Origin of the sequence: Diaphorobacter limosus (assembly GCF_033100095.1) — a bacterium.
GTDB lineage: Bacteria > Pseudomonadota > Gammaproteobacteria > Burkholderiales > Burkholderiaceae_C > Alicycliphilus > Alicycliphilus limosus.
This window is the reverse complement of record NZ_CP136921.1, coordinates 988,961-1,043,845: the sequence shown is the minus strand read 5'-3', so window position 1 is coordinate 1,043,845 and position 54,885 is coordinate 988,961. Positions and strand designations below refer to the sequence as shown.

55 protein-coding genes and 1 tRNA gene (2 of these 56 only partly in view) are annotated in these 54,885 nt (G+C 65.4%); 22 read left to right on the top strand and 34 right to left on the bottom strand.

Annotation, left to right across the window (positions count from 1 at the left end; translation table 11 throughout):
* On the top strand, window positions 1-191 hold the 3' portion of the coding sequence (thiD, locus tag P4826_RS05125; protein ID WP_317702829.1) for a bifunctional hydroxymethylpyrimidine kinase/phosphomethylpyrimidine kinase. It extends 649 nt beyond the left edge of the window; 191 of the gene's 840 nt are visible here — the last part of the coding sequence; the start codon falls outside the window, past its left edge; its stop codon occupies window positions 189-191.
* Window positions 192-297: 106 nt separating this feature from the next.
* Window positions 298-1,260 carry an IS1595 family transposase gene (locus P4826_RS05120; RefSeq protein ID WP_317702828.1) on the top strand — a complete coding sequence of 321 codons (963 nt, stop codon included), beginning with the start codon at window positions 298-300 and terminating at the stop codon, window positions 1,258-1,260.
* Window positions 1,261-1,529: 269 nt separating this feature from the next.
* Here the strand turns inward: P4826_RS05120 and P4826_RS05110 are convergent, their stop codons facing one another.
* From P4826_RS05110 to kce, 6 genes are all read right to left on the bottom strand, one after another.
* Window positions 1,530-2,615: a Bug family tripartite tricarboxylate transporter substrate binding protein gene (locus tag P4826_RS05110; protein ID WP_317702827.1), complete on the bottom strand. Its 1,086-nt coding sequence runs from the start codon at window positions 2,613-2,615 to the stop codon at window positions 1,530-1,532.
* 34 nt (window positions 2,616-2,649) lie between these two features.
* On the bottom strand, window positions 2,650-2,838 hold the full coding sequence (locus P4826_RS05105; protein ID WP_317702826.1) for a hypothetical protein: 189 nt from the start codon (window positions 2,836-2,838) through the stop codon (window positions 2,650-2,652).
* 115 nt (window positions 2,839-2,953) lie between these two features.
* Entirely contained in the window at window positions 2,954-3,676 is a 723-nt protein-coding gene (locus tag P4826_RS05100) for a 3-hydroxyacyl-CoA dehydrogenase family protein (protein WP_317702825.1), read from the bottom strand.
* 38 nt (window positions 3,677-3,714) lie between these two features.
* The gene (locus tag P4826_RS05095) at window positions 3,715-4,800 is read right to left on the bottom strand and encodes an IS630 family transposase (protein WP_317701847.1); all 1,086 of its coding nucleotides are present in this window, start codon (window positions 4,798-4,800) and stop codon (window positions 3,715-3,717) included.
* A gap of 75 nt (window positions 4,801-4,875) precedes the next feature.
* A complete protein-coding gene (locus tag P4826_RS05090; protein WP_317702824.1) occupies window positions 4,876-5,034 on the bottom strand; it encodes a 3-hydroxyacyl-CoA dehydrogenase NAD-binding domain-containing protein in 159 nt (52 codons plus the stop codon).
* A 12-nt stretch (window positions 5,035-5,046) separates the two neighbouring features.
* Window positions 5,047-5,988: a 3,5-dioxohexanoate:acetyl-CoA acetone transferase gene (kce, locus tag P4826_RS05085; protein ID WP_317702823.1), complete on the bottom strand. Its 942-nt coding sequence runs from the start codon at window positions 5,986-5,988 to the stop codon at window positions 5,047-5,049.
* Window positions 5,989-6,265: 277 nt separating this feature from the next.
* On the opposite strand from kce, the gene P4826_RS05080 reads away from it, so the two are divergent.
* On the top strand, window positions 6,266-7,288 hold the full coding sequence (locus P4826_RS05080) for an AraC family transcriptional regulator (protein ID WP_317702822.1): 1,023 nt from the start codon (window positions 6,266-6,268) through the stop codon (window positions 7,286-7,288).
* Between the two features lie 137 nt (window positions 7,289-7,425).
* Here the strand turns inward: P4826_RS05080 and P4826_RS05075 are convergent, their stop codons facing one another.
* The 8 genes from P4826_RS05075 to pstS all read right to left on the bottom strand — a co-directional run bounded on the left by P4826_RS05075 (window position 7,426) and on the right by pstS (window position 15,604).
* Window positions 7,426-8,721, bottom strand: a complete 1,296-nt coding sequence (locus tag P4826_RS05075) for a purine-cytosine permease family protein (protein WP_317702821.1) — start codon at window positions 8,719-8,721, stop codon at window positions 7,426-7,428.
* A complete protein-coding gene (phoR, locus tag P4826_RS05070; protein ID WP_317702820.1) occupies window positions 8,685-10,121 on the bottom strand; it encodes a phosphate regulon sensor histidine kinase PhoR in 1,437 nt (478 codons plus the stop codon). Before phoR ends, P4826_RS05075 begins: the two co-directional genes overlap by 37 nt.
* Before the next feature lie 52 nt (window positions 10,122-10,173).
* Window positions 10,174-10,869 carry a phosphate regulon transcriptional regulator PhoB gene (phoB, locus tag P4826_RS05065; protein ID WP_317702819.1) on the bottom strand — a complete coding sequence of 232 codons (696 nt, stop codon included), beginning with the start codon at window positions 10,867-10,869 and terminating at the stop codon, window positions 10,174-10,176.
* Entirely contained in the window at window positions 10,866-11,567 is a 702-nt protein-coding gene (gene phoU, locus P4826_RS05060; RefSeq protein ID WP_317702818.1) for a phosphate signaling complex protein PhoU, read from the bottom strand. The genes phoB and phoU overlap by 4 nt, the downstream gene beginning before the upstream one ends.
* A gap of 225 nt (window positions 11,568-11,792) precedes the next feature.
* On the bottom strand, window positions 11,793-12,578 hold the full coding sequence (pstB, locus tag P4826_RS05055) for a phosphate ABC transporter ATP-binding protein PstB (RefSeq protein WP_317702817.1): 786 nt from the start codon (window positions 12,576-12,578) through the stop codon (window positions 11,793-11,795).
* Window positions 12,579-12,590: 12 nt separating this feature from the next.
* Entirely contained in the window at window positions 12,591-13,472 is an 882-nt protein-coding gene (gene pstA / locus P4826_RS05050; protein ID WP_317702816.1) for a phosphate ABC transporter permease PstA, read from the bottom strand.
* The gene (gene pstC / locus P4826_RS05045; RefSeq protein WP_317702815.1) at window positions 13,469-14,509 is read right to left on the bottom strand and encodes a phosphate ABC transporter permease subunit PstC; all 1,041 of its coding nucleotides are present in this window, start codon (window positions 14,507-14,509) and stop codon (window positions 13,469-13,471) included. The genes pstA and pstC overlap by 4 nt, the downstream gene beginning before the upstream one ends.
* A gap of 54 nt (window positions 14,510-14,563) precedes the next feature.
* A complete protein-coding gene (gene pstS, locus P4826_RS05040; protein ID WP_317702814.1) occupies window positions 14,564-15,604 on the bottom strand; it encodes a phosphate ABC transporter substrate-binding protein PstS in 1,041 nt (346 codons plus the stop codon).
* Window positions 15,605-15,811: 207 nt separating this feature from the next.
* Here pstS and ppx point away from each other — a divergent pair, with 207 nt between their 5' ends.
* Window positions 15,812-17,287, top strand: a complete 1,476-nt coding sequence (gene ppx, locus P4826_RS05035) for an exopolyphosphatase (RefSeq protein ID WP_317702813.1) — start codon at window positions 15,812-15,814, stop codon at window positions 17,285-17,287.
* A 241-nt stretch (window positions 17,288-17,528) separates the two neighbouring features.
* Here the strand turns inward: ppx and P4826_RS05030 are convergent, their stop codons facing one another.
* From P4826_RS05030 to P4826_RS04970, 13 genes are all read right to left on the bottom strand, one after another.
* Window positions 17,529-17,993 (bottom strand): SixA phosphatase family protein, encoded by a 465-nt coding sequence (locus tag P4826_RS05030; protein ID WP_317702812.1) that lies wholly within the window; start codon window positions 17,991-17,993, stop codon window positions 17,529-17,531.
* A 7-nt stretch (window positions 17,994-18,000) separates the two neighbouring features.
* Complete coding sequence (ppk1, locus tag P4826_RS05025; RefSeq protein ID WP_317702811.1) at window positions 18,001-20,172, bottom strand: polyphosphate kinase 1; 2,172 nt, start codon at window positions 20,170-20,172, stop codon at window positions 18,001-18,003.
* Between the two features lie 176 nt (window positions 20,173-20,348).
* Entirely contained in the window at window positions 20,349-21,413 is a 1,065-nt protein-coding gene (locus P4826_RS05020; protein ID WP_317702810.1) for an NAD(P)/FAD-dependent oxidoreductase, read from the bottom strand.
* 23 nt (window positions 21,414-21,436) lie between these two features.
* Window positions 21,437-21,760, bottom strand: a complete 324-nt coding sequence (gene fdxA, locus P4826_RS05015; protein ID WP_317702809.1) for a ferredoxin FdxA — start codon at window positions 21,758-21,760, stop codon at window positions 21,437-21,439.
* A gap of 105 nt (window positions 21,761-21,865) precedes the next feature.
* On the bottom strand, window positions 21,866-23,236 hold the full coding sequence (locus P4826_RS05010; RefSeq protein WP_317702808.1) for a sulfate adenylyltransferase subunit 1: 1,371 nt from the start codon (window positions 23,234-23,236) through the stop codon (window positions 21,866-21,868).
* Window positions 23,236-24,168, bottom strand: a complete 933-nt coding sequence (gene cysD, locus P4826_RS05005; RefSeq protein ID WP_317702807.1) for a sulfate adenylyltransferase subunit CysD — start codon at window positions 24,166-24,168, stop codon at window positions 23,236-23,238. The genes P4826_RS05010 and cysD overlap by 1 nt, the downstream gene beginning before the upstream one ends.
* A gap of 64 nt (window positions 24,169-24,232) precedes the next feature.
* The gene (locus tag P4826_RS05000; protein WP_317702806.1) at window positions 24,233-24,865 is read right to left on the bottom strand and encodes a phosphoadenosine phosphosulfate reductase domain-containing protein; all 633 of its coding nucleotides are present in this window, start codon (window positions 24,863-24,865) and stop codon (window positions 24,233-24,235) included.
* Window positions 24,862-25,257 carry a DUF934 domain-containing protein gene (locus tag P4826_RS04995; protein ID WP_317702805.1) on the bottom strand — a complete coding sequence of 132 codons (396 nt, stop codon included), beginning with the start codon at window positions 25,255-25,257 and terminating at the stop codon, window positions 24,862-24,864. The genes P4826_RS05000 and P4826_RS04995 overlap by 4 nt, the downstream gene beginning before the upstream one ends.
* A 27-nt stretch (window positions 25,258-25,284) precedes the next feature.
* On the bottom strand, window positions 25,285-27,075 hold the full coding sequence (locus tag P4826_RS04990) for a nitrite/sulfite reductase (RefSeq protein ID WP_317702804.1): 1,791 nt from the start codon (window positions 27,073-27,075) through the stop codon (window positions 25,285-25,287).
* 168 nt (window positions 27,076-27,243) lie between these two features.
* The gene (gene mnmC / locus P4826_RS04985; protein ID WP_317702803.1) at window positions 27,244-29,115 is read right to left on the bottom strand and encodes a bifunctional tRNA (5-methylaminomethyl-2-thiouridine)(34)-methyltransferase MnmC2/FAD-dependent 5-carboxymethylaminomethyl-2-thiouridine(34) oxidoreductase MnmC1; all 1,872 of its coding nucleotides are present in this window, start codon (window positions 29,113-29,115) and stop codon (window positions 27,244-27,246) included.
* A gap of 9 nt (window positions 29,116-29,124) precedes the next feature.
* Window positions 29,125-29,790, bottom strand: coding sequence for a trimeric intracellular cation channel family protein (locus P4826_RS04980; RefSeq protein WP_317702802.1), 666 nt, complete (start codon window positions 29,788-29,790; stop codon window positions 29,125-29,127).
* 281 nt (window positions 29,791-30,071) lie between these two features.
* A complete protein-coding gene (locus tag P4826_RS04975; RefSeq protein WP_317702801.1) occupies window positions 30,072-30,344 on the bottom strand; it encodes an oxidative damage protection protein in 273 nt (90 codons plus the stop codon).
* 251 nt (window positions 30,345-30,595) lie between these two features.
* Entirely contained in the window at window positions 30,596-31,534 is a 939-nt protein-coding gene (locus tag P4826_RS04970; protein WP_317702800.1) for a lytic transglycosylase domain-containing protein, read from the bottom strand.
* A 64-nt stretch (window positions 31,535-31,598) separates the two neighbouring features.
* Between P4826_RS04970 and P4826_RS04965 the strand changes: the two genes are divergently transcribed.
* Both P4826_RS04965 and P4826_RS04960 read left to right on the top strand, forming a co-directional pair.
* The gene (locus P4826_RS04965) at window positions 31,599-32,804 is read left to right on the top strand and encodes a PQQ-dependent sugar dehydrogenase (RefSeq protein WP_317702799.1); all 1,206 of its coding nucleotides are present in this window, start codon (window positions 31,599-31,601) and stop codon (window positions 32,802-32,804) included.
* Between the two features lie 117 nt (window positions 32,805-32,921).
* Window positions 32,922-33,107, top strand: a complete 186-nt coding sequence (locus tag P4826_RS04960; RefSeq protein WP_317702798.1) for a hypothetical protein — start codon at window positions 32,922-32,924, stop codon at window positions 33,105-33,107.
* A gap of 10 nt (window positions 33,108-33,117) precedes the next feature.
* On the opposite strand, the gene asd is transcribed toward P4826_RS04960, so the two are convergent.
* On the bottom strand, window positions 33,118-33,969 hold the full coding sequence (asd, locus tag P4826_RS04955; protein WP_317702797.1) for an archaetidylserine decarboxylase: 852 nt from the start codon (window positions 33,967-33,969) through the stop codon (window positions 33,118-33,120).
* 143 nt (window positions 33,970-34,112) lie between these two features.
* Here asd and P4826_RS04950 point away from each other — a divergent pair, with 143 nt between their 5' ends.
* The 5 genes from P4826_RS04950 (at window position 34,113) to P4826_RS04930 (ending at window position 38,006) form a co-directional block, all read left to right on the top strand.
* Complete coding sequence (locus P4826_RS04950; RefSeq protein WP_317702796.1) at window positions 34,113-35,267, top strand: HPP family protein; 1,155 nt, start codon at window positions 34,113-34,115, stop codon at window positions 35,265-35,267.
* A 244-nt stretch (window positions 35,268-35,511) separates the two neighbouring features.
* Window positions 35,512-35,778 (top strand): translation initiation factor IF-1, encoded by a 267-nt coding sequence (gene infA / locus P4826_RS04945; protein WP_317702795.1) that lies wholly within the window; start codon window positions 35,512-35,514, stop codon window positions 35,776-35,778.
* 63 nt (window positions 35,779-35,841) lie between these two features.
* Window positions 35,842-35,918: transfer RNA gene (locus P4826_RS04940), tRNA-Pro, on the top strand.
* A gap of 110 nt (window positions 35,919-36,028) precedes the next feature.
* Complete coding sequence (locus P4826_RS04935; protein ID WP_317702794.1) at window positions 36,029-37,243, top strand: GGDEF domain-containing protein; 1,215 nt, start codon at window positions 36,029-36,031, stop codon at window positions 37,241-37,243.
* Window positions 37,244-37,307: 64 nt separating this feature from the next.
* A complete protein-coding gene (locus tag P4826_RS04930) occupies window positions 37,308-38,006 on the top strand; it encodes a heparan-alpha-glucosaminide N-acetyltransferase (RefSeq protein ID WP_317703711.1) in 699 nt (232 codons plus the stop codon).
* 50 nt (window positions 38,007-38,056) lie between these two features.
* Here P4826_RS04930 and P4826_RS04925 read toward each other — a convergent pair whose 3' ends face one another.
* The 5 genes from P4826_RS04925 to P4826_RS04905 all read right to left on the bottom strand — a co-directional run bounded on the left by P4826_RS04925 (window position 38,057) and on the right by P4826_RS04905 (window position 41,631).
* A complete protein-coding gene (locus P4826_RS04925; RefSeq protein ID WP_317702793.1) occupies window positions 38,057-38,842 on the bottom strand; it encodes a foldase protein PrsA in 786 nt (261 codons plus the stop codon).
* A 68-nt stretch (window positions 38,843-38,910) separates the two neighbouring features.
* Window positions 38,911-39,186, bottom strand: coding sequence for a BolA family protein (locus P4826_RS04920; RefSeq protein ID WP_317702792.1), 276 nt, complete (start codon window positions 39,184-39,186; stop codon window positions 38,911-38,913).
* A complete protein-coding gene (locus tag P4826_RS04915) occupies window positions 39,183-39,740 on the bottom strand; it encodes a septation protein A (RefSeq protein WP_317702791.1) in 558 nt (185 codons plus the stop codon). The genes P4826_RS04920 and P4826_RS04915 overlap by 4 nt, the downstream gene beginning before the upstream one ends.
* Window positions 39,737-40,150 carry a peptide-methionine (R)-S-oxide reductase MsrB gene (msrB, locus tag P4826_RS04910; RefSeq protein WP_317702790.1) on the bottom strand — a complete coding sequence of 138 codons (414 nt, stop codon included), beginning with the start codon at window positions 40,148-40,150 and terminating at the stop codon, window positions 39,737-39,739. The genes P4826_RS04915 and msrB overlap by 4 nt, the downstream gene beginning before the upstream one ends.
* Window positions 40,147-41,631 (bottom strand): protein adenylyltransferase SelO, encoded by a 1,485-nt coding sequence (locus P4826_RS04905; protein WP_317702789.1) that lies wholly within the window; start codon window positions 41,629-41,631, stop codon window positions 40,147-40,149. The genes msrB and P4826_RS04905 overlap by 4 nt, the downstream gene beginning before the upstream one ends.
* 157 nt (window positions 41,632-41,788) lie before the next feature.
* Between P4826_RS04905 and P4826_RS04900 the strand changes: the two genes are divergently transcribed.
* The 11 genes from P4826_RS04900 to P4826_RS04850 all read left to right on the top strand — a co-directional run bounded on the left by P4826_RS04900 (window position 41,789) and on the right by P4826_RS04850 (window position 53,727).
* On the top strand, window positions 41,789-43,426 hold the full coding sequence (locus P4826_RS04900) for a 3-(methylthio)propionyl-CoA ligase (protein WP_317702788.1): 1,638 nt from the start codon (window positions 41,789-41,791) through the stop codon (window positions 43,424-43,426).
* Between the two features lie 135 nt (window positions 43,427-43,561).
* Entirely contained in the window at window positions 43,562-44,797 is a 1,236-nt protein-coding gene (locus tag P4826_RS04895; protein ID WP_317702787.1) for a branched-chain amino acid ABC transporter substrate-binding protein, read from the top strand.
* An 88-nt stretch (window positions 44,798-44,885) separates the two neighbouring features.
* On the top strand, window positions 44,886-45,839 hold the full coding sequence (locus P4826_RS04890; RefSeq protein WP_317702786.1) for a branched-chain amino acid ABC transporter permease: 954 nt from the start codon (window positions 44,886-44,888) through the stop codon (window positions 45,837-45,839).
* 5 nt (window positions 45,840-45,844) lie between these two features.
* A complete protein-coding gene (locus tag P4826_RS04885; RefSeq protein ID WP_317702785.1) occupies window positions 45,845-47,140 on the top strand; it encodes a branched-chain amino acid ABC transporter permease in 1,296 nt (431 codons plus the stop codon).
* Window positions 47,140-47,925, top strand: a complete 786-nt coding sequence (locus P4826_RS04880; protein WP_317702784.1) for an ABC transporter ATP-binding protein — start codon at window positions 47,140-47,142, stop codon at window positions 47,923-47,925. The genes P4826_RS04885 and P4826_RS04880 overlap by 1 nt, the downstream gene beginning before the upstream one ends.
* Complete coding sequence (locus P4826_RS04875) at window positions 47,925-48,620, top strand: ABC transporter ATP-binding protein (protein ID WP_317702783.1); 696 nt, start codon at window positions 47,925-47,927, stop codon at window positions 48,618-48,620. Before P4826_RS04880 ends, P4826_RS04875 begins: the two co-directional genes overlap by 1 nt.
* A 191-nt stretch (window positions 48,621-48,811) precedes the next feature.
* Window positions 48,812-50,920, top strand: coding sequence for a 3-hydroxyacyl-CoA dehydrogenase NAD-binding domain-containing protein (locus P4826_RS04870; RefSeq protein WP_317702782.1), 2,109 nt, complete (start codon window positions 48,812-48,814; stop codon window positions 50,918-50,920).
* A gap of 94 nt (window positions 50,921-51,014) precedes the next feature.
* Window positions 51,015-52,190, top strand: a complete 1,176-nt coding sequence (locus tag P4826_RS04865; protein ID WP_317702781.1) for an acetyl-CoA C-acyltransferase — start codon at window positions 51,015-51,017, stop codon at window positions 52,188-52,190.
* A 268-nt stretch (window positions 52,191-52,458) separates the two neighbouring features.
* Entirely contained in the window at window positions 52,459-52,704 is a 246-nt protein-coding gene (locus P4826_RS04860) for a type II toxin-antitoxin system Phd/YefM family antitoxin (protein WP_317702780.1), read from the top strand.
* Window positions 52,701-53,132, top strand: a complete 432-nt coding sequence (locus tag P4826_RS04855; protein ID WP_317702779.1) for a type II toxin-antitoxin system VapC family toxin — start codon at window positions 52,701-52,703, stop codon at window positions 53,130-53,132. Before P4826_RS04860 ends, P4826_RS04855 begins: the two co-directional genes overlap by 4 nt.
* 94 nt (window positions 53,133-53,226) lie before the next feature.
* Window positions 53,227-53,727, top strand: a complete 501-nt coding sequence (locus P4826_RS04850; protein ID WP_317702778.1) for a flavodoxin family protein — start codon at window positions 53,227-53,229, stop codon at window positions 53,725-53,727.
* Here the strand turns inward: P4826_RS04850 and P4826_RS04845 are convergent.
* Window positions 53,724-54,885: the 3' portion of a putative bifunctional diguanylate cyclase/phosphodiesterase gene (locus P4826_RS04845; RefSeq protein WP_317702777.1), read on the bottom strand. It continues 770 nt past the right edge of the window; the window shows 1,162 of its 1,932 coding nt (coding positions 771-1,932); the start codon falls outside the window, past its right edge — the gene reads right to left on this strand; the stop codon is at window positions 53,724-53,726. The genes P4826_RS04850 and P4826_RS04845 overlap by 4 nt on opposite strands.

The window sequence follows — 54,885 nt, the reverse complement described above, 5'->3', positions numbered from 1 at the left end:
ACGGCACGGGCTGCACGCTGTCGTCGGCGATCGCGGCGCAGCTGGCGCTGGGCCTGGATCTGGTGGCCGCCGTGCAGGCGGCGCGCGGCTACATCCTGGGCGCCATCGCCGCAGGCGCCGCGGTGCACACGGGCCGGGGCCATGGGCCGCTGAACCATGGCTATGCGCCGGTGGAGCAGGTCATTTTGTAGGTATTTTTACCTGATTAGGCACATATTTCAGACGAACCACTGCTCGCTCTGGGCATCAAACCAGCAAGAGCGTTTTGCTCGATTGCGAGGCAGCAGGAGGTGTGTGATGTCCCAGAACGTCATCCAATTCCAGCATGGTCTGTCGTGGGCGCAGTTTCATGACTGCTACGGCAGTGAGGCCCAATGCGAAGCTGCTGTGGTGGCAGCACGCTGGCCGCGGGGCTGGCGCTGCGCGCACGGCGGCTGCAAACGGTTTTTCCATACACGCAACGGCCATGGGCGCCTGCTGTGGGAATGCTTTGTCTGCGGCTACCAAAGCTCCAGCATTGCGGGCACCGTCATGGAGCACACCAAAGTGCCACTGACCAAGTGGTTCCAGGCCATGTACCTGCTGACGCAGAACAAAAACACCCTCAGTGCCCTGGCGCTGAGCCGCCAGATCGGCGTGTCCTACCGAACTGCCTGGCTGCTCAAGCACAAGCTGATGCAGACCATGCTGCTGCGCGAAGAATCGCGCCCTTTGCAAGGCCGTGTGGAAATCGACGACGCTTACTTGGGCGGCGAACGCGAGGGGCACATCAACGGCGGGCGCAAGGCGGCCAACAAAACAGCCTTTGTTGCTGCCATACAAACCAGCGATGACGGGCATCCTTTGTGCATGCGCCTGACACCGGTGGTGGATTTCACCAACGCAGACATGGCCCCCTGGGCCCAAGGCCATCTGGCCCCTGTTTGCCATGTGGTCAGCGATGTCACATGGGCCTTTGCACAAGTGGTGCAGGCGGCAGCTACGCATGAACGCCACGTCACCGGCGGGGGCAGACAAGGCGCCAGAACACCGCAGCTGCGCTGGGTCAACACCTTGCTGGGCAATCTCAAGACCAGTCTGACGGGTACGCTGCACTCGTTTGACCATGCCAGGTACGCCGCTCGCTACCTGGCCGAGTTCGCGTACCGCTTCAATCGGCGCTTTGACATGCCCGCCATGATTCCCAGGCTCCTGCGGGCCGTCACGGTTACAAAACCCCAGCCTCTGCGCTCGTTGCGTGTGTGTGGGGTATGTACCTAATCAGGTATTTTTAAGGCTGCAGCGATTGTCTGGCAAGCGCAAGCAGCTATAAAAATAGTGGCTCAAGTAGCGATATCTATTGATTGGCTCCCAATGTCCATAACCCGCAGGGCAGCAGGCTTGGTCACGATGTGGAGAGCACGGTGGATTGTTCTGAACCAGCCCAGGGAGGAATCCAAGTATTTGGCCGCCACCCCTTTGAACGGACGCATCCAGGCCTTCAAGCGGCTGTGGTGGGCTGAAGTTACAGTTCTGGCCGCCTACGCGGCCTACTCCGAACGAATGTTGTTTCGCTTCGCGACTTCTCCCCAAAGCTTGTAGTTCGCTTTGGTGATTGTGTCGAGCCGTTCAGGTGTGCCTCCTCCCACAGAATCCCCGTTTTTGGTGATCGTGTCTCTGATCGCCGGATCGGCCAACGCAAAGTTCATCGCGGTATTGACCTTCTGCACGATGTCAGCGGGAAGGTTCGGTGGGCCCCACAGGCCGATAAAGGCCGTCATGTTGAAATCCTTGATGCCCAATTCGGTCGCCGTCGGCACATCAGGCAGTGCAGGATGGCGTGTGCTGCCTGTCACAAGGATGGGACGCAGCTTCCCTGTTGCAATAAACGGGATCAGGAGCGACGCTGCATCAAGCAAGCATGGCACTTGCCCCCCCACAACGTCTTGAATCGCAGGGGCACTGCCCTTGTACGGCACCGGGCTGAGTTTGGGCAAACCCATCCGCTCTCGGAAGTACTCCATCATCAGATGGGTGTTGCCGCCGGCGCCGGCCGTCGCGTAGCTGAATCCCTTGTTGCTCTCTGCTTTTGCCCAAGCAACGAACTCCGCCAAGTTCTTGGTAGGCGCGGATGGATGGACGCAAAGTATGTACTGCGACTCCAGTATCAGTCCGATCGGTGTGAACGCAGTGGGATCTGGCGACGGGGCAGAAAAGGTGTGGGGATTGATGGTTAGACTTGGATTGGCAACCAACAGCTTGAGCCCACCTGGCGTGCGCAGGACTTCATTGGCAGCCACGTTACCGGATGCTCCGGGCTTGTTGTCAACGATCACCGGCTGTCCCAGCGATTTCGTCATTCCGTTGCTGATGAAGCGCGCGCCGGCATCGGTCAGGCCGCCCGGGGGGTACCCCACGACCAGGTTGACCGCTCGCGTTGGCCAGGCTGAGGCCAGTGCCATGGCGTACGGCGATGCGAGTGTCGACAGGAAAGTGCCTGCCGCAGCAGCTTTCAAGATGTCACGTCGGGTTGCTGAAGTCATTTTGGGATGTCTCTCTAAAGGTGAAAATTGGCAGAGCGGTGGATGCAGGACGACGCTGACCCCGAGGTCAACGCCATTGATTGATTCGGGCATGCATGGGATCGATAGTTGTCTCCTGTTTCGCGCCTCAGGCCGCGCTGTAGAACGTGCCGAACGTTTGCTCGTGGTGTTCCGTCTGATCCACGACGACGCAGTCGACCAGGACGCCGGAGATCTTGACCTTGCGCGGGTTTAGCGCTCCTTGCGTCGCAATGCGCTCTGCTTGCACGATCACGAGATCGCCACTGTTGCGCGCCGCCATGGCCAGCGGGAGCATTTGCAGTGCCGGCGCCGATGGCGCTGGTCGAGCCGGTGACCAGGGTAGATTTACCTTGCAGCATGGGTGTCTCCACGTTTATTCGTTCGTTCTGGCGCAACTAAGCACCGAGAGATCAATCGCGGGTCATGCGGATGAGGTGCGCAGCCAGTCGAGCGTGCACCTCTTGGGCCTGCTCGGGCGTCCAGGCGCGCAGCCCTTGGCCGGCCTTCATGCCGGTGCTTCCTTTCTCGATCAAGCGACCGAGCAATGCCGAGGGGGTTTTGTCGCACTTAAGATCCGGAAACATCACGCGGTGCACATCGCGCGTCAGTTCTAGACCGACCAGGTCGGCGTTTTCCATGGGCCCTAATACCGGCATTCGCATGCCAAAGCTGTTCTTGACCACCAGATCGATGGCCTCGGCATCGCACACGCCGTCTTCGACCAAAGCGATGGCCTCGCGCCACAGTGCGTGCTGCAACCGGTTGCCGATGAAACCCGTCACGTCGTGCTGCACGCGTACCGGGCACTTGCCAGCGGCAGCCAGCCAGGCGAACGTCTGTTCGAACACTTCTTCGCTGGTGTAAGCGGTGCGCACTACTTCAACCAGTGGCACCAAGTGCGGCGGGTTCCACCAGTGCGTACCGACCAGCCGCGCGCGGGCCTGGGGCTCCAGCGCCTCGCCGATGCGCGTGATTGGAATGACCGAGGTGTTGCTGGCCAGCACCGCATGCCTGGGTGCAGCAGCGGCGACGTCTGCGAACAGCTTCTGCTTGAGTTCGAGCTTCTCGGGCGCAGCTTCGATCACCAGGTCGGCCTGAGCGACCGCGCTCTGCAGCGTGCCGTCGACGCGCATGTTGCACAACACGCGATTCACATCGACCCCCTCGGAGACTAGTGTAGTGTTCCATTCTGTTTGGAGCTTAATCGGCTATTGGCCCGAATGACCTTCTGCAGGATGTCGCGGGCGCTCTTGGTCCAGATGAACGGTTTGGGGTTGGTATTGTGATGTGCCACGTATTCATCAATGGCGGCCACCAGCTGCGGCACGCTGGTGAATACGCCGCGGCGCAGCCGTTCTGTGGTCAGGTCACGAAAGAAACGCTCGACCATGTTCAGCCACGACGCCGAGGTCGGCGTGAAGTGCATGTGAAAGCGCGGGTGCTTGGCCAGCCAGTCCTGCACCACCGGGTGCTTGTGCGTGGCGTAGTTGTCGGCGATCAGGTGCAGCGTTTTGTCCTTGGGTGTCTCGCGGTCGATCTGCTTGAGGAACTTCAACCACTGCACATGGGTGTGGCGCTGCTGGCATTGGCTGATGACTTGGCCATCGAGCACGTTGAGCGCCGCAAACAATGTGGTCGTGCCGTGGCGCTTGTAGTCGTGCGTCATCGTCTGCGCACGCCCCTTCTTCAGGGGCAGTCCCGGCTGCGTGCGATCGAGCGCCTGCACCTGGCTCTTCTCGTCGCAGCACAGCACCAGGGCATGCTCAGGCGGGGACATGTACAAGCCCACGATGTCTTCGAGCTTCTGGGCAAACTGGGGGTCACGCGAGACCTTGAAGCTGTGCACCAGATGCGGCTTGAGCCCGTGCGCATGCCAATGGCGCATCACGGTGCTGGCGCTGACGCCCAGCAGCGTGCCCATCTTGCGTGTGCTCCAGTGCGTGATCGCTTCGGGGCTGCTCTGGGTTGTCAACTGCACCAGCTGGGCCACGTCCACCTTTACCGGCGGCGCGCCGCGTGGCAAGTCGCGCTCGATAGCCTTGATGCCGCCTTGCAGGTAGCGCTCGCGCCAGCGCGCCGGCTGCATGCGACCGATGCCCAGTTGCGCGGCAATATCCTTGTTGTTCAGGCCCTGGTCTGCCAGCAAGATGATGCGTGCGCGCTGCGCCAGACGTACGCTCGTCAGGCCCGAGCGCCAAAGCTTCGTCAACGCCGCACGCTCTTCATCCGTCAATTCGATCTTTGGCGCAACTCGCATGGATTGGCTCCCTTTCAAGCTCCAGTTGAGCATGGGATACCAGCCGACTTTTTAAGTTCAATCAAGAATCGAACACTACACTAGGTTGGCTTCCACGCGTTCCAGAGCCATGTTGAGCACCGTTGCGTTGGGATCGGTGATCACGACCTCGTGGCCGGCTCGCGCAAACACCTGGCCGATGCCGTGTCCCATCAGGCCAGCGCCAATCACGGTGACGGAGATTGCTTTGTGCATGTCGGCCCTCGCTCAGAAGCCGACGCTGTCTTTGCCCTTAAGGCCCAGCATCGCGCGGGCTTCGTCAGGCGTGGCGATCTCCAACGACAGCTCTTCGAGAATGCGCCGGATCTTGCGCACCTGATCCGCACATGTGTGCGCCAGTTGGCCTTTGGCGAGGTACAGGCTGTCCTCCAGACCCACGCGCACGTTGCCACCCATGACGGCGCCCATGGTCAGCAGCGACATCTGGTGCCGGCCCGCGCCGAGGACGGAGAAACGGTAGTTCTCGCGGCCGAACAGCCGATCGGCCGTGGTGCGCATCATTACCAGGTTCTCTGGATCGGGGCCGACGCCGCCGAGGATGCCGTAGATCGACTGGATGAACAGTGGGCCTTTGACCAATCCTTCGTCGATGAAGTAAGCTAGGTTGTAGAGGTGGCCGATGTCGTAGCACTCAAACTCGAAGCGCGTGCCGCAGCCATCGCCCAGGGTCTGCAAGATGTGCTTGATGTCCTTGAAAGTGTTGCGAAAGATCAAGTCTTCCATGCCCTCTACATACGGTTTCTCCCAGGGGTGCTTCCAATCCGTGATCTTGTGAGCGGCCTGATGGATGGAGAAATTCATCGAGCCCATGTTCAGCGAGCACATCTCGGGCTTGGCCATTAGCGGGTAGGCCAAGCGTTCCTCCAGCGTCATGCGCGTGCTGCCGCCGCTGGTGATGTTGATGACAGCGTCCGTCGCCGCTTTGATGCGCGGCACGAATTGGTCGAAGATCTTCGGATCCGGCGTGGGGCTGCCGTCCACCGGGTTGCGTGCATGGAGATGCAGGATCGCGGCGCCCGCTTCGGCCGCCTCGATCGACTGCTCAGCGATCTGATCCGGTGTGATGGGCAGGTACGGCGACATGGTCGGCGTGTGCATCGCGCCGGTCACGGCACAACTGATGATGACTTTGTCTTGTGGCTTGGCCATGATGGTCGCGGTCTCCAGAGGTTCGTTTGGCGGTTCCATCTGCCTCGATACATGAGGCCGGACGTCATGCGACGTGGCCGGATCAATCGCTGCAAACTGGCACGAATCGTAGAAGTCGCATCGCTTGTAAAACAGGTCGCTCCCGGTCTATGGCGGGTGCATACCGGACATCTATGGGTCAGTAAAAACCCAGGGGTACGCGCCTGCGAGGACGGTGATACTGCGCACCGGGCGCTTTTGCCCCTGTCCTGGCAACTCCACCGCTGGCTCCTTATCGATGTCTGCAAAACCCTGGATCAACGAGAAAATCTACGCGCCGTACAAGCTCGCAGCGTTGGTCGAGACGCTGACCGAACTTGGCGTACCCTCACAGATGAGCTTGCAGGGGACAGGCTTGGCGCTGTGCGACGTAGAGAACCCGGAAACCAAGACGTCGGTCGGTCAATACTTCACGGCTTGCCGGAACGCCGTGCGCACGTCCAAGACGCCGGCCGCGCCTTTCCTGGTTGGACGGAGAATGCACCTGTCGGCTTATGGCATGTATGGGTACGCGTTGATGTGCAGCTTGACGCTGCGCGACTTTTTCAACGAGGGCGTCAAGTACCACAAGCTTGCGACGCCCACAGTGGTCATCGAATGGCGTGAGCAAGATGGCGCCGCCATCTGGAGCTTCCCACGGTTGGTGGCACCAGAACTCAGCGTCGACTTGTTTCAGTTCCTGATCGAGCAGCAACTGGTGCAACACGCCATCCATTTGAACGACGTGGCAGGCCCGGAATGCCGGCCGCTGCGCGCGCTGCTGTCGTACCCTGCGCCTGCGCACGAGCACCTGTACGCGGAGTACCTTGGTTGCCCGGCGTACTTCGGCAGCGAAACCTGCGAGCTGCATTACGACGCTGCCATCCTTGACCAACCGACTCAGCTGGCACACAAGCTCACTTCGGCCCTCATGCAGGCGACCTGTGAGCGGTTAATCGGCCAGGCCAAGACCACCGTCGGCATCTCGGGTCAGGTCTACCAGATCCTGATGGCGAGTCCAGAGCAACTGCCGCGCATGGAAGATGTGGCGGCCATGGTGCACATGAACGAGCGCACCATGCGCCGCAAGCTCGAATCTGAGGGCACCTCATTTGGTCAGATCATCGACGACGTGCGAGCGTCGTTGGCCGCTGAGTACCTCAAGACCACGAAGATGACGACGGAGGACATCGCTGCACTCGTTGGGTTCAGCGATGCTGCGAACTTCCGCCGAGCCTTCAAGCGCTGGACGGGCAAGACGCCGAGCGAATATCGAACCTGACGACCTTGCCTTCCCAATTCAACGGTTCGATGAGCCGGCGCTCGAATCGACGAGCACCACTATCAACATTGCCTTCTGCGTACCGCGGTTGATCCAGGCATGGTTGGTACCACGGTGCAGGATCGCATCGAAGGGTTTCAATGTGTGCTTCGTCTTGTCGAGCACGCCCCGCGCGGGCGCGTCAGCCAGGCCAGCACCAGGCACAGCGCCAGCGTGGGCAGGGCCGCGCCCAGCCCGGGCAGCACGCGCGGCAGCAGGTGATAGCAGGCAATGCCGCCCAGCCACAGCGCCACGGGCAGGCCGTGCACGGCGCGCGCATCCAGCCGCTGCGGCGCGGCCACGCCGAACGCCAGGCGTCCCAGGATCACGCCGAACAGCGGCACGAACACCGAGCTGAGCAGCAGCAAAAACGGCTCCAGGCTGTGCATGGGCAGCACCAGGGCCAGGCCCGTGCACAGCGCGGCCAGCACCAGGCCCCAGCGGCGCACGCTCCAGCCCGGCCGCAGGCTGTGCGCCGAGACGGCGCCCGAATACGCGTCGCCATAGGCGTTGTCCACCTCGTCGATGAGGATCAGCGACAGCGCCAGCAGCCCGCCCTGGGCCAGCAGCAGGCCTGTCACCAGATCCTGGCTGGGCAGGGTCAGCGCCACCAGCACGCCCAGGCAATAGCACCAGATGTTGGCCAGCGCATAGCCCAGCCAGCTGCCGCGCAGGGCGCCGGCGCCGCTGACGCCATGGCGCGCGTAGTCGGCCACCAGCGGCAGCCAGGAGACGGGCATGGCGATCACCAGATCCAGCGCCGGCATCACCCCCATGCCGCCCGCGCCGCGGCGCTGCCAGATGTCTTCCAGCCCCTGGGCCCGGGCCATGGACAGGAACTGCCAGGACAGCCACAGCAGCGACAGCACCACCAGCGGCAGCGCCACGCGCGCAATCACGCGGCGCACCAGCCGCACCATGGAGCCGCTGATCAAGAGCGCCACCACGCCGCCCCACAGCAGCGTGGCCGCCACGGGCCACCAGGCGGCGGCAAACAGGCCCGACTGCCGGCCTATGGCCACGGTGGCGTCGCGCATCACCACCAGCTCGAACGTGCCCCAGCCCACCAGCTGCACGATGTTCAGCAGGATGGGCAGGCTGGCAAACCGGCGGCCATAGACGGCATGCATCAGCCCCGCGCTGGCCAGGCCGCTGTCGCAGCCGATTTTTGCCACCCAGCCCAGCAGCCCCGCGCCGATGACGGAGCCGGCGACGATGGCCAGCAGCGCCTGCTGCGTGCCCAAGGCTGGCACCAGGTAGGCGCCCACCTGCATCACCAGCAGGCCCACGCCCAGACTGAACCAGAGCGAGGCGTGGTCGTGCCAGTGAAACACGCGCGCCTGGCTGGCGACCGGGGTCAGGGCTTCGTTAGCGGCTGGGGTGAGGCTGGGCATCGGTGGTTCTCCTGGCCCTGCACTGTAGTGGGATGCGGCTGGGGCTGGGCGCTCACCCCGGCCGCGCGCACCCGCTGGGCCGGGAAATGGGCACTGAACGCCGAGCCCTGGCCCAGCACGCTGGCGATGTGCAGCTGCGCCCCATGGCGCTGCAGGCTGTGCTTGGCAATCGCCAGGCCCAGGCCGGTGCCGCCCGAGTCGCGCGAGCGGCTGCGGTCTATGCGGTAGAAGCGCTCGGCAAGGCGCGGCAGATGCTCTGGCGCGATGCCGGGGCCGCTGTCGCGCACGCAAAAGCGCGCACCACCGTCGTCCTGGCATTGCCAGTCCACGGTGATCAGGCCGCCGGCGGGCGTGTAGCGCACGGCGTTGGCGATGAGGTTGGACAGGGCGCTGTGCAGCTCCTCGGGGTTGCCGGCGATCTCGCCGCAGGCCTGCAGCTGCGCTGGCGGCGGAAACACCAGGCGCTGGGGCGCCGCGGCCGGGGGCGTGATTTGCGCGGACAGCGCGCGCGCCTCCTGCTCGCAGCGCTGCAGCAGCGCGCCCACGCTGGTCCATTGGCCCGTGCCGGGCGGGGCGCTGCCCTCCAGGCGCGAGAGCGTCAGCAGGTCTTGTACCAGCAGTTGCATGCGGCGGGCCTGCTGCGCCATCAGGCCCAGGTAGCGGCTGCGCTCGTCGTCGGCGAGCGGCAGGGTCTGCAGGGTTTCGACAAAGCCCGCCAGCACGGTGAGCGGCGTGCGGATCTCGTGCGAGACGTTGGCGACAAAGTCGCGCCGCATGGCCTCGGCCTGCTCCAGCTGCGTCACGTCGCGCGAGAGCATCAGCCGCCGCCCCTCGCCATAGGGGTGCAGGCGCACCGACAGCTGCACCAGCTGCAGGGGGCTGCGCTCGCGCCCGGGCAGCAGCAGGTCCTGGGCATAGTCGCCCGCCGCCAGGTAGGCGCTGAAATCGGGCTCGCGCAGCAGGTTGCCGATGGACTGCATCAGGTCGCGCGGCAGCTCCAGGCCGAAATGCCCGGCCGCGGTCTGGTTGCACCATTCGATATGGCCCTCGGCGTCCAGCAGGATGACGCCGTTGGGCGAGGCCTGCAGCGCCGCCAGAAAGGCCTGCAGGCGCGCCTCGCTGGCGGCTGCCTGCTGCTCACGCTGGCGCAGCTGGCGGCGCATGCGATCCACCGCCTCGCCCCACAGGCCCTGCGGGCCGCGCAAGGCCGGGGCCTGGCCCGCCGCTGCGTCCTGGCGCAGCCAGGCCAGCACCCGCAGGCCGCGCCAGGCCACCCAGCCCCAGCACAGCCAGGAGGCCAGCGCCACGCCCGCCGCCAGCCCCCAGGCGCCGGCCAGCCACAGCCCCAGGGCCGCGCCCAGCAGCTGGGCGATGAGCAGCATCGCTATGCGCCAGAACATGATCAAAAAATGCCTCTATGGCAATAGGGTAGTGCGCAGGCAGCTATCATTTTTAAGCCTGTCCCTGGGCCGTGACGCGGTAGCCCGCGCCGCGCACCGTCTCCACCATCACCGCGGCCTCGCCCAGCGCCTCGCGCAGGCGCTTGACATGCACGTCCACGGTGCGCTCCTCGATGTAGACATGGTCGCCCCAGACCTTGTCCAGCAGCTGCGCGCGGCTGTGTACACGCTCGGCGTGGCGCATCAGGTGGTGCAGCAGCTTGAACTCGGTGGGGCCGAGCTTGAGCGGCTGGCCGGCGTAGCTGACGCGGTGCGTGGCCGGGTCGAGATGCAGGCTGCCGACGCTGACACTTTCGCCGCCATGCTCGGGCGAGCGCCGGCGCAGCACGGCGCGGATGCGCGCCAGCAGCTCCTGGGTGGAAAAGGGCTTGGTGATGTAGTCATCGGCGCCGGCGTCCAGGCCCGCGACCTTGTCGGGCTCGTCGCCGCGCGCGGTCAGCATCAGGATGGGGATGGCCTTGCTGCGCGCATCCAGGCGCCACTTGCGCGCCAGCTGCAGGCCGCTCTGGCCCGGCAGCATCCAGTCGAGCAGGATCAGGTCGGGCAGCTGCGCTTCGATTTCGCGCTGCGCGGCCGCGCCGTCCTCGGCCCAGATGGGCGTAAAGCCGTTGTGGCGCAGGTTCACGGACAGCAGTTCGGCGATCGCCGGTTCGTCTTCGACGATCAGAACACGGGGGGAGGTTTTCATTGAAGTGCCGACTCGATGTGTTCCAACGCCTGGTGGCGCACGTCCTTGCCTTCGACCAGGTAGATGATGAGTTCGGCAATGTTCTTGGAATGGTCGCCGATGCGCTCGATGGCCTTGGCCAGGAACAGCAGGTCCAGGCTGGCCGAGATGGTGCGCGCATCTTCCATCATGTAGGTGATGAGCTTGCGCACGAAGCCGTCGAACTCGCGGTCGATCAGGTCGTCTTCCTTGAGGATGGCCAGCGCCGCGCGGGTGTCCAGGCGCGCAAACGCGTCCAGCGCCTTGCGCAGCAGGCCCGAGGCCAGGTCGGCGGCCATGCGCAGGTCGCTGCTGGGCAGCGAGCGCGCCGCGCCGTGCTCGATGATGGAGCGCACCATGCGCGCCATGCGCGTGGCCTCGTCGCCCATGCGCTCCAGATTCGCCGTCGCCTTGGAGAAGGCCATCAACAGGCGCAGGTCGCGGGCGGTGGGCTGGCGCCGGGCGATGATGGTGATGAGCTCGTGGTCGATCTCGACCTCCATCTGGTTCACGCGGTTCTCGATGAACTCGACGCGCTCGGCCGCCTCCAGGCTGAACTGCGACAGGGCGGCGATGGCCTGGCGAATCTGCGACTCGACCAGGCCGCCGAGCTCCATCACGCGGGCGGAGACCTGGTTGAGTTCGCTGTCGAATTGGGTGGAGAGGTGTTTGTCTGTCATGGTGTCTCTAGTTTTTCTCCCTCTCCCGCTGGCGGGAGAGGGTGGGGGTGAGGGCGATTCGGTGGCAGGCGCCGTGCCTGCTCTACCCCCTCACCCCTGCCCTCTCCCCCAAGGGGGCGAGGGAAAGAAAAAATCAGCCGAAGCGGCCGGTGATGTAATGGTTACGGCCGCTGCGCTTAACTTCGCTGCGCGAAGTGAGCCTCCGCCGTTGCATCACTGCTCGGTTCATCCGAACCTCCCAGTGATGTAATCCTCGGTCTCCTTGCGCTGGGGTTTGAAGAACATCTGCTCGGTGGCGCCGAACTCCATCAGGTCGCCCAGGTACATATAGGCCGTGTAGTCGCTGCAGCGCGCCGCCTGCTGCATGTTGTGCGTGACGATGACGACGGTGTAGTCGTTCTTCAGCTCGGCAATCAGTTCCTCGATTTTTGCGGTGGAGATGGGGTCCAGCGCCGAGCAGGGTTCATCCAAGAGCAGCACCTCGGGCAGCACCGCGATGCCGCGCGCAATGCACAGGCGCTGCTGCTGACCGCCCGAGAGGCCCGCGCCGCTCTGGTGCAGCTTGTCCTTGACCTCGGTCCACAGCGCGGCCTTGCGCAGCGCCCATTCCACGCGCTCGTCCATGTCGGTGGCGTTCAGGCTCTCGAACAGCTTCACGCCAAAGGCGATGTTGTCGTAGATCGACATCGGAAACGGCGTGGGCTTCTGGAACACCATGCCGACCTTGGCACGGATCAGCGCCACGTCCTGGCGACTGGTCAGCAGGTCTTCGCCGTCCAGCAGGATCTGCCCCTGGGCGCGCTGCTCGGGGTAGAGCTCGAACATGCGGTTGAAGGTGCGCAAGAGCGTCGATTTGCCGCAGCCCGAGGGGCCGATGAAGGCCGTGACCTTGTTCTCGGGAATGTCGAGGTTGATGCCCTTGAGCGCGTGGAACTTGCCGTAGTAGAAGTTCAGGTCGCGCACGGCGAGCTTGGCACGCGGCGGCTGGGAGGGGCGGGGAGCGGTGGACATGTTGGTTGTTCCTTATTTTTGGCGCGTCAGCACGCGCGCCAGGATGTTCAGGCCCAGCACCGCCACGGTGATGAGGAAGACGGCCGCCCAGGCGAGCTGCTGCCAGTTCTCGTACGGGCTCATGGCAAATTTGAAAATGGTGACCGGCAGGCTGGCCATGGGCTTACTCAGGTCAGCGTTCCAGAACTGGTTGTTGAGCGCCGTGAACAAAAGCGGCGCCGTCTCGCCCGCAATGCGCGCCACGGCCAGCAGCACGCCGGTAATCACACCCGCGCGCGCGGCGCGCAGCGTGACCAGCGTAATCACCTTCCACTTCGGCGTGCCCAGGGCGTAGGCCGCTTCGCGCAGGCTGGCAGGCACCAGCAGCAGCATGTTCTCGGTCGTGCGGATGACCACGGGGATGACGATCAGCGCCAGCGCCAGCATCCCGGCCCAGCCCGAAAAGCTCTTGAAACGCGCCACCACCACGGTGTAGACGAACAGGCCGATGACGATGGAGGGCGCCGACAGCAGGATGTCGTTGACGAAACGGGTGCAGCCCGCAAGCGCACCCTGGCGCCCGTATTCGGCCAGGTAGACCCCCGCCAGAATGCCTATGGGCGTGCCGACAAAGGTGGCCAGCAGCACCATCACGCCCGAGCCGAACAGCGCGTTGGCCAGGCCGCCGGCTTCGTTGGGCGGCGGCGTCATCTCGGTGAAGAGCGAGAGCGACAGGCCCGACAGGCCCAGGCGCAGCGTCTCCCACAAAATCCACACCAGCCAGAACACGCCAAAGGCCATGGCGGCGAGCGAGAGCGCCAGTGCCACCTGGTTCAGGCGCTTGCGTGCGGCAAAGCGGGCCTGGCGGGTCTGCGCCAGGGTGGCGGCAGAAAGGAGCTTTTGTGACGTGCTCATGCGCGTGCCCCTTCGCCTTTTTGCAGGCGCGATAGCAGCAGTTTGGACAGCGATAGCACCACAAAGGTGATGAAGAACAGCACCAGCCCCAGGTAGATGAGCGACGCCTGGTGCAGGCCCTCGCCGGCCTCGGCGAATTCGTTGGCCAGGGCCGAGGTGATGCTGTTGGCGGCCTCGAACACCGAGAGGGAGTTGAGCTGGTTCATGTTGCCGATGACAAAGGTCACCGCCATGGTTTCGCCTAAAGCGCGGCCCAGGCCCAGCATCACGCCGCCGAGCACGCCGGACTTGGTGTAGGGCAGAACCACCTTCCACATCACCTCCCAGGTGGTGGCGCCCAGGCCGTAGGCCGACTCCTTGAGCAGTGGCGGAGTCACTTCAAACACATCGCGCATCACCGAGGCGATGAAGGGAATGATCATGATGGCCAGGATGATGCCGGCCGCCAGAATGCCAATGCCCACCGGCGGGCCAGCCACCAGCGCGCCCAGCACCGGCACGCCCTTGAAGAGAGCCTGCAGCGGCTGCTGCACCCAGGTGGCGAGGATGGGGCCGAACACCATCAGCCCCCACATGCCGTAGACGATGGAGGGCACGGCGGCCAGTAGCTCGATGGCCGTGCCCAGCGGGCGCTTGAGCCAGGTGGGCGAGAGTTCGGTGAGGAACAGCGCAATGCCAAAGCTCACCGGCACCGCGATGAGCAGGGCGATGAGCGAGGTGGCCAGCGTGCCGTAGACCATGACCAGGCCGCCGTACTCGTTCTGTACCGGGTCCCAGGCCGTGCTGGTCAGGAAACCCAGGCCGTACTGCGCGATGGCGGGCCAGGCACCAATGACCAGCGACACCAGCACGCCCAGCAGCAGCGCCAGGGTCAGAAGGGCGGCGCCGCGCGCGAGCGCGGCGAACAGCCGGTCGGCCCAACTGGCGGAAAACCAGGGGCGGCGCGCCGGCGGGCGCGACTGGCCGCTGCCCGGCTGCGCCAGCGGCGCGGCGGGAGAAGTCAAGGAGGTGGACACGGGGTGGCCTTTGTGTTGCATGGTGCGGCGTTTTTTCTCCCACCCCCAGAGGGGGAAGGAGTGAAAAGCCGCAGATTATTTCAGTGCCACCGCCTTGCCCGCGCCGTCCACGATCTGGCCCCAGGATTTGGCGATCTGGCCTTTGACGGCCTCGGGCATGGGCACGTAGTCCAGTTCGCCGGCCTGCTTGTCGCCGCTCTTGTAGGCCCATTCAAAGAACTTGAGTGTGGCTGCGGCCTGCTGCGGCTTGTCCTGCGCCTTGTGCATCAGGATGAAGGTGGCGCCGGTCAGCGGCCAGGCGGCCTTGCCGGGTTGGTTGGTCAGGATCTGGTAGAAGCTCTTGCTCCAGTCGGCACCGGCGGCCGCGGCCTTGAAGCTGTCGTCGTCAGGCGTCACAAAGGCGCCATCGGCGTTTTGCAGCTGCACGTAGTTCATTTTGTTTTGCTTCACATAGGCGTACTCCACGTAGCCGATGGAGTTGGGCAGGCGGCCGACGAAGGCGGCCACGCCCTCGTTGCCCTTGCCGCCGGCGCCGATGGGCCAGTTCACCGCCGTGCCTTCGCCCACCTTGGCCTTCCACTCGGCGTTCACCTTGGAGAGGTAGTTGGTGAAGATGAAGCTGGTGCCCGAGCCGTCGGCGCGGCGCACCGGGGCGATGGCTGCATCCGGCAGCGCCACGCCGGGGTTCAGCGCGGCGATGGCGGCGTCGTTCCACTGGGTGACCTTGCCCAGGTAGATGTCGCCCAGCACGGCGCCGCTCAATTTCAGCTGGCCCGGGGCAATGCCCTTGATGTTGACCACCGGCACCACGCCACCGATCACGGTGGGGAACTGCACCAGGCCCTTTTTGGCCAGGTCTTCGTCCTTGAGCGGCGCGTCCGAGGCGCCAAAGTCCACCGTCTTGGCCTCGATCTGGCGCAGGCCCGCGCCCGAGCCGACGGACTGGTAGTTGATCTTCACGCCCGTGGCCTTGTGGTAGTCGGCGGCCCATTTGGCGTACAGCGGCGCCGGAAAGCTCGCGCCCGCGCCGGTGGCCTCGCTCTGGGCCAGGGCTTGGGGCAGGGCGGCGGCAGACACCAGGCCCGCCACCAGAACACGTAACACACACAGCTTCATGAAAAACCTTTGAAGGTTGTTGAAAGGGATGCAGCGCAATGTAGGCATGCTTTGTGACAGCGCTGTGACATATGGGCGGCCCGGAAGCTGGTGGCAAGCCGCCGACTGCGCGCTGTCACGGCACTGTCATGCAGGCTTCGTAGGCTGCGCGGTTGACCATTGACCCCGGTGCTATGCTGCGCCGCTTTGTTTGCCTCCCCCCCTCGTATGCAAGACGGAACATTGCTCGCCGCCGTGGACCTGGGGTCCAACAGCTTTCGCCTGGAAATTGGCCGCTACGAGCATGGCCATATCCAGCGCGTCGAATACCTCAAGGAAACCGTGCGCCAGGGCGGCGGCCTGGACGAGGAACGCAATCTGAGCCAGGCCGCCATGCAGCGCGGCTGGGACTGCCTGGCACGCTTTGCCGAGCGCCTGGCCGACTTTGCCCCCCGGCAGGTGCGCGCCGTGGCCACGCAAACCCTGCGCGAGGCGAAGAACCGGGACGTTTTTTTGGAGCGCGGCAACGCCATCCTGGGCCATGCCATCGAGGTCGTCTCGGGCCCCGAAGAGGCGCGCCTGATCTACCAGGGTGTGTCGCACCTGCTGCCCCAGTCCGACGAGCGCCGCCTGGTGGTGGACATTGGCGGGCGCTCCACCGAGCTCATCCTGGGCCGGCAGTACCAGGCGCACGAGGTGGCCTCGTTTCGCGTCGGCAGCGTGTCCTGGTCCAAACAGTTCTTTGCCGATGGCCAGCTGACGGCCGCTGCCTTCCGCCAGGCGGAGACCGCCGCCCAGGCCATGCTCGACGAGGCCCTGGCCGTGTACCGGCCCGAGCGCTGGGAGCGGGCCTACGGATCGTCGGGCACGGTGGGCGCGGTGGCCGAGATCCTGGCCGCCTGCGGGCATGAGAGCGGCGTGATCTACCGCCAGGGCCTGGACTGGCTGCTGCAGCAGCTGCTGCGCGCGGGCCACACCAGCCGCGTGGAGCTGTCCGGCCTCAAGGACGACCGCCGCCCCGTCATCGGCGGCGGCCTGAGCGTGTTGCGCGCGCTGTTCGACCTGCTGCAGATCGACCGCCTGCATGTCGCCCAGGGGGCCCTGCGCCAGGGTGCGCTGTACGACCTGATCGACAGATCTTCACCCGGCACTGATAAGCGCAGCGCCACCGTGGCCGGCCTGGCACAGCGCTTTGCTGTCGATGGCGCCCAGGCCGAGCGCGTGGCGCGGGCGGCCGGCACCCTGTTTGCCCAGGCCACGCCCCAGGCCGGCGACGACGCCGCGCGCGAGCTGGGCTGGGCCGCGCAGCTGCATGAGATCGGCCAGCGCATCGCCCACAGCGGCTACCACCGCCACGGCGCCTACATCCTGGAGCACACCGACGCCGCCGGCTTTGCCCAGCCCGAGCTGCAGCGCCTGGGCCAGCTGCTGCGCGCCCACCGGGGCAAGCTGCGCAAGCTCGACCTCGACTGGGATCGCCCCGGGCTGGCGCTGCAACTGGCCTGCCTGCGCCTGGCCGTGGCCCTGTGCCACGCGCGGCGCGACCCCGACCTGCAGGGCCTGCGCCTGCAGCAGCAGGGCCAGCGCCTGAGCCTGTGGCTGCCCGCCGGCTGGGCCGAGCGTTACCCGCAGTCGGCCCACCTGCTGCGCGAGGAAGGCCTGGACTGGCAGCGCACGCCCTGGGTGCTGGAAATTTTTGAGTGATTTTGGCCTGATTAGGCATATACCTCAGACTGTGCCGCGAGCCCTCACCCCAACCCTCTCCCAGAGGGAGAGGGAGTAAAGCCGGCGCAACCGGTCGCCCTCGCCCCTTTGGGGAGAGGGAGGGGTGAGGGGCCTCTGCGATATGTGCATAGTCAGGGGTTTTGGCCGTTATCGCTTGTATATAAAACGCCCGCAGCTACAAATTCAATAGTGAATGGCCCTGCGGCTGGCCCGCCCGCTGTTACAAAAGATCGGGCGACATGGCCGCCAGCAACACGGTCTGGCTTTCGCCCTGGCGCTGGCGCTGGCGTAGCCACCACACCGCTCCCTTGCGTATCGCGCAATCCGCGCCCGGCATGTCCAGCAGCTGGGCCGCCGTTTGCCCCAGCACGGGCTGGTGGCCCACCATCAGTACGGCGCCGCGCCCCTGGGGCCAGCGGGCGAGCTCCAGCAGATCCGCGGGCGTGGCCTGGGGCAGCAGTTCGGCGCGCAGCTTGAATTTGCGCCCCAGCGCCTGGGCGGTCTGCTCGGCGCGCCGCGCCGGGCTGGCGAGCACGCGCAGGCCCTCGGGCAGGTTGCGGTCGAGCCAGACGGCCATGCGCGCGGCCTGCTTCTCGCCGCGCGGCGTCAGGCGGCGCAGCAGGTCGTCTTCGCCCTCCTGGCCCTCATGGGCCTCGGCGTGGCGCCACAGAATCAGGTCCATCATCCTGGAATCACTTGCGTTTCTTGCGTTTGGCCAACGCGCCGCCGCCGTAGCGGCTCATGAGGGCGGTTTGCGCGCCGTTGCCGACACTGGGGCGCGGTGGCGGGGCGTAGCTGCCGTCGCTCCGCTGGGTCCAGGCGTTGCGCTCGTCGTGCAGGTAGGCCACCAGGCATTCGTCGATGATGCGCTGGCGCAGCGCCCTGTCGTGCACCGGCCAGGCCAGCTCCACGCGGCGCAGCATGTTGCGGTTCATCCAGTCGGCGCTGGAGAGGTAGAGGTTCTCCTGCTCGCCCGCGGCGAAGTAGAAGACCCGCGTGTGCTCGAGAAAGCGCCCGATGATGGAGCGCACGCGGATGTTGTCGGTCAGCCCCGGCAGCTGCGCCGGCAGCATGCAGGCGCCGCGCACGATGAGGTCGATCTGCGCCCCCTGCTGGCCGGCGCGTATCAGGGCGTGTATCAGCGCCTCATCGGTGAGCGCATTCATCTTGACGACGATGCGCGCGTACTGCCCGGCCTGCGCCGCCTCGCCCACCTGCGCAATCTTCTCCAGCATGCGCTGCTGCAGGTAGAAGGGCGCGAGCATGAGCTGGCGCAGTTTGGGCGGGCGGTTCTGGCTCGCCAGGTGGCTGAAGACGCCGTCCATGTCGGCGGTGATGTCCTCGTTGCTGGTGAGCAGGCCCAGGTCGGTGTACAGGCGTGCCGTGCGCGGGTTGTAGTTGCCGGTCGACAGGTGCCCGTAGCGGCGCAGGCCCTTGCCCTCGCGGCGCGTCACCAGCAGCATCTTGGCGTGGGTCTTGAGGCCCACCACGCCGTAGACCACCTGCGCGCCCAGGGCCTCCAGTGCCTCGGCCCAGTTGATGTTGGCCTCCTCGTCAAAGCGCGCCTTCAGCTCCACCACGGCCATCACTTCCTTGCCGCGGCGCACGGCCTCGCGCAGCAGTTCCATCAGTTCGGAGTCGGCCCCGGTGCGGTAGATGGTCTGCTTGATGACCAGCACATCGGGGTCGTGCACGGCCTCGCGCAGGAAGGCGAGCACGGTATCAAAGCTCTCGAACGGGTGGTGCATCAGCACATCATTGCTGCGCAATTGCGCCAGGATGGAATGGCCCTGCACCAGCCCTTGCGGCCAGGCGGCGCGCCAGGCGGGAAACAGCAGCGACGGGCGTTCGGCCAGATCGACGAGCTGGCCCAGGCGCACCAGGTTCACCGGCCCATGCACGCGAAACACCGCCTGCGCCGGCAGGCTGAACTGGGCCTGCAGAAAGTCGGACAGAAAGCGTGTGCAGCTCGCCGACACCTCCAGGCGCACGGACTGGCCGTAGTTGCGCTGTGTCAGGCCCTGGCGCAGGGCGGTGCGCAGGTTGCTCACGTCTTCCTCGTCCACCGCCAGCTCGGAATGGCGCGTGACGCGAAACTGCGAGAACTCGCCCAGCTCGCGCCCGGGAAACAGATCGGCCAGGTGCGCGCGGATGACGCTGGAGAGCAGTACGAAGATCGATTCCTTGCCGGCGGCGCGCGCCGGAATGCGGATCACGCGCGGCAGGGCGCGCGGCACGCGCACGATGGCAATCTCGTTGCTGCGGCCAAAGGCGTCCGAGCCCTTCAGGCGCACGATGAAGTTGAGCGACTTGTTGGCCACCATGGGGAAGGGGTGGGCCGGGTCCAGTCCCACGGGCACCAGCAGCGGGCGCACCTCACGCAGGAAGTACTCCTGCACCCAGCGCCGCTGCTCCGCCGTGCGCTGGCCGTGCGAGACGATGCGCAGTCCCTCGGCCGCCAGGGCCGGGGCCAGGGCCTCGTTGTAGAGCTGGTACTGGCGCGCCACCAGGCCCTGGGCCGAGGCCATCAGGGCCTCGAAGCTGGCCTGGGTATAGGCGCCCTTGGTGTCGCCGTCGGTGACTGCCGTGATATGCGCGGCCGCGCGCACCTCGAAGAACTCGTCCAGGTTGGACGAGACGATGCACAGGTAGCGCAGGCGCTCCAGCAGGGGGACATCGGGGCGCCGGGCCCAGTCGAACACGCGTTCGTTGAAGGCCAGGATGCTGTGGTCGCGGTCCAGCAGCGGCGCCGCCGGGGGCGTTGGCGCCAATGCCGCGGGGGCGGCTTCGGGCGGGATGGGGCCGAGTTCGCTCAGGCTCGCCTCAAGGGCGGGCTCCGTCTTGGTGGGGGAGAGGGGCAACATGGATACGGCGACAGTGAGCGACCCGCGCAGTATCAGAAGGCTTTGTGACAGAGTGATGACGCATCTGTGACGCGGCGGCGGCGGTGGCGGGTGCCTGCCCGTGGCATGCGGGGCATGCCCGCCAATGCGGCCTTTTTCTCCATGCCGCAGGGCGTGCCCGAGCACGCCCCAGGCTTTCAGCCGCGCCTGCCCAGAAGGGTTTGCAGCCGTTCGCTGCTGGTGGTGTATTCCAGTGGCAGCCTGGTGCCCGCCAGCCACTCGGCGGCGCCAAAGGCGGCCAGGGTGGCTTCGTGAAAGCCGCTCACGATGAGTTTGCGTTTGCCGGGGTAGGTGATGGCATCGCCCACGGCGTAGATGCCGGGGGTGCTGGTGGCAAAGGTGGCGCCGTCCACCACCAGCTGCTTGCGTTCGAGCTGCAGGCCCCAGTCGGCAATCGGCCCCAGGCGTGGCACCAGGCCCAGGCGCACGAGCAGCATGTCCAGCGGCAACTCCACGGCCTGGCCCTCGGGGTTGGTGAGCTCCAGGGCCGTCAGGCGTCCCTGCTGCTGCACGACGCGGCCGGGCATGCCGATGGCCACCTGGATGCGGCCGGCGGCGCGCAGCGCCTGCAGCTCGTCAAGCTGCTTTGGCGCCGCGTCGAAGACATCGCGGCGGTGCAGCAGCGTGATGCGCGCGGCGCGGATGGCCTCGGGGGCCAGGGCGCAGGCAATGGCCTGCCGCACCGCGCTCTCGCCGCCGCCGTAGATGACGATATGCCGGCCGGCCAGGCTGGTGTTGTCGTCCAGGTGATAGTGCAGCTGGCGGCCTTCAAAGGCCTCCAGCCCGGGTAGCTTGAGCTGGCGCGGCATGAAGGCGCCGACGCCGCTGGCGATGAAGACGCAACGCGCATGCAGCCGCGTGCCACGCGCCGTGACCACGAGAAAACCGCCCTGGTCCAGGGCGGCCACGGTATCGACCTGCTGGCCCAGATGCCAGGCGGGGGCAAAGGGCGCGATCTGCGCGCACAGGCGCTCTGTCAGGTCGTGCCCGGTGCAGGCGGCGATGGCCGGGATGTCGTAGATGGGTTTGTCGCCATACAGCTCGGCGCATTGACCGCCGGGCTGGGGCAGGGCGTCGATGACATGGGCCGAGAGACCCTGCAGGCCCAGCTGAAAGACCTGGAACAGTCCCACCGGACCGGCGCCGATCACCACGGCATCGGTCTGCGCCGGCAATGCGCTGGCGGTGGCGGGCGCTGTCATCAACGGCCCGGGCGGGTGGGCGCTCAGCGCTCCAGATCCTTGAGCTTGTCCGGCTGGCCGTTCCATTCGTCGGCGTCGGGCAGGGCGGCCTTGCGTTTGGTGATGCTCTTGAACTTGGGCGTCAGCTCGGCATTGAGCTTGATGAAGGCCAACTGGTCGCTGGGCAGATCTTCCTCGGCAAAGATCGCGTTGGCCGGGCATTCGGGCACGCAGACGGCGCAGTCAATGCACTCGTCGGGGTCGATCACGAGCATGTTCGGGCCTTCGCGGAAGCAGTCCACGGGGCATACATCCACGCAATCGGTGTATTTACACTTGATGCAGTTCTCGACAACGACGTGGGTCATGGGGGTTTAGTTGCTCTAGCTATTGGGTATAACCCGCGATTTTAGGCCCATGGTCAGCCGCCGGGGCAGCCGACCATGGGCCAGGTGCGGAAAACTTGATGCGGGTCAATGCGCCAGTACGGCGCCTGCGGTCTTGTGGCTGGCCTGGTCCACCAGGATCAATGCGCCCAGTACCCGCGCCTGCTCAAACGCCGCCACGGGCAGGGGCTCCTGCAACACCAGCTCGACATGGCCGATGGCGTTGGGTTCCAGTTGATGCGCGCCTTCCTTGGCCAGGGTGTGGATGTTCAGGCAGTGCACCACCCGGCGCACCTTGGCCTTGACCCAGCGGTGGCCATGCAGTGCCCAATAGACGCGGCCAACCACCAGGGGCTCGTCGTCCATCCAGGCGACGGTGGCGCTGATCTCACGCCGGCCCGGCCAGGCGCTGTGTTCGACGGGGGCGTCAAAGTCATCGTCGGCCGGTGCTGCCGCGCTGGGCGCAGCGAGGATCCAGTCGCCACGCGAGACATCCACCTCCCGATCGAGGACGATGCCGGCGCTGCTGCCGGCGTCCACCCCAGTCGGCCGGCGAGCATGGTCCAGCACCTGGGCCACGACCGCCTTCTGGCCGCTGGGGAACAGGCTGACCTGCGCCCCCGGCGCCACCGAGCCCGCAGCCACGCGGCCCCAGAACACGCGCCGGCCCTGGCGCGTGTCGGCCGACGAAGAGGCGGACTTTTCCACCCATTGCACCGGAAAGGCCAGCGGCAGTTGCGTGTCCGCCGGTGTGTGTGGCAGCAGTTCCAGGACTTGCAGCAGGCTGTGGCCCTGGTAGCCGCACCAGCCCGGATGGGGGTTGACCACGTTCCAGCCCTTGAGCGCCGAGACGGGCACGGTGGCGGCGACCTGGATGCCCGCGTCCTGTGCAAAGCGCAGCAGCGCCGCGCGGATGTTGGTGAAGGCCAGCGACGGGTCGGCCACGGCGTCGAGTTTGTTCACCGCAAACACCAGCGAATGCACGCGCAGCAGGTGCACCAGCAGGCTGTGGCGGCGCGTTTGCACCAGCAGTTCGAGCTGCGGGTTCTGCCAGTCGAGCTTGGTGGCATCGACCAGCACCACGGCCGCGTCGGCCTGCGAAGCTGCCGTAACCATGTTGCGCGTGTACTGCTCGTGGCCGGGGGCATCGCCGATGATGAATTTCCGCTCCTCGGTGGCGAAGTAGCGATACGCCACGTCGATGGTGATGCCCTGCTCGCGCTCGGACGACAGGCCGTCGGTGAGCTGCGCCAGATCCACCTCGCCCGAGCGCGTCACGCCCGCCAGGTGATCCTGCAGCACGGCGCGGCTATCGACCAAGAGGCGCCCGATCAGCGTGCTCTTGCCGTCATCGACGCTGCCGCAGGTGATGAAGCGCAGAGCGGAAATATGATCGTTTATGGAGTTTTCGCCTGTAGATACGGCGCTAGCAGCTATTGTTTCGATAGTTTTTGTCATTAGAAGTACCCGTCTTTCTTGCGCTTTTCCATGCTCGCTTCGCTGGTCTTGTCGTCCATGCGCGTGGCGCCGCGTTCGCTCACCTCGGCGGCCAGGGTTTCGATCACGATCTCGGCCGCGCTGGCGGCGGGGCTTTCCACCGGGCAGGTGCAGGTGATGTCGCCCACGGTGCGAAAGCGCACGGTGCGCGTCTCCACCTGCTCGCCGTCCTTGGCCGGGGTCAGCGGCGTCACCGGTACCAACAGGCCTCGGCGCTCGACCACCTGGCGCTGGTGCGCGTAGTACAGCTGGGGCAGGCCAATCTGCTCGCGCGCGATGTACTGCCACACGTCCAGCTCGGTCCAGTTGCTGATGGGGAAGACGCGGAAATGCTCGCCCGGGGCGATGCGGGTGTTGAACAGCGTCCACAGCTCGGGTCGCTGCGCCTTGGGCTGCCATTGGCCAAAGCTGTCGCGGTGGGAAAAGATGCGCTCCTTGGCGCGCGCCTTTTCCTCGTCGCGGCGCGCGCCGCCGATCAGTGCGTCGAAGCGAAACTCTTCGATGGCCTCCAGGAGCGTGACCGACTGGTGCACGTTGCGGCTCTCGCCCGGGTGCGAAAGGCGCACCGTGCCGCGTGCCATGGAGTCTTCGACGCTGCGCACGATGAGTTCGGCTCCCAATTCCTTGGCGCGAAAGTCGCGAAAGTCGGTCACCTCGGGGAAGTTGTGCCCGGTGTCGATCATCAAGAGCGGGTAGGGAATGTTGCCGGCGCCAAAGGCTTTTTCGGCGCAGCGCAGCATGACCAGCGAATCCTTGCCGCCCGAGAACAGCAGGGCCGGGCGCTCAAAAGCGGCGGCGACTTCGCGCAGGATGAAGATGGTTTCTTCTTCGAGCGCATCGAGGTGGCGGTTGCTGAGCTGGCTGAGCACTTGGGGGTCAACACGGGCGTTCATGGGAGTATCCATTCAAATTCGGTTGTAGCACTGATGGGTAAAGCGCTGATAGCTATCATTTTTATCAGTGCGCCAGGTGCAGGCCGCATTCGCGCTGCTCCTCGCCCTTGGTCGGGTCCACGTAGTCAAAGTTGTTCGGCAGGCCGTGGATTTCGCAGTACTGGTACAGGTCCTTGGACGACCAGTGCAGGAGCGGCGCCACCTTGATCAGACCGTCGGGGTTGATGCTGACGGGCTCCATCTGCGCACGCACGGCGCTGTCGCTGGCGCGCAGCGCCGTGAACCAGACCTGCGGTGCCTGCTCGCGCAGGGCGCGGGCGAAGGGCTCCAGCTTTACTTCCTGCGTGAAGGACTCGTGGCGCGGGTCATCCAGCGCGGGCGTGGGGCCTTCGACGGCCTCGCGGTGCGCGCGCGTGCGCAGCGGCAGGTAGGTTTTCAGGTTCAAGCCCAGCCGGCGCGTGACCTCGTCGGCGTAGCGGTAGGTGGCCTCGGTGTTGTAGCCGTTGTCCATCCAGACCACGGGCATGTCGGGCTGCACCCGGGTGACCAGGTGCAGGATGACGGCTTCAAACGGACGGAAATTGGTCGTCACGATGGCGTTTTTGCCCAGGCCCAGCGCCCAGCGCGTCAGGCCGGCGGCGTCGCGGCCCAGTTCGGCGTTGACGCGCGCAAGTTCTGCAGGGGTGACGGCACTCATGCGGCCTCCCGGGCAAAGAGCGGGCGCGGCTCGTTCACATCGCCCTGGTAGAAGGCAGCAAAACGGGCGAACTGGCGCTCGGCCGCGCTGGCATCCACGCCGCCTGCCAGCACGGCGCTGCTAAAGCCACTGCGGTGCATGTGCACCAGCTGGTCTATCAGCACATCGCCCGTGGCGCGGATGTCGCCCGCAAATTGGTAGCGCCGGCGCAGCAGCAGGGCCTGGCTGTAGGCGCGCCCGTCGGTGAACTTCGGAAACTGCAGCTCGATGCGTTCTACGCCCTGCAGCGCACCGCTGGCGTGCAGCGCGGCCAGGTCGGCGTCGTTAGCGATTTGCAAGACATTTTCGGCATTTTCGCCCGTAGGTACTGCGTTAGCAGATATTATTTTCATAGCAGTAATTCTCGTGGGAACGGGGCTTCAAGCCGGCAGGGCTTCTTCGGCCAGCTTGGGGTGGCGCGCGCCATTGGCCGCTTGCTTGAACGGGTCGTGGCCGATGCGGCGCAGGGCGTCGATGAAGTATTCGCCCGGCTGGCGCAGCTTGCGGTAGGTTTGCAGCACGGCCTCGATCACGTCGGGTACCTCGGCGGCGGTGAACGCAGGGCCGACGACCTTGCCGCCAATCGAGGGGCCGGACAGCCGCGTGCCGTCGGCACCGCCCAGCGTCACCTGGTACCACTCCTTGCCGTCCTTATCGACGCCCAGAATGCCGATATGGCCGCTGTGATGGTGGCCGCAGCTGTTGATGCAGCCGCTCATGTGCAGGTCGATGGGGCCGATGTCCAAGAGCTCGTCCAGGTCCTGGTAGCGCTCGGTGACCGCGTGGGCGATGTGCAGCGAGCGCGCATTGGCCAGCGAGCAAAAATCCCCGCCCGGGCAGGCGATCATGTCGGTCAAGAGGCCGATATTGGCCTGCGCCAGGCCGAGCTTGCGCGCCGCCTCGTACAAGGCGGGCAGGTCAGACTCGAACACCCAGGGTAGCAGCAGGTTTTGCTCGTGCGTCAGGCGTGCTTCCGATGCGCTGAACTGCTCGGCCAGCTCGGCCAGGGCCTCCAGGGTTGCGGCGTCGGCGTCGCCCGGGGCAAAGCCGCTGCGCTTGAACGACAGCGTCACGGTCTTCATGCCCGCCAGCCGGTGGCCGCGCACGTTCTGCGCCAGCCAGCGCTGGTAGAGCTGGCCCTGCGGGTTCACTTGGCTGGGCAGATTGGCGGGCTTCAATTCAGGGATGACGAAGTGGCTGGCCACGCGGTCAAATTCGGCCTGGGTGATGCGGTGCGGTGCGCCGTCCTGCTCGACGATGGCCTGGTATTCCTTCTCCACCGCATCGATATAGGCCTGGCCCTCGCTCTTGACCAGAATCTTGATGCGCGCCTTCCACTTGTTGTCGCGCCGGCCGTAGCCGTTGTACACGCGCACGATGGCCTCGATGTAGTTGAGCAGTTCGGCCCAGGGCAGGAATTCGCGCACCACCGAGCCGACGATGGGCGTGCGCCCCATGCCTCCGCCCACCAGCACGCGAAAACCCACCTCGCCCGCGTCGTTTTTGAGCGCCTGCAGGCCGATGTCATACCAGCCAATGGCGGCGCGGTCTTCCTCGGCACCGTTGAAGGCGATCTTGAACTTGCGCGGCAGGTAGCTGAACTCGGGGTGCAGCGAGCTCCACTGGCGCGTGATCTCGGCAAACGGGCGGCAATCGACGATGCTGTCCTGGGCAATGCCCTCCCAGGCGTCGCAGGTGATGTTGCGGATGTCGTTGCCGCTGGTCTGGATGCCGTGCATGGAGACGCTGGCCAGCAGGTCCATCACGTCGGCCGCGCGGGTGATGGGAATCCAGTTGAACTGGCAGTTGGTGCGCGTGGTGAAGTGGCCATAGCCGTATTGCAGCGCTGGTGCGGCCAGGGTGGCGCCGGGCTGGCTGGCCTCCAGGGCGTCTTGCGTGGCCTGGGCGCTGGCCAGCAGCTCAGGGCTGGGGCGGTCGTACTCGCGCGCAATATGGCCCAGGGTGCGCAGCTGCAGGCTGCTGATCTCGCCGTAGGGCACGGCAATGCGCGCCATGGGGGCGTAGCGCTGGATGTACCAGCCGTTTTGCAGGCGCAGCGGCAGCATCTGCTCGTCGCTGAGTTCGCCTTTTTGCCAGCGCTCTAACTGGTCGCGGAACTGCTGGGCGCGCAGCTTGACGAATTGCTTGTCGAAGTCGGTGTATTGGTACATGGTGGGCCGTGGGGCGATTCAATCGTTGCACCACCGGGCCCTTTTGGCGCGCCCAGCAGCGGGGATGGGCGGGACTGTAAAAGGCAGTCTTATAAAAACAAACGAATATTTAGAACTTCATATATGCATAAATGTGCATATGAAACGGAATGTCGAGGTTCGCTCGGGCTATAGCCGCTCCGTGCCCATGGCGCGCGCCAGCTTGGTCTCGACCGGCAATGGTTCGCCCATCAGGCGCGCCGCCAGCAGTTCGGCGCAGAGCACGGCACGTGTCAATCCGCGCGCGCCCATGGCGGTGCTGATCCACAGGCCGGGCAGGGCGGCTGCATCCACCGGGCCGACGATGGGCATGCGGTCTTGCGAGGTGCAGCGCACGCCCGACCAGGCGCGCAGGTCGCCGCCGGGCGCAAAGGCCGGGCGCAGCGTGGCCGCGGCGGTGGGCACCAGGGCCTGCAGGCGCTGCCAGTTATGCATGTGGGCGTCGGCTTGTTCGGCGATGGTCATCGGCAGGCGTTCCACATCGCGCTCAAAGGTTGCGCCCATATGCCACGCCAGAGCCCCTTCGCAGGGCACATGGGCCATGAGCGCGCCGCCGCCGTTGACGGCAAAGGGTGGCAGGCCGGGTGCCGGCTCGGGTTGCAGACCCCAGCTCATCTGGCCGCGCACCGACTGCAGCGGCAGCCGTGGGCCGGCCAGTTGCGCCAGCAGGGCGTTGCTCGCCGGGCCAGCGGCCACGACCACCAGCTCGGCCTCGGCCAGCACGGCGCCTGTGCCGTCCAGCACCTGCCAAAGGCTGGGGGAGGTGTGCTGCAGCCGTGCCACGGGGCTGTTCGGGCGCAAGGCGATGCCGGGCTGCGCCAGCAGCCGGGCGATCAAACGCGCCGGGCACACCCAGCCGGCGCGGGTGTGCCAGCAAGCGCTTGTGTCCAGGGGCAGGCCGGCGGCGGCCAGGTGATCGGCGCCTGCCGCCTGACTCCAGTCCGTGCCCGGGCCATCGGCCCAGGCGGCGGGCAAGCCCAGTTCGCCGGCGGGGCGGCGCTCAAGCACCCCGGCCGGGTTCCAGTCCACGCCCGCCTGCAAGAGCGCACCAGACTGCTGCAGCATGGCACGCACGCCGGCGCGTGAGACGCGGGCAAACAGGTTGTCGTCGGGCGACAAGTGCGGCGCAAACAGCCCCACCGGCAGGCCGGAGGCGCCAGCAGCAGGGGTCCTGGCAGCATCGAGCAGCGTGACCTGCCAGCCACGGCGCGCCAGGCTGGCGGCAGCTGTGGCCCCGGCCAGGCCCGCGCCCAGCACCAGGCAGCGTGCCGGCTGGGTGAATTCGGGCGCCTGGCGGCTGCTGCGCGGCTGCCAGTGCGGGTCGTAGCAGGCGCGCAGGTTGTCGCGCTTGGGAGGCAGGCCGGGCACCATCTCCACCTGGAAGCCACATTGCGTGAGCGCATCGCGCACGCTGCGCGCCACTGTCCACGTCGCCAGCCGCGTGCCACGGCGGCAGTGGCGCGCCATGGCCTTGAGGGTTTCCGGGCTCCAGATCGCTGGGTTGCGCTGCGGGTTGAAGCCGTCGAGGTACACCGCGTCCACTTCCCACAGCTGCTGGCGTAGCAGCGCCTGGGCGTCGCCAATGCATAGCGTCAGCAGCACATGCCCATCGTCAAGCCATAGCCGGTGGATGCCGGGCAGCAGGCCCCAGTACTGGGCGTGCAGCTCCTGGGCGAGGTCGGCCAACTCTGGGTGGCGCTGGGCCGCGCGCAGCAGGTCGTCAGCCGACACCGGCCAGGCCTCGAGCGAAACAAAATGCAGCAGGCGCGGGCGGGCCGGGTCGGCGCGCCAGGCGGCCCAGGTGGCCAGGAAGTTCAGGCCAAAGCCAAAGCCGGTCTCCAAAATGCGCCACTGCTGCGCCCCGGCCCACGCCGCTGGCAGACCGCAGCCGTGCAGAAACACGTCGCGCGCCTGGGCCAAGCCCTGTTCGCCGTGGTAGCGATCGTCAAAACGGGTGCTGTAAGGGGTGCCGTCAGGCAGCCAGGCGATGGTTTCGGACATGGATGTGTGTCATTCCCAGCGCTGCTGGTAGGAGAACACCGGCAGCCGCCAATGCCAGCGAATGGCCGCCAGCCGCAACGCCAGGCCACCGACAAAGCACACGGCGGTGCTCAGGTTGTGTTCCACATCCCAGGCGCGCAGCGCCAGGAACAGCAGGCATACGGCCATGGAGACGCTGGCGTAGAGCTCGCGCCGGAACACCACCGGTACCTGGTTGCACAGCACGTCACGCAGGATGCCGCCGCTGATGCCGGTGATCATGCCGCTCATGACCACCACCACCGTGGGGTAGTCCAGCTCCAGCGCCACGCTGCAGCCGATCAGCGAGAACGCGATCAACCCAAGTGCGTCCAGCCACAGAAACAGCTGCTTGAGGTGGTGCATGAAGCGCGCCACCACGGTGGTCAGCAGGCCGGCGGCAATCACCAGGTACACGTATTCGGGGTGCTGCGTCCAGCCGATCGGGAAGTGGCCCAGCACCATGTCGCGTATGGTGCCGCCGCCCAGGGCAGTGACGAAGGCGATCACCGTCACGCCAAAGACATCCATGTTGCGCCGCCCGGCCGCCAGTGCACCGGACATGGCCTCGGCCGTGATGGCCAGCAGGTAGATCACCAGCATGAAGCTGATCTGCGAGGTTTGGAACGATTCCAGCAGGGAGGCCGATGGAAGCACGGTGATCTTTGGGAGTTCGGGGTCTGCACAAGGTCTGCGCCGCTGCCGAAGAAGTGGTTTTGGCGAAACCACTTCTGGCAAGGCTTCACTGTGTTACGCCTTGGGCGGGACATAGCCCGCCGCAGCGTCTGCGCCACTGCCGAAGAAGTGGTTTTGGCGAAACCACTTCTGGCAAGGCTTCACTGTGTTACGCCTTGGGCGGGACATAGCCCGCCGCAGCGTCTGCGCCGCTGCCGAAGAAGTGGTTTTGGCGAAACCACTTCTGGCAAGGCTTCACTGTGTTACGCCTTGGGCGGGACATAGCCCGCCGCAGCGTCTGCGCCGCTGCCGAAGAAGTGGTTTTCCATCTGGCGGGCCAGGTATTGGCGGGCGCGGGCGTCGGCCAGGTTGAGGCGGTTTTCATTCACCAGCATGGTCTGGTGCTTGAGCCAGTCGCCCCAGGCCTGTTTGCTCACGTTTTCGAAGATGCGCTTGCCCAGTTCACCGGGGTAGGGCGGGAAGTCGAGGCCCTGGGCTTCCTTGTCGAGTTTGATGCAATGGACGGTACGTGCCATGGAGTGCTTTCTGAGTGAATGGGGTGGAAATAGGACACTGAACGCTACTGCGTTGAGTTGGAAGGCCGGCGTTCAGCGTTGGGGATAGGTGGCCTTGATCAGCAGCACCAAGGCAACGCTGGCCTTCGTGAAAAGTTGCCGTGACTTTATCAAGTTTCGTGTTGCCGACGCCCTGAGTGAGGTCATGGCACTGGTGGTTTTGTCACCGTGGTCAGCGCAGTATCCTGCGCCAGCGGCCGGCGCCACTGTCGCTATTGAGGCCGGAGTACCAGCCGAATGCGTTCGAGTGCCGGCGAAGGCTGCGTGACGGTGCGATCGAACGGGTGTATGGCAGTGCCGACGGCCTTCAGGATGCGCTGCACATAGGCTCGCGTTTCCAGGTAAGGGGGCACGCCGCGGTAGCGCTCCACCTTGCCTTCACCGGCGTTGTATGCGGCTGCCACCAGCGCCACATCACCCTCGAAATAGGCCAGCAGCCAGCGCAGGTATGACAATCCGCCCCGGATGTTCTGCGCCGGGTCATAGGGGTTCTTGACCTGAAAGCGCTCGCTGGTCTCTGGAATCAGCTGCATCAATCCCTGCGCATTCTTGGGTGATAGCGCTTGGGGGTTGAAGTTCGACTCGGCGGCAATGATGGCCAGAGCCAACTGCGGCTCGACCTGGTACTGAGGCGCCATCTTGTGCACCATCTCGACGATCTTGCGCGGTGCAATTGCCTGGTAGTCCACGCCAGGTGGAGCTGCCTTGGTTGTTGCCTGTGGTGCCGGGCGCATGCACCCGGGCATCTTGCCGGTGCTGCCGCCAACGACCTGCAACATGCGTGCGGCGACGTCCAGCCCCTGCTCGGCTGCCGCGTGAAAGAAGAAGGCTGCCGTTTCGTCGTCGCGTGCCACGCCGCGCCCATGGGCATACATCCATCCAAGGTTGTACTGGGCCACCATATCGCCAAGCCGCGCGCTCTCGCAGTACAGCGCTGCGGCCCGGGCCGTATCGCGTGTCACTCCCTCGGCGTGTTCGTAGGCGATGGCCTGCTCGCGCAGGCTGGTGGCCAGGGCGCCGTCGCCCGTAGCGCGCTGCGCCGATGCCGCGCTTGCGGGCGCGGCGCAGAACAAGGCCACCGACAGCGGGGCAAGAATCGAGAGGCTCGGCGTCATGGCTTTGAGTATGCGCGTCTTTGTGGCGTACGTCATGTCGGCGCGGATTATGCCGGCCGCGGCATTTGCCAGAATGGGGCCATAGCCCGGGAGTCACGTCATGCGCCGACCTGCCAGCCACCGCCCCAACCTTGCTCATCTTGTTCGCTCGCCCCTGCGCGGGGTGGCTGCATTCGCGCTGGCCAGTACCGCGCTGGCCCAGTCCGCAGCGCTAGGCGTGCAGCACCATCGCGCCCCGCGCATCGTGGCGCACACCGTGGTTGAAGGGCTGGAGCACCCCTGGGCCGTGGCCTTTTTGCCCGATGGCCGCTATCTCATCAGTGAACGCCCGGGCCGGCTGCGCGTGGCCACGCCCGAGGGGCGCCTGCTGGCGCCCATCACCGGGCTGCCCGCCATTGCCAGCGGCGGCCAGGGCGGGCTGCTCGACGTGGCGCTGGACAGCGACTTCACAAGCAACCGCAGGCTGTACTTCTGCTTTTCCGAGCCTGGCAGTGGTGCCGACCAGGGTAAGAACAGCACGGCGCTGGCGCGGGCGCGGCTGTCTCAGGACGACCGGCGGCTGGAAGACCTGCAGGTCATCTTTTCGCAGCGCCCCAAGATCGCCAGCCGCCTGCATTTCGGCTGCCGCATCGTCGAGCGCCGGGTTGGCGGTCGGGGCGATGGCACATTGTTTCTGACGCTGGGCGAGCGCTTCAGCGAGAAAGACCAGGCGCAGAACCTGCAAAGCCACCTGGGCAAGATCGTGCGCGTGGGCAAGGACGGGCGCGTGCCGCCCGACAACCCCTTCGTGGGCCGCGACTCTGTCTGGCCCGAGATCTGGAGCCTGGGCCACCGCAACCTGCAGGGCGCCGCGCTGGCGCCCGACGGCGCGCTGTGGACGCACGAGCACGGCCCCCAGGGTGGCGACGAGGTCAACCGCCCCGAGCCAGGGAGGAACTACGGCTGGCCCGTGATCACCTATGGCGTGAACTACGGTGGCGGCTCGATTGGTGCAGGCATCACCCACCACGCCGGCATGGAGCAGCCGCTGCATTACTGGGTGCCATCGATTGCGCCCTCGGGCATGGCCTTCATCACCAGTGATCGCTATGGCCCGGCGTGGCAGGGCAGCCTGGTGGTGGGCGCGCTCAAGAGCCGCATGCTTGAACGCCTGAGCGTGCGGGGCGGCCAGGTCACCGCCACCGAACCCTTGCTGCCGCAACTGGCACAACGTGTGCGGGACGTGCGCCAGGGCCCGGACGGCTGGCTGTACCTGCTGACCGACGAGGATCCCGGGCAACTGTTGCGGCTGCAACTCGCACCGTGATCGTTGCGGCCCGATCAACCCTTTCGACTAAGATGGCACGCCATGGAGATCATCCAAACCCCCATTGAAGGCGCCGACCAACCAGAGGTAATTTGGGGTTGGTCCAGGCAATTTCGCATGCCCGTTTTCAAGCCGGGTACGCGTGTCAAGCGTGCAGGCAGTTGGGAAACCGTGAGCCATGTAACGCTGCGGCGCAATGATCTGGCCGTGTATCTGGTGGGCAGTACCGAGGCCGTTGATCCCATGGAGCTGGAGTTGGAGCCGACGGTGTTTACCACCGAGCGCGTACCCGGGGCGTATTGACGTTTCTCAGTCAGCCAGCGCTGTGCTGCGCCATGGCCTGACCCAGGCGCACGGGGCGCTCCGCAGCCCAGCCTGGCTCAAACTGTATGGCGCTGCGCGCAAACAGCAGCACCACGGTGGAGCCAAGCAAAAAACGACCCATTTCATCGCCCTGGCGCAGCGTGATTTGCTGATCCGAATAGTCCCAGCGGCGCGGCTGGCCGGTGCGTGGTGGATTCACCTGACCATGCCACACGGTGGCCATGCTGCCGACAATCGTGGCCCCCACCAGCACCAGGGCCATGGGGCCGAGCGGGGTGTCAAAAATGCACACCACGCGCTCGTTGCGCGCAAACAGACCGGGCACGCCGCGCGCCGTTGTCGGGTTGACCGAAAACAGCGCACCAGGCACATGCTCCATGCTGAGCAAACGGCCATCGACCGGCATATGGATGCGGTGATAGTCGCGCGGGCTCAAATAGATGGTGGCGAAATGGCCATCCTCAAATTGCGCCGCCAGTTGCGCATTGCCGCCCAGCAGGGCGGTGGTGGAGTAGTGGTGGCCCTTGGCCTGAAAAATCTGGTCACGTTCTATCGGGCCCAGCTGACTCACCGCCCCATCCACCGGGCACACCACGGCTGCATCGGCCAGGGGGCGCAGGCCGGGGCGCAGTGCGCGCGTGAAGAAATCGTTGAAGCTCGCGTAGCCGGTGATGTCGGGCTCGGCAGCCTCACTCATGTCAACGCGGTAGCGCGCCACGAATCGGCGGATTGCGGCCGTGGTCAGGCTGCCGGCATGTGCCGAGGCCAACCGGCCGGCAAGGGTGGTGAGCAGTTGTTTGGGCAGCAGATACTGCGGAAGCACGGCGAGGCGGTCAGACACGTAGCGGCAATCTTTGGCAAAAATAGCCAGGCCATTCTATAGAGTGATCGGGCCTGATCTGACCAGCCCAATAACCATGCCGGCACATTGCCGACAAGCCGCATTGATAATGCGCGGCCCCGCGCGGTGCGGCTTGCCTTTCCATGTTTTTGCCACCATCCCAGAACCCCGGTAACGAGCCTGGCGCCAGCCGTGCGCTGGTGTGGTTGCGCCTGTTCAAACCTGCGCGCGTGCGCATCAACCAGCGCGAGCGCTGGCGCATGGTGTTGGGCATGGTCATGTGCATCGCCGTGGTTGCGCTGTTCGCACAGTCGTTGGGCATGGCCTCGTCTCCACCGTGGATGGTGGCTTCGCTGGGGGCGAGTGCAGTGCTGATCATTGCCTTGCCCTCCAGTCCATTGGCGCAACCCTGGCCGGTGCTCGCGGGAACTGTCCTGTCCTATCTCGTGGGCGTGGCCTGTGCGGCGCTCGTACCCAGCCTGTCCTTGGCCAGCGGCCTGGCCGTCGGCCTGTCCGTGGCGGTGATGCTGGCCCTGCGCTGCCTGCACCCGCCGGGCGGAGGCATGGCGTTGTTTGCCGTGCTGCATCCACACGACAGCACGGCTGCAGCGGCATTGCCGGTGGCCTTCAACGTGCTGGCCTTGGTGCTGGCGGGCATGGCCTTCAATCACCTGACGGGCCGCAGCTACCCCCATGCGCAGGCCACGCCGCCGTCAACGCGCAAGGAATCTGGCGCCTTCACGTCGGCTGACCTCGATGACGCACTGTCACATTACAACCAGGTGCTGGACGTCAGTCGCGACGATCTGGAGGGCCTGCTGCATCTGGCCGGCAAGGCAGCGTTTCAGCGCACCCTGGGCGAGCTGCGCTGCCGGCAGATCATGTCGGCGCCCGTGCATGTGGTGGTGGCCGATACGCCGCTGAAGGATGCCTGGGCATTGATGCGCAAACAAGCCATCAAGGCCCTGCCGGTGGTGGACGAGCAGCAGGCGGTCATCGGCATCGTAACCATGGCCGACTTCATGCGGCTGGCCAATCTGGAGGTGCATGAGGGCATGGGGCAGCGCCTGCGTACGCTCATCCTGGGGCGGCCCAAACGGCCCGAGCAGGTGCAGGGCTTGATGTCGGCGCCGGTACTGCAGGTGCTGGCCGAGCAGCATGTGATGGATCTGGTGCCGCTGTTTTCTGATGCGGGGCACCATCACATCCCGGTGGTGAACGAGGAGCAGCAGCTGGTTGGCATCATCACCCAGTCCGATCTCGTGAAAACATTGGCTGCAGCTGTAACGCAAACCTAGGTGCAAGCCAGCGCATCGCAGTACAATGCTCGGCTTCGTACATAGCGCCGCGCTTGGCCATTGAAGCTGCCGTTACCCGGTCTGTTGGCATCCAGCCATCGGGTTTGCGACTCCCCTGCCTGTACCAGCACTGTGTCAGCACTTTGCGCCGGGTTCCTGAAGGGCCTGCGATCGCTGGCTATGGTTGCGCAGGACTTTCCATGAGCGCCGCCACAGACATTTGTTATCTAGAGATTGACCACATATGGCCAAAGAAGAGCTGATCGAGATGCAGGGCAGCGTCACCGAAGTCCTGCCAGACTCGCGTTTTCGCGTGACCCTGGACAACGGGCACCAGTTGATCGCCTACACCGGCGGCAAGATGCGCAAGCACCATATCCGCATTCTTGCCGGCGACAAGGTGTCGCTGGAGATGTCGCCCTACGACCTGACCAAGGGCCGTATCACCTTCCGCCACCTGGCCGGACGCGGCCCTGGGCCGGGCACGGGTGCTCCGCCGGCCAGGCGTTGATGGCGACAAAAATCGCGCCGTTCGCCTGTGAACCATGGTTTGGCAGGTTAGAATGCCAGCTGTCGGAGCGTAGCGCAGCCTGGTAGCGCATCTGCTTTGGGAGCAGAGGGTCGCGAGTTCGAATCCCGCCGCTCCGACCAATAAAATCAAGGGCTTGCATCTTATTGGTGCAAGCCCTTTTGGTTTTTGGCTGCGCTTTGGGTGTGTCTCAGAAATGACATTCACTCGTGAGTGTCGGTGTCTTGCCGTCATGCTGGGTGTGTTCGTCTGCCATACTTTCCGCCCAAAGCAGAAGGGAGCGGTGTTGCAGCAAGACAATCCACCATCATCGGGCCTGATTCGGAGGGCAATGGATGCGCTGTTGACCACCGATCGTGATCAGCGCATTCGTCTTTCGATGAGCGTGATGGCGGCCTTGCTGATGCTGTGTTGTATTGCCGCGCTGCAGCTGGTGGCGGCCGCGGGTCTGGCTGATGCCGGACATGTGCATTGGTTCAGCGTGGTGTGCTCCCTTGGCCTGATTGCCGTGTATTGGCTCATTCGCAGTGGCTACAGCCAGCGCTGGGAAGACCCGGCCCTGACGTTCCTCCAGATCGTTTCATCCGTAACGTGCACTGCCGTGGCCTATGTGATTGCCGGATCGGCGCGCGGCATCACGCTGCCGATCCTGGCGGTGATCCTGATTTTTGGCGTGTTTGGGCTGTCGCCACGGCAGATGCTGTTTGTGTTGTTCTACGGCATTGCAGTGTTTGGCGTCGCCCTGTCGGTGGCCCAATGGGGCCTGGCTCATGGGAGCCAGCCGTTGGCACTGACGGCGGCTTACATGGTGATGATTGTGGTGATGCTGGCGAGTTGCACGTTCATCAACCTGCGTGTGCTGGCCTCGCGCAAGCGCAAGCTGGAGCTCGCGCAAGCGGCGGCCAACGAGCGCGAGCGGGCCATTCGCGATGAACTGACCGGCCTGCACAACCGGCGTTTCATGCTGGAGATCATGCACCTGGAAGGCGCGCGGGTGCAGCGCAACCACCAGCCCCTGCTGATAGCCCAGCTGGATCTGGATCATTTCAAGCACATCAACGACACCCACGGCCATGATGCCGGGGATCAGGTGCTGGCCGCGTTTGCCCGGACGGTGGCGGGCTACATTCGGTCCACCGATATCCTGGCGCGCTGGGGCGGTGAGGAATTCGTGTTGCTGATGGTCAATACGGCGGCGGACAACGGTGTCGCTCTGCTCGAGCGTGTGCGTGCCGCGGTGCAGGAGTCAGTGCTGGTGATGGCGGCGGGTGCCAGTATCCGGGTGACCGTTTCCATCGGTGTGGCGCAGCTGCAGACGGGGCATGAAACACCCATTGGCTTGCTGCGCCGCGCCGACGAGGCTTTGTATGCGGCGAAGGCCCAGGGGCGCAACCGCGTCGTCCTTGCAGACCAAACGTTACTGGAAACGACCGTTGCCACGGGTTGATCCTGGGCCGCGCGGCGGCAGCGCCGCCCGCCATGACCTGGTCGATGCCTTGCGCGGCCTGGCCATGGTGTGGATGACGGTGTTTCATTTCTGCTTCGACCTGAGCCACTTTGGCTACTGGCAGCAGGACTTCCTTGGCGATCCATTCTGGACCGTACAGCGCACCCTGATCGTCAGCCTGTTTCTGTTGTGCGCCGGCATGGGTCAGGCCGTGGCCTGGCACAGGCGGCTGGCGTGGCCGCGGTTCTGGCGGCGCTGGGGGCAGATCGCAGCCTGTGCGCTCTTGGTCACGGTCGGTTCCTACCTGATGTTTCCACGCAGTTTCATTTATTTTGGCGTGCTGCACGGCATGGCGGTGATGCTGCTCTTCGCGCGCTTGACCGCGGGCTGGGGACGCTGGCTGTGGCCAATGGGCCTGCTGGCCGTGGCCTTGCCCTGGTTGGCGGGGTGGGCTTTGGAGGGGCCGCTTGCCGGACTGGCCGAGACGTTCAATGGCCGTGCGCTGAACTGGCTCGGCTGGGTGACGCACAAACCCTTCACCGAGGACTATGTACCCCTGTTCCCCTGGTTGGGCGTGATGTGGTGGGGCATGGCGGGCGGGCAATGGCTGCTCGCTCGGCGGCCCCACTGGCTTGCCTGGGCCATGCCGGGCACCGGCGTGGCGCTGGCGGTGCTGGGCCGCTACAGCCTGAGCTATTACATGCTGCACCAGCCGGTGATGATGGGCGCCCTGATGCTGGTGGGCTGGTTCATGCAGCCGTAAAAAACGCGGCCACCAGGGCCGCGTTGTTGGGTGCGCAGAGGCGCGGTGCGTCACTCCACCTTGGCCTTGGCGCGCAGGTCTTCCTGGAACTTGGCCAGTTTTTGCTGCTGCAGCTGCTGGGCAATCTGGGGCTTGACCTCGTCGATCTTGGGCAACTGGGCCTCGCGCACGTCGTCCAGGCGGATGATGTGCCAGCCAAACTGGCTCTTCACGGGGGTCTGGGTCAGCTTGCCTTTTTCCAGCTTGACCAGGGCTTCGGTGAACTCGGGCACGTAGCTGCTCGGGTTGGCCCAGTCCAGGTCGCCGCCACGGGCGCCGGATCCGGGATCCTTGGACTGCTTCTTGGCGATCTCTTCGAACTTGCCGCCCTTCTTCAGCGCCGCGATGATGGCCTTGGCCTCGTCCTCCTTTTCCACCAGGATATGGCTGGCCTTGTATTCCTTGCCGGCGTTGGCGGCAGCAAACTTGTCGTACTCGGCCTGGATCTCGGCGTCGGTGACGGGGTTGGTCTTCTGGAAGTCCACGAACAGCTCACGGATCAGGATGGTCTGGCGCGCCAGCTCCATTTGCGCCTTGTAGTCAGACGTCGCCTCCAGGCCGCGCTTTTGCGCTTCCTGCATGAAGATCTCACGGGCGATGACTTCTTCCTTGATCTGGTTTTCCATCTCGGGAGAGATGGGGCGGCCCGAGCGTTCCACCTGTTGTTTCAGGGTTTCGACACGTTCCTTGGGAACGGCCTTGCCATTGACGATGGCGAGGTTTTGTGCGGCAACGGGCAAAGCCATCGTGCCCAGCACGGCTGCGGCCACGAGGCCGGACAAGAGCGATTTCTTCATTGGAGATCCACAGGGAGAAAACAAGTCTGCGGGCCACCGGACCCGCAGTTTCTTAGAGTGAGGCTGGGTTAGAGAGTTTCAATGGCGATGGCGTGCGCGCCATGGTCAATAAAAATCTGCAGCGCATCATACACAAGCCTATGCTGCGCCACCTTGCGTTGGCCGGCGAACCGGGGCGAGGCAATGCGCACGCGAAAGTGCGTGCCAAAGCCCGTGCCGTTGGCGCCGGGGTGGCCTTCGTGCTGCCAGCTTTCGTCCAGCACTTGCAGCTGCGTGGGCGCCAAAACCTCGCGCAGGCGCGCCTCCATGGCTTCGGCGGTGATGGCGATGGGGGTGGCGGTCATGGTTGCGCGTCCTTTGCGGTGGTGCCGTCTTCCTTCATTTGGCGGCTCAGGTACAGGGCCTGGGCGACGACGAAGGCCAGCATCAGGCCCATGCCGCCAAACAGCTTGAAGTTGACCCAGGTGTCGGTGTCAAAGTTGTAGGCCACCCACAGGTTGAGCACGCCCATGGCGCTGAAAAAGCCGGTCCAGGCCCAGTTGAGCTTGAGCCACACGGGCGCGGGCAGCTCGATTTGCGCACCCATCAGCGACTGGATGAAGTTCTTGCGAAACAGCAGCTGGCCGACGAGCAATGCTCCACCCATGAGCCAGTACAGCACAGTGGGCTTCCATTTGATGAAGGTTTCGCTTTGCGCCAACAGCGTGGCGCCGCCAAACAGCACGATCACCCCCAGGCTGAGCCATTGCATGGGCTCGACCTTGCCGTGCTTGAAGTGGATGTAGGCGATCTGCGCGATGGTGGCGACGATGGCCACGCCGGTGGCCACGTAGATGCCCCAGGCCTTGAAGGCCACGAAGAACAGGATGATGGGGAAAAAATCGATGAGCAGTTTCATGGCGCCGGGGGTTCAAAGGCGAGCGAGGCGGAGTTCATGCAGTAGCGCAGGCCGGTGGGGGCCGGGCCGTCGGGAAAGACATGGCCCAGGTGGGCCCCGCATTGTGCACATACCGTCTCGACGCGCCGCATGCCGTGGCTCCTGTCCTCGATTTCCTGGATGGCGCCGGGCAGGGCCAGCGAAAAGCTGGGCCAGCCGCAACCCGCGTCGAACTTGGTGCCGGAGTCAAACAGCCTGGCGCCGCAGCAGATGCAGTGGTAGCTGCCGTCGGCCCAATGCCGCTCGTACTTGCCGGTGAATGGGCGCTCGGTGGCGGCATGGCGCGTGACCTGGAAGGCCGCGGGCTCGGCGCCCTTGTCACGCAGCAGGGCCTGCCATTCCGCGTCGGTTTTCTGTATTGCGTAGGTCATGAAGAGCAACTGATGGAAAGGGAGGAGGCCCAGTCGGGCGGGAAGTCGGCATAGGCCTCGAACCCCGGGTGTTCGTCAAAGGGGCGGGCCAGCAGCCGCTGAAGGGTTTGGAGTACTGAAAGGTCGCCAAGTTTCGCAGCGCGTATGGCCTGTTCGGCCAGGTGGTTGCGCAGCACGAAGCAGGGGTTGGTTTTCAGCATCAAATCGGCCGCAATGGCTTTATCATCAAGCGCCAATAGCTCTTTATATTGTAGCAACCAGGCATCGAATGCGGCGCGATCGGCAAACAGGTCGCGCACGGGCTCGTCCTTGCCGTCGGCCACGGCGCGTGACAGGCGGCGCCAGAAGATGGTGTAGTCCACGCGGTTCTTGGCCAGCAGCTGCTGCAGGCTATCGACCAGGGTTTCGTCGCTTGCGCGTGCCTGCCGCAGGCCGAGCTTGGCGCGCATGCGCGCCATGAACTGCTCGACGAACAAGGGCTCGTAGCTGTCCAGGGCCGCCTGCGCCTGCTCCACGTCGCGGATCAGCGGCAGCAGGGCCTTGGCCAGGCACAGCAGGTTCCAATAGGCCACGCCGGGCTGGCGGTTGAAGGCGTAGCGGCCCAGATGGTCGCTGTGGTTGCAGATATGGCCGGGGTCGAAGGCATCCAGGAACTGGAACGGGCCATAGTCGATGGTCAGGCCCAGGATGCTCATGTTGTCGGTGTTCATCACGCCATGGCAAAAACCCACGGCTTGCCAATGCGCCAGCAGCGCGGCCGTGCGTTCGCTCACCGCCTGCAGCAGCTGCGCATAGGGGTTGCTCGTGCCGCTGCACTGCGGGTAGTAGCGCGCGATGACGTAGTCGGCCAGCTGGCGCAGCTCGGCCTCTTGGCCGCGCGCGGCGAAATGCTCGAAATGGCCGAATCGGATGAAGCTGGGCGCCACGCGCGTGACCACGGCGGCGGTTTCCAGCTCCTCGCGCGCGACGCTTTGGGGTGAGCCCGTGATGCACAGGGCGCGCGTGGTGGCGACGCCCAGCGCCGCCATGGCCTCGCTGCACAAGAACTCGCGGATGGAAGAGCGCAGCACGGCGCGGCCGTCGCCCATGCGCGAGTAGGGCGTGCGCCCGCAGCCCTTGAGCTGCACCTCCTGGCCGCCCGCCGTCTCGCCCAGCAGGATGGCGCGCCCGTCGCCGAGCTGGCCGGCCCAGACGCCGAACTGGTGGCCGCTGTATACGCTGGCCAGCGGCCGGCTGCCGGGCAGAAGGACATTGCCGGTGAAGACCTGCAGGGCATCGTCGCGCTGCGGCCAGCCGACGGGCAGACCCAGCAGCGTGCCCACGTCGGCGCTGGTGCCCACCCAGTACGGGGCGGGCAGGGGCGTGGGACGCAGCTCGGTATGAAAGGCCGGGCCCAGCGCGGCAAAGCCGTCGTGCCAGCCGGCCAGCAGGGGCTGGGCAGGTGTTGTTGCGGGAGGGGGGCAAACCGTGGATGCAGGCATGCGGGGATTGTCCTTGCAGGCCGATGTCCCGCAGTGGACAAAGGCCTTGCGTCTGGCGTGCCCACGCGGGGTTTTTCCTGATGGCCGGGAGGATGACGGCACCGGGTTCGCCGCTAGGATGGTGCGGCTTTCCATCCACCTTCTCCGAGGAGTATCCATGCTGGGCCTGATGCAGAACCAACCTCTCCTGATCTCGTTGCTGATCACCTTTGCCGAGCGCAACCATGGCGATGGCGAGATCGTCTCGCGCCGGGTGGAGGGTGATATTCACCGCTGCACCTACCGCGACTTGGCACGGCGCGCGCGCCAGCTGGCGAATACCCTCGATGGCATGGGCCTGCAGTTCAGCGACCGCGTGGCCACCCTGGCCTGGAATGGCTACCGCCACATGGAGATGTACTTTGGCGTCTCGGGCTCGGGTCGTGTGCTGCACACCATCAACCCGCGCCTGCACCCGGAGCAGATCGCCTGGATCATGAACCATGCCGAGGATCAGGTGCTGTGCTTCGACATGAGCTTCCTGCCCATCGTGCAGGCCGTGCATGCCAAGTGCCCCATGGTCAGGCAATGGGTGGCCCTGTGCGACGCCGACAGGCTGCCGGCCGATTCCGGCATACCCGGCCTGGTGAGCTACGAGGCCTGGATAGGTGGCGCCTCCAGCGACTATCGCTGGCCCACGTTCGACGAAAACTCGGCATCCAGCATGTGCTACACCAGCGGCACCACGGGCAACCCCAAGGCCGCCCTGTACAGCCACCGCTCCACCACGCTGCACGCCTATGCGGCAGCCCTGCCCGATGTGATGTGCCTGTCGGCGCGCGACAGCGTGCTGCCCGTGGTGCCCATGTTCCACGTCAACGCCTGGGGCATCCCATACTCGGCGGCGCTCACCGGCTGCAAGCTGGTGTTCCCCGGCCCGGCGCTCGATGGCAAGTCGGTGTATGAGCTGATGGAGGCCGAGGGCGTGACCTTTGCTGCCGGCGTGCCCACGGTGTGGCAGATGCTGCTGAACCATGTGAAGACCAACGGGCTGAAGTTCAGCAGCCTGAACCGCACGGTGATCGGCGGCTCGGCCTGCCCGCCGGCCATGATCACGGCCTTCCAGGAAGGCTACGGCGTGTCGGTGATGCATGCCTGGGGCATGACCGAGATGAGCCCGCTGGGCACGCTGTGCTCGCTCAAGAACAAGCACCTGCACCTGCCCCATGACGAGCAGATGCACATACTTGAAAAGCAGGGTCGGGCGGTCTATGGCGTGGAGATGAAGATCGTCGGCGCCGACGGCAGCGAGCAGCCGTGGGACGGCAAGACCTATGGCGACCTGCTGGTGCGCGGCCCCTGGATTCTGGACAGCTACTACAAGGGCGAATGCCCGCTGGTCAAGGACGCGGACGGCGTGGGCTGGTTCCCCACCGGCGACGTGGCCACCATAGACGCCGACGGCTACATGCAAATCACCGACCGCAGCAAGGACGTGATCAAGTCGGGCGGCGAGTGGATCAGCTCCATCGACATCGAAAACATCGCCATGGCCCACCCGGCCGTGGCCATGGCCGCCTGCGTGGGCATGCCGCACCCCAAGTGGGACGAGCGCCCCATCGTCGTCGTGGTCAGGCGCCCGGGGCAGGAGCTCACGCGCGAGGAGCTGCTTGCCTTCTACGAGGGCAAGACGGCCAAGTGGCAGATACCCGATGACGTGGTGTTCGTCGATGCCATCCCGCTGGGCGCCACCGGCAAGATGCTCAAGACCCGCCTGCGCGAGCAATTGGCCGACTACAAACTGCCCGGGCTGTGAGCCTGCCCGCCGGTGCGCCGCACGCCGGGCGGCGCACCGGTCACATTGGCGATAGCTGCTACGGGCTATCCCTGAAGAAGCCATTTGTTGCAGCCTGTACGCTGTCGCCCATTCATGCAAAGGAAGGAGACAACGATGAGGTTTGCAGTAAAAACAATAGCCGCTTGCGCAATGCTGGCAAGCGCTGGGGCCGTATTTGCCCAAAAGGGTGAAACCGTCAAGATCGCCTGGCTGGATCCGCTGTCGGGCCTGATGGCGGCGCTGGGCACGAACCAGATGAAGAGTTGGCAGTACCTGGCCGAGGAGTTCAGCAAGAACAACGCCGCCGGCGTGAAGTTCGAGATCGTCCCCATAGACAACAAGCTCAGCCCGCAGGAAACCACCAGCGCGCTGCGCTCGGCCATGGACCAGGGCGTGCGCTACGTGGTGCAGGGCAATGGCTCGGGCCCGGCGCTGGCCATCATCGATGCGCTGGACAAGCACAACGCGCGCAACAAGGGCAAGGAGGTGGTCTACCTCAACTACGCCGCCGTCGATCCCGACCTGACCAACAGCAAGTGCAGCTACTGGCATTTCCGCCTGGATGCCGACACCTCCATGAAGATGGAGGCGCTGACCACCTACATGAAGGACCTGCCCGAAGTCAAAAAGGTCTACCTGATCAACCAGAACTACTCGCACGGTCAGCAGGTCAGCAAGTACGCCAAGGAGATGCTCAAACGCAAGCGCGCCGATGTGGAGATCGTCGGCGACGACCTGGCGCCGCTGGCCCAGGTGCGCGACTTTGCACCCTACATCGCCAAGATCAAGCAGTCGGGCGCCGACAGCGTGATCACCGGCAACTGGGGCTCCGATCTGGCCCTGCTGATCAAGGCGGCGAACGACGCGGGTTTGAACAACGTCAAGTTCTACACCTACTACGCCGTGGCCACGGGCGCGCCCACGGCCTTGGGTGCGGCGGCTGCCGGCAAGGTCTATATGGTGGGCTACAGCCACCCGAACCACGAGGGGCCGATCAACGCCATCGTCCGCGGCTTCAAGGCCAGGTTCAATGACGACATGTACACCGGCTCTGTCTATCACGGTTTTTCCATGCTGACCGAGGCCTTCCAGCGCGCCAAAAGCACCGACCCGGTGAAGGTGGCGGCCGCCATGGAGGGCATGAAGTTCAAGAGCTTCAACGGCGAGGTCGAGATGCGCAAGGCCGACCACCAGCTGCAGCAGGGCCTGTACATCACGCGCTGGGAAAAGGCCGATGCCAAGCACCCGCTGGACGCGGAGAACACCGGCCACACCTTTGTGCCGGTGAAGTATTACGAACCCTATGTGGCCAGCACGCCGACCTCCTGCCAGATGAAGCGGCCCAGCTGACCCTGACCGTGGCATTGCTCCAGGCGGGGCAACCCTTGGGGCCCGAGTGAGCTCGGGCCCTTTTTTCGGCAGCCACCGGGCGCTTTAGATGAATCTTGAGTTTTTCGTGATCTCGCTGCTCAACGGCGTCAGCTATGGGCTGCTGCTGTTCATGCTGAGTTCCGGGCTGACGCTGATCTTCAGCATGATGGGCGTGCTCAACTTCGCCCACACCAGCTTCTACATGCTGGGCGCGTATTTCGCCTACACCTTGTCCGGCACCATCGGCTTCTGGCCGGCGCTTATCGTGGCGCCGCTGGCCGTGGGCTTGCTGGGTGCCGCGTTCGAGCGCTACTGCCTGCGCCGGGTGCACAAGTTCGGCCATGTGCCCGAGTTGCTCGTCACCTTCGGCCTGTCCTACCTGGTGCTCGAGCTGGTGCAGCTGGTCTGGGGCCGCTCCACCGTGCCCTATGGCCTGCCGCCGCTGCTACAGGGGCCGCTGTTCACCCTGTACGGCACGCAGTTCCCCCGGTCGCGCTCCTTCATCATGCTGGTGGCCCTGCTGATGCTGCTGGCCGTGTGGCTGCTGCTGACGCGCACGCGCATCGGCCTGGTGATACAGGCGGCGCTCAAGCACCCGCAGATGGTCGAGGCCCTGGGCCACAACGTGCCGCGCGTGTTCATGCTGGTGTTCGGCGGCGGCTGCGCGCTCGCCGGCCTGGCCGGGGTGATAGGCGGCAACACCTATATCACCGAGCCGGCCATGGCCGCGTCGGTGGGCTCCATCATCTTCGTGGTGGTGGTGGTGGGCGGCATGGGCTCGCTGGCCGGGGCATTCCTGGCCTCGCTCTTGATCGGCATCCTGCAGACCTTTGCCGTGGCGCTGGACTATTCGCTGGCCGGGCTGCTGGCGCATTTCGGCATGCCGGTGGGGGAGGGCAGCCTGGGCTGGCCGGTTTTGAAGCTAACCGTCTCGCAGGTGGCTCCCATATTGCCCTACCTGCTATTGGTTTTGATACTCATCCTGCGCCCCAAGGGCCTGCTGGGAACGCGCGAGGATTGACCCCCATGGCCGCCACCCATTACCGCTTCAAGCCCTGGAACGTGGGGCGCTTCATCGTCTGGACGCTGTTTGCGCTGCTGCTGATTGCCGCGCCGCAGCTGTTTGCCAGCAGCCTGGCGCTGACCATGCTGTCGCAGATGGGCTATCTGATTATCATCTGCCTGTCCTACAACATGCTGCTGGGCCAGGGCGGCATGCTCAGCTTTGGCCATGCGGTCTATACCGGGCTGGGGTCGTTCATCGCCATCCACGCCATCAACCTGGCCGGGGCCGGACAGCTGCCGATACCGCTGCCCTTCATGCCCCTGGTGGGCGGGCTGGCGGGGCTGTTCTTTGCCGTGCTGCTGGGCTATGTCACGACGAAGAAGTCCGGCACCACCTTTGCCATGATCACGCTGGGCATTGGCGAGCTGATCGCCGCCATGGCGCTGATGTTTCCCGAGTTCTTCGGCGGCGAGGGCGGCGTGACCACCAACCGCGTCTACGGCCAGGCTCTGTGGGGCATCAGCTTCGGCCCGGCCATCGAGGTGTACTACCTGATCGCCGTGTACTGCTTTGCCTGCACCGCCGCCATGTTCGCCTTCACCGGCACGCCGCTGGGGCGCATCCTGAACGCCGTGCGCGACAACCCCGAGCGCGTCGAGTTCATAGGCTACGACACGCAGCGCGTGCGCTATCTGGCGTTTTGCATCGCAGGCTTCTTTGCCGGCGTGGGTGGGGCGCTGGCAGCTATCAATTTTGAGATCGTCACGGGGGCCGACAGCGTCAGCATGGTGCGCTCGGGCGGCTATTTGCTGTTCACCTTCCTGGGCGGGGCGACGTTTTTCTTTGGGCCCATCATCGGCGCGGTGCTGTTGGTGCTCGCCTCGGTGCTGCTGTCCGAACTGACCAAGGCCTGGCTGCTCTACCTGGGCCTGGTGTTCCTGTTCATGGTGATGTACGCGCCCGGCGGCGTGGCCAGCCTGATCATGATGAACCTGCGCCTGGCCAAATACGGCAAGCTGGGGCGGCTGTGGCCGTCCTACCTGGCGCTGGCGGGCACGGGGCTTACGGCTCTGCTGGGCGCGGCGGCCATGGTGGAGATGGGCTACCACCTGCAGCTCAATGCCGCGCTCGGGCCGGAGCTGCCATTCCTGGGGGCCAGCCTGAATGCGCGCGGGCTGACGAGCTGGTTTGGCGCGGGCTTTGCGCTCGTCACCGGCGTGGGGCTGTTCGAACTGTGTCGACGCCAGTTCCTCCAGCAGTGGGGCGAGAGCCAGGAAGAGATAGAGCGCGAATCGAAGCGCACGGAGGCCATGTGATGGCAGACCTGGCCGCAACCCATGCGCTGGAGCTGCGCGATCTGCGCAAGAGCTTTGGCAAGACCGAGATCATCCGCGGCGCCAACCTGGCGGTGCGCGCGGGCGAGCGCGTGGCCATCATCGGCCCCAACGGCGCGGGCAAGAGCACGCTGTTCAACCTGATCAGCGGGCGCTTTGCGCCGACCAGCGGCCAGGTGCTGCTGCATGGCCAGCGTATCGACGGTAAAAAGCCCTTTGAGATCAACCGCCTGGGCCTCTCGCGCAGCTTCCAGATCAGCAACATCTTTCCCAAGTTGAGCGTGTTCGAGAACCTGCGCTGCGCCGTGCTCTGGAGCCTGGGCTACCGCTACGCGTTCTGGCGTTTTCTGTCCCGGCTGCAGGACGCCAACGAGCGCGCCGAGCAGCTCATGGAGATGATTGCCCTGCACCGAAAGCGCGACACCCTGGCGATCAACCTGACCTATGCCGAGCAGCGCGCGCTGGAAATCGGCATCACCATCGCCGGCGGCGCCAGCGTGATCCTGCTGGACGAGCCCACGGCCGGCATGAGCAAGAGCGAGACCGGGCGCTTCATCGGGCTCATCCGCCAGGTGACCGAGGGACGCACCCTGCTCACCGTGGAGCACGACATGGGCGTGGTCTTTGGCCTGGCGGACCGCATCGCCGTGGTGGTGTATGGCGAGGTGATCGCCTTTGACACCCCTGAGGCCGTGCGCGCCAACCCGCGCGTGCAGGAGGCCTACCTCGGCTCCGTGATCGCGGCGCAACAGGCGGGAGGGCACTGATGCTGAGCGTGGACAAGCTGCATGCCTTCTACGGCAAGAGCCATGTGCTGCACGGCGTGGGCTTTGACGTGCGGCCCGGCGAGATCGTCGCCCTGCTGGGGCGCAACGGTTCGGGCCGCTCCACCGCCGCCAAGGCCATCATGGGGCTGGTGGACTGGCAGGGCAGCATCCAGTGGAAGGGCCAAAGTCTGGCGGGCAAGAAGGCGTACGAGATCGCGCACTTGGGCGTAGGCTACGTGCCCGAGAGCCGCGACGTTTTTCCCCACCTGACGGTGCAACAAAACCTGCTGCTCGGGCAGAAAGGCAATGGCAAGGGCAGCCGCTGGAGCTTTGCCGACATGTACGCCATGTTCCCGCGCCTTGCAGAGCGGCGCGACATCGAGGCCGGCGTGCTGTCCGGCGGCGAGCAGCAGATGCTGACCCTGTGCCGCACGCTGATGGGCGACCCGGATCTCATCATCATCGACGAGCCCACCGAGGGCCTAGCGCCAAAAATAGTCGAGCTGGTCGCTGAGTACCTGACCACACTCAAGGAGCGCGGCGTGTCCGTGCTGCTGATCGAGCAAAAGCTGACCATCGCCATGACTATCTCCGACCGCGCGCTGGTGATGGGCCACGGCAGCATCGTGTTCCAGGGCACGCCGGACGAACTGCGCGCCAACAACTATGTGCGCAAGGAGTGGCTGGAGGTTTGATGGATATAGGTCAAAATGGCCTGCAGCGCTTATAAATAAAGCGCATAAAGCTATTGTTTATATAGCTATTCTGACGGGGCCCAGCCCACCTTGTCCCGGCTGGGACAAGGCACCCGCGTCACAACCCCTAGACTCCCGCAAAAAACGCACGAGCGTACTTTTATCTTGCCATTCACCACAGGAGCGACAGCATGACTGCTGAGTACAAAGTCCACGGCGACGTGGCCGTGATCACCTTGAACAACCCGCCGGTCAACGGCCTGGGCCTGGCCACGCGCCGGGCGCTGGTGGCGGGGCTGACGCAGGCCCAGGCGGATGCCGCTGTCAAGGCGATCGTCATCACCGGCGCCGGCAAGGCGTTCTCGGGCGGTGCCGACATCACCGAGTTCGGCACCGACAAGGCCCTGGCCGAGCCCAGCCTGCATACCGCCATTGCCGCCGTCGAGCAGTGCGCCAAGCCCGTCATCGCCGCCATCCACAGCGTCTGCATGGGCGGCGGCCTGGAGCTGGCCCTGGGCTGCCATTACCGCGTCGCCGCGCCCGGTTGCAGCGTGGCCTTGCCCGAGGTCAAGCTGGGCCTGTTGCCCGGCGCCGGAGGCACGCAGCGCCTGCCGCGCGTCATCGGCGTGGAGGCGGCACTCAACATGATCGTCAGCGGCGAGCCGGTGAAGAGCGAGTTCATTGCCGGCGTACCCGGACAGAAGCTGTTCGACAGGCTGGCCGCCTCGCCCGAGTCGCTGGCCGAGGAGGCCCTGGCCTTCGCGCGCAGCGTGGCCGAAGACCATGCCAAGGGTGGCCCGCTGCCCCTGGTGCGCAACCTGCCGTGCAAACACCCGCAGGGCGACGCCTACTTCCAGTTCGCGCGCAACATGGTCAAAGGCATGGCCAAGAACTTCCCCGCGCCGGCCAAATGTGTCGATGCGGTGGAGGCCGCCACCAAGGGCAAGTTTGCCGACGGCCTGGCCGCCGAGCGCGACCTGTTCATCCAGCTGATGTGGAGCAGCGAGTCGCGCGCCCTGCGCCACCTGTTCTTTGCCGAGCGCGCCGCGAGCAAGATTCCCGATGTGCCAGCCGATACCCCGCTGCGCGCCATCAACGCCGTGGCCGTGATCGGCGCCGGCACCATGGGCGGCGGCATTGCCATGAACTTCCTGAACGCCGGCATCCCCGTGAAGATGCTGGAGATGAAGCCCGAGGCGCTGGAGCGTGGCGTCGCTACCATCCGCAAGAACTACGAAGCCCAGGTCGCCAAGAAGAAGCTCAAGCAAGACAAGTACGAACAGCGCATGGCGCTGCTGTCCACCACGCTGGACTACGCCGATCTGAAGGATGCCGACCTGGTCATCGAGGCGGTGTTCGAGGACATTGGCGTGAAGGAGGCGGTGTTCAAGCAGCTCGATGCGGTGTGCAAACCCGGCGCCATCCTGGCCAGCAACACCTCGACGCTGGACGTGAACAAGATCGCCAGCTTCACCGCCCGCCCGCAGGACGTGGTTGGCCTGCATTTCTTCAGCCCGGCCAATGTGATGAAGCTCTTGGAGGTGGTGCGCGGCGACAAGACCGCCAAGGACGTGATGGCCACGGTGATGGTCGTGGCCAAGAAGATCAAGAAGACGGCCGTGGTTTCGGGCGTGTGCGACGGCTTCATCGGCAACCGCATGATCGAGCAGTACGGCCGCCAGGGCGGCTTTCTGCTGGACGAAGGCTGCACGCCGGCGCAGGTGGATCGCGCCATCGAGAAGTTCGGCTTTGCCATGGGCCCATTCCGCATGGGCGACCTGGCAGGCAACGACATCGGCTGGGCCATCCGCAAGCGCCGTTACGTCGAGAAGCCCGACATGAAATACAGCAAGACGGCCGATCTGCTGTGCGAGCGTGGCCGCTTTGGCCAGAAAACCGGCGCCGGCTGGTACGACTACCTGCCGGGCAAGCGCGACGCCATCCCGAACGCCGAGGTCGAGCAGATGATTGCCGAGCACCGCCAGGCGCTGGGCATCACGCCGCGCAAGATCAGCGACGAGGAGATCGTCCAGCGCCTGGTGTTCAGCCTGGTGAACGAGGCCGCGCACATCCTCGAAGAGGGCATTGCCAACAAGGCCAGCGATATTGACGTGGTTTATATCTTTGGCTACGGCTTCCCGGTGCACCGCGGCGGCCCGCTGAACTACGCCAACGAGGTGGGCCTGTTCAACGTGGCTGCGGCCATGCAGCGCTTTGCGCAGAACCCGCTGGACGATGCCAACTTCTGGCAACCTGCGCCGCTGCTGGCCCGCCTGGTGGCCGAAGGCAAGCAGTTCTGACTTTCAGGGTTGAGCGTTTGGCGTCGAGCGTCTTGCGCGCTCCATGCCACCGTCGCTCAACGCTCATCGCACAACGCACAACAGGAATCAGCACATGACATCCGCAGTAATCGTCTCTACCGCCCGCACACCCCTGGCCAAGAGCTGGAAGGGCGCCTTCAACATGACCCACGGCGCCACGCTTGGCGGCCACGCCGTGCAGCACGCGGTGCAACGCGCTGGCATCGACCCGGCCCTGGTGGATGACGTCATCATGGGTTGCGCCAACCCCGAGGGCGCGACCGGCATGAACATTGCGCGCCAGATCGCCCTGGCCGCCGGCTTGCCCGTTACCGCTTCGGGCATGACTATCAACCGCTTTTGTTCGTCAGGCCTGCAGGCCATTGCCACGGCGGCGCAACGCGTCATCGCCGGTGAAGGTGATGTGTATGTGGCCGGTGGCGTGGAGAGCATCTCTTGCGTGCAGCAGGAGATGAACAAGCACATGATCGTTGACCTGGCGCTGCAAGCGAAGAAGCCAGAGATCTACTGGAACATGCTGCAAACGGCCGAAAACGTGGCCAAGCGCTACGGCATTGGCCGCGACGTCATGGACGAATACGGCGCCGCCAGCCAGCAAAAGGCCTGCGCCGCCCAGGCCGCCGGCCTGTTCGACGCCGAGATCGCGCCGATTACCGTGACGGCCGGCGTGGCCGACAAGGGTCTGGGCCTGGTGACCCGCCAGGTCACGGTAGCCAAGGACGAGGGCACGCGCGAAGGCACGACGGTGGAGGCCATCCGTGGCCTGAAAAGCGCGCTGCCGGGCGGCCTGGTCAGCGCTGGCAACGCCAGCCAGTTCTCGGACGGCGCCGGCGCCTGCGTGGTCGTCAGCGAAGACTTTGCCAGCAAAAACAACCTCCAGCCCCTGGGTCGCTTCCTCGGCTTTGCCGTCGCCGGCTGCGAGCCCGACGAAATGGGCATTGGCCCGGTGTTCGCCATCCCCAAGGTATTGAAAAAGCTTGGCCTCTCCGTGCAGGACATCGACCTGTGGGAGTTGAACGAAGCCTTTGCCGTGCAGGTTCTCTACTGCCGCGACAAGCTGGGCATCCCGCACGATCGCCTGAACGTGAACGGCGGCGCCATCGCCCTGGGCCACCCCTATGGCGTATCGGGCCAGCGCCTGACGGGCCACGCCCTCATCGAAGGCAAGCGTCGCGGGGTCAAGAAAGTGTGCGTCACCATGTGCATAGGCGGCGGCATGGGTGCGGCCGGGGTGTTTGAGGTGCTATAAGCACCGGCGGCTGCCCCGGTCAACAGAACACCCCGCATGGGCCGCAAGGCTTGTGTGGGGTGTTTGCTTTTGTTTTGATAGCTTCTGGCGCTTTATGGGTGCGCGTAGCAGGCCGAAATACCGTTGTTTTTTGCGAACTTGCGTGGCCCCAGCAGAACGCGGGATTCGCTTGCACACTATGAGGTCGGATGATATTCTGGTCAGTATGACTAGAACTGCACAAGCTCCTGCCAATTCCAGCCGCGTAGCCTCGCCTCCGGGCCACTGGTTGCTGCAGGACGCCAAGGCCCGCTTCAGCGAGCTGGTGCGGCGCGTGCGCAGCGAAGGGCCGCAGCATGTGACGGTGCACGGGCGCGATGAGGTCGTGGTCATCGCGGCCGAGGAATACCGGCGCTTGCAGGGGCTGCAAACGGGCCGAGCGCTGGTAGAGGTATTGCAGGCCACGCCATACCCCGAAATCGACCTGGCCATCGCGCCGCCCACCTACGCACCGGTGCGAGACGTGTCGCTGTGAAGGGCTACCTGCTCGACACCAACATCCTTTCCGAGCTGCGCCGCCCGCGCCCCGAGGCCAGGGTGGTTGACTTCGTGAGTGCGCAGCCGCTCGAAAGCCTGTTTGTCAGCGCAGTCACGTTCGCCGAAATCCGTTTTGGCATCGAGCTGGTCGCCGAGGTTCACAAGCGCGCCGCCCTGCACGACTGGCTCCAGCAGCAACTGCGGCCCATGTTTGAGAGCCGGGTGCTGCCGGTCAGCGAAGATGTGATGTTCAAGTGGCGCCTACTGGTGGAAACCGGCCGCAAGGCCGGGCGCACATTTCCCCAGCCCGACCTGATCATTGCGGCCACGGCGCTGCACCATGGCCTGACGGTCGTCACCCGCGATGTGGGTGGCTTCGATGGCACCGATGTGCCGCTGCTCAACCCGTGGCAGCAGCCAGCATGAGCCGACAAGTATCAAGGCCAGATTGCCCGTGTCATGCACGACATTGGCGACGCCCAATTGGATACGTCATAGCCCTGGGGTCTATGCTTGCCCCATGGACACCCGCAAAACTCTGTTGATCGTCTACCACTCCCTGACCGGCGGCACGCGCCAGATGGCCGAGGCGGCGCGCGACGGTGCCGGGGCCGAGCCGGCGGTGGCGGTGCGCCTGCTGCATGCCGCGCAGGCCGGGCCCGAGGACATGCTGGCGGCCGATGGCTACCTGTTTGCCACGCCCGAGAATCTGGCCGCCATCAGCGGGCAGATGAAGGATTTTTTTGACCGCTGCTACTACCCGGTGCTCGATCGCATCAATGGCCGTCCCTATGCCAGCCTGATCTGCGCCGGCAGCGACGGCCAGAACGCGGCGCGCCAGATGGCGCGCATTGCCACGGGCTGGCGCCTGAAGATGGTGGCCGAGCCGCTGATCGTTTGCACCCATGCCCAGACGCCCGAGGTCATCCTGGCGCCCAAGCAGATTGGCGCGGGTGATCTGGAGCAATGCCGCGCCCTGGGTGAGGCGTTGGCCACGGGTTTGGCCTTGGGCGTGTTTTAGGCCCACTCCAGCCGGTCTGGCGCCGGGCTTGGCATGGAGGGGGTTTCGCCCACTAGGGTGGCGATCAATTGCGGCTTGTGGAACAAAAAGCCCTGGCCCATGGTGATGGCCGTGTTGGCCAGCAGGAAGTCGCGCTCCTGCTCGGTTTCTATGCCTTCGGCGACGATGGACAGCCCCAGCGCCGTGCCCAGCGACTCTATGGCGCGCAGGATCAGCTGATTGCGTGGCAGTTGTTGGATGGTCTGCACCAGCGAACGGTCGATCTTGAGCTCGTCCACCGTCAGGCTCGCCAGTTTCGATAGCGATGAGTAGCCGGTGCCGAAGTCGTCAATGGAAACATGCACCCCGGCCTGGCGCAGCATGGGCAGCACATGGGCCTCCAGCAGGCCGGTGTCGGCCAGTGACTCCTCGGTGAGCTCGACGATGAAGCGCTGGGCCTGCCCGGAGGGGAGGCGCTGCGTCAGCCGCCGCATGAAGTCGGTATCGATGGCCTGTGCGGGCGAGACGTTGATGCTGTATTTGATCGCTGTGCCAAACATGGCGTCGAGCTGCGGCAGGTTCCGGGTCAGGTCGTCCACGACCTGCAGCGCTATGTCGTCCAGGAGCTGCAGCCTGGAGGCCAGCGGCAGGAACTGGCCCGGCATGCGCATGACGCCTTCTGCATCCACCCAGCGCGCCAGGGCCTCGAAGCCGGTAGTGGCACCGCTGCGGATGTCCACCTTGCGCTGCAGGGCGCAGCAAAACTCACCGGCGCTGACTGCGTCGCGCAGGCGCTGCTCCAGCGACAGGCGCTCCTGGGCCTCCCGGCCCAGGTCGGGCGTGAAGAAGTCCAGGCCGCCCTTGCCGGCCGCCTTGGCGCGGTTCATGGCCAGGTCGGCGTTGCGCCGCAAGGTTTCGTAGTCCCCGCCGTGGGCCGGAAACATGGCCACGCCGATCGATGCCGAGGGTTGGATCTGCGTGCCATGCAGGGTCAGCGGTTGCTGCAGCCGGGCGCGTATGCGCTCTATCACCTGCGCCACGTCCGAGCTCTGTCCCACGGGGTCGAGGGCGATGACGAATTCGTCGCCATTGATGCGCCCGAAGACATCGGCCTGCCGGATCTGCGACTGCACGCGTGCGGTCACCTCGCGCAGCAGTGCGTCTCCGGCGGCATGGCCG

Bases quoted from the DNA above. Each gene is read 5' to 3' on its own strand.
- P4826_RS04875 (WP_317702783.1), top strand. From the start codon at position 47,925: ATGCTGAGCGTGGACAAGCTGCATGCCTTCTACGGCAAGAGCCATGTG.
- P4826_RS05020 (WP_317702810.1), bottom strand. From the start codon at position 21,413: ATGACAGCGCCCGCCACCGCCAGCGCATTGCCGGCGCAGACCGATGCC.
- P4826_RS05080 (WP_317702822.1), top strand. From the start codon at position 6,266: ATGTCTGCAAAACCCTGGATCAACGAGAAAATCTACGCGCCGTACAAG.
- pstS (WP_317702814.1), bottom strand. From the start codon at position 15,604: ATGAAGCTGTGTGTGTTACGTGTTCTGGTGGCGGGCCTGGTGTCTGCC.
- P4826_RS04915 (WP_317702791.1), bottom strand. From the start codon at position 39,740: ATGAAACTGCTCATCGATTTTTTCCCCATCATCCTGTTCTTCGTGGCC.
- P4826_RS04995 (WP_317702805.1), bottom strand. From the start codon at position 25,257: ATGAAAATAATATCTGCTAACGCAGTACCTACGGGCGAAAATGCCGAA.
- P4826_RS05105 (WP_317702826.1), bottom strand. From the start codon at position 2,838: ATGCTCCCGCTGGCCATGGCGGCGCGCAACAGTGGCGATCTCGTGATC.
- P4826_RS05110 (WP_317702827.1), bottom strand. From the start codon at position 2,615: ATGCCCGAATCAATCAATGGCGTTGACCTCGGGGTCAGCGTCGTCCTG.
- P4826_RS04850 (WP_317702778.1), top strand. From the start codon at position 53,227: ATGGACACCCGCAAAACTCTGTTGATCGTCTACCACTCCCTGACCGGC.
- P4826_RS04990 (WP_317702804.1), bottom strand. From the start codon at position 27,075: ATGTACCAATACACCGACTTCGACAAGCAATTCGTCAAGCTGCGCGCC.
- phoU (WP_317702818.1), bottom strand. From the start codon at position 11,567: ATGACAGACAAACACCTCTCCACCCAATTCGACAGCGAACTCAACCAG.
- P4826_RS05000 (WP_317702806.1), bottom strand. From the start codon at position 24,865: ATGAGTGCCGTCACCCCTGCAGAACTTGCGCGCGTCAACGCCGAACTG.
- P4826_RS04905 (WP_317702789.1), bottom strand. From the start codon at position 41,631: ATGCCTGCATCCACGGTTTGCCCCCCTCCCGCAACAACACCTGCCCAG.
- P4826_RS04885 (WP_317702785.1), top strand. From the start codon at position 45,845: ATGGCCGCCACCCATTACCGCTTCAAGCCCTGGAACGTGGGGCGCTTC.
- infA (WP_317702795.1), top strand. From the start codon at position 35,512: ATGGCCAAAGAAGAGCTGATCGAGATGCAGGGCAGCGTCACCGAAGTC.
- P4826_RS04890 (WP_317702786.1), top strand. From the start codon at position 44,886: ATGAATCTTGAGTTTTTCGTGATCTCGCTGCTCAACGGCGTCAGCTAT.
- P4826_RS05030 (WP_317702812.1), bottom strand. From the start codon at position 17,993: ATGATGGACCTGATTCTGTGGCGCCACGCCGAGGCCCATGAGGGCCAG.
- ppx (WP_317702813.1), top strand. From the start codon at position 15,812: ATGCAAGACGGAACATTGCTCGCCGCCGTGGACCTGGGGTCCAACAGC.
- P4826_RS05075 (WP_317702821.1), bottom strand. From the start codon at position 8,721: ATGCCCAGCCTCACCCCAGCCGCTAACGAAGCCCTGACCCCGGTCGCC.
- pstA (WP_317702816.1), bottom strand. From the start codon at position 13,472: ATGAGCACGTCACAAAAGCTCCTTTCTGCCGCCACCCTGGCGCAGACC.
- mnmC (WP_317702803.1), bottom strand. From the start codon at position 29,115: ATGTCCGAAACCATCGCCTGGCTGCCTGACGGCACCCCTTACAGCACC.
- P4826_RS04925 (WP_317702793.1), bottom strand. From the start codon at position 38,842: ATGAAGAAATCGCTCTTGTCCGGCCTCGTGGCCGCAGCCGTGCTGGGC.
- P4826_RS05095 (WP_317701847.1), bottom strand. From the start codon at position 4,800: ATGCGAGTTGCGCCAAAGATCGAATTGACGGATGAAGAGCGTGCGGCG.
- msrB (WP_317702790.1), bottom strand. From the start codon at position 40,150: ATGACCTACGCAATACAGAAAACCGACGCGGAATGGCAGGCCCTGCTG.
- ppk1 (WP_317702811.1), bottom strand. From the start codon at position 20,172: ATGTTGCCCCTCTCCCCCACCAAGACGGAGCCCGCCCTTGAGGCGAGC.
- pstC (WP_317702815.1), bottom strand. From the start codon at position 14,509: ATGCAACACAAAGGCCACCCCGTGTCCACCTCCTTGACTTCTCCCGCC.
- P4826_RS04970 (WP_317702800.1), bottom strand. From the start codon at position 31,534: ATGACGTACGCCACAAAGACGCGCATACTCAAAGCCATGACGCCGAGC.
- P4826_RS04920 (WP_317702792.1), bottom strand. From the start codon at position 39,186: ATGACCGCCACCCCCATCGCCATCACCGCCGAAGCCATGGAGGCGCGC.
- phoR (WP_317702820.1), bottom strand. From the start codon at position 10,121: ATGTTCTGGCGCATAGCGATGCTGCTCATCGCCCAGCTGCTGGGCGCG.
- P4826_RS04935 (WP_317702794.1), top strand. From the start codon at position 36,029: ATGCTGGGTGTGTTCGTCTGCCATACTTTCCGCCCAAAGCAGAAGGGA.
- P4826_RS04870 (WP_317702782.1), top strand. From the start codon at position 48,812: ATGACTGCTGAGTACAAAGTCCACGGCGACGTGGCCGTGATCACCTTG.
- P4826_RS04950 (WP_317702796.1), top strand. From the start codon at position 34,113: ATGTTTTTGCCACCATCCCAGAACCCCGGTAACGAGCCTGGCGCCAGC.
- P4826_RS05120 (WP_317702828.1), top strand. From the start codon at position 298: ATGTCCCAGAACGTCATCCAATTCCAGCATGGTCTGTCGTGGGCGCAG.
- pstB (WP_317702817.1), bottom strand. From the start codon at position 12,578: ATGTCCACCGCTCCCCGCCCCTCCCAGCCGCCGCGTGCCAAGCTCGCC.
- P4826_RS04900 (WP_317702788.1), top strand. From the start codon at position 41,789: ATGCTGGGCCTGATGCAGAACCAACCTCTCCTGATCTCGTTGCTGATC.
- P4826_RS05090 (WP_317702824.1), bottom strand. From the start codon at position 5,034: ATGCACAAAGCAATCTCCGTCACCGTGATTGGCGCTGGCCTGATGGGA.
- P4826_RS04965 (WP_317702799.1), top strand. From the start codon at position 31,599: ATGCGCCGACCTGCCAGCCACCGCCCCAACCTTGCTCATCTTGTTCGC.
- P4826_RS05010 (WP_317702808.1), bottom strand. From the start codon at position 23,236: ATGACAAAAACTATCGAAACAATAGCTGCTAGCGCCGTATCTACAGGC.
- fdxA (WP_317702809.1), bottom strand. From the start codon at position 21,760: ATGACCCACGTCGTTGTCGAGAACTGCATCAAGTGTAAATACACCGAT.
- cysD (WP_317702807.1), bottom strand. From the start codon at position 24,168: ATGAACGCCCGTGTTGACCCCCAAGTGCTCAGCCAGCTCAGCAACCGC.
- P4826_RS04930 (WP_317703711.1), top strand. From the start codon at position 37,308: ATGGTGTGGATGACGGTGTTTCATTTCTGCTTCGACCTGAGCCACTTT.
- phoB (WP_317702819.1), bottom strand. From the start codon at position 10,869: ATGAAAACCTCCCCCCGTGTTCTGATCGTCGAAGACGAACCGGCGATC.
- P4826_RS04975 (WP_317702801.1), bottom strand. From the start codon at position 30,344: ATGGCACGTACCGTCCATTGCATCAAACTCGACAAGGAAGCCCAGGGC.
- P4826_RS04880 (WP_317702784.1), top strand. From the start codon at position 47,140: ATGGCAGACCTGGCCGCAACCCATGCGCTGGAGCTGCGCGATCTGCGC.
- P4826_RS04865 (WP_317702781.1), top strand. From the start codon at position 51,015: ATGACATCCGCAGTAATCGTCTCTACCGCCCGCACACCCCTGGCCAAG.
- P4826_RS04895 (WP_317702787.1), top strand. From the start codon at position 43,562: ATGAGGTTTGCAGTAAAAACAATAGCCGCTTGCGCAATGCTGGCAAGC.
- P4826_RS05100 (WP_317702825.1), bottom strand. From the start codon at position 3,676: ATGCGCGTCGACGGCACGCTGCAGAGCGCGGTCGCTCAGGCCGACCTG.
- P4826_RS04960 (WP_317702798.1), top strand. From the start codon at position 32,922: ATGCCCGTTTTCAAGCCGGGTACGCGTGTCAAGCGTGCAGGCAGTTGG.
- kce (WP_317702823.1), bottom strand. From the start codon at position 5,988: ATGGCCAAGCCACAAGACAAAGTCATCATCAGTTGTGCCGTGACCGGC.